Consider the following 57671-nt stretch of genomic DNA (forward strand, 5'->3'; position numbering starts at 1 on the left):
GGGGGGTGGGGAGGTGGGGAGACAGTTTGTAACAAGTCTTTCCCTGTGTTCCTAATTTTCTTTGGGGGGGTGGGGAGGTGGGGAGACAGTTTGTAACAAGTCTTTCCCTGTGTTCCTAATTTTCTTTGTTCTCGTGTCTTCTTTTTAATGCCCAATGCCCTCTTGAGCCAATGATTGTTAGCTTTCTTGTTTTAGATTACAAGATCGTGGAGTAAGTCTGAAAGTCTCAGAACATAAAAATGAGCTTTTTAAGCATTTATTTCCCATTCAAGACTCTTAAGATTTAGTTAAAACCTGCCCCCTTATCTCCCCATCTCCCCATCTCCCCATCTCCCCATCTCCCCATCTCCCCATCTCCCCATCTCCCCATCTCCCCATCTCCTCACTTTAATTTATCTATCTAATGAAATACATTGTGTATTCTAATGGTAAAAAAATTGTGCAAACAATTGTGACTATAGTTAGTGACGTTAAGTAGGTAGAATGTTATTTGTTTGCCGCTCTAGTATAAAAGCAGGTGTATCCAGCGCGTGAAGCTATTTGTATACCATACTCCGGAATTGACTCCCACCGATAAAGCGCCAGAATGTGCGATCGCTGTCGATGTCTTGCGAGCCACTAGCACGATAGCGACTGTTTTGGCTGCTGGAGGCGAAGCTGTACAAGTATTCAGCGATTTAGATCGATTAATCGCAGTTAGCGAAGAATGGCCTCCCGAAAAACGTCTGCGGGCTGGAGAACGCGGTGGCGCTAAAGTAGAGGGCTTTGAGTTAGGAAACTCTCCCTTAGACTGTACATCAGAATTGGTGCAGGGGCGTCGATTATTTATTAGTACTACAAATGGCACTCGTGCTTTACAACGGGTACAAGACTCGCCAAATGTATTAGCCGCAGCCTTAATCAACCGAGCAGCAGTGGTGCAATTCGTTATAGAAAAGCAACCAGAGACAGTGTGGATTGTCGGCTCAGGTTGGGAAGGCAGTTTTTCTTTAGAGGATACAGTTTGTGCAGGTGCGATCGCCCACAGTATTTTAGAGAAAACTCACTTGTCACCAGAAGAACTAGCTGGTAACGATGAAGTAATTAGTGCGATCGCTCTTTTCTCTCAATGGCAAAATAACTTATTAGGATTATTCCACCAAGCTAGTCACGGTCAACGCCTATTGCGTCTCCACTGTCAAGAAGATTTAAAATATTGTTCCCAAACAGATGTTTTAGATGTCTTGCCAATACAACAAGAAATAGGAGTTTTGAAAAGGGGATAGGGTATTGGGTATAGCCCTTTCAAGGTGAGCAAAAATTTCGCTCGCAAAATTCCTTTTTTATCTCTTAACTCTGTGTTTTCTACGTCTTGAGTGGTTGGATAAATTACTTTTAAACCGCAGAGGCACAGAGAGCGCAGAGACAAAAACAGAAATTTTACGAGTCACCTTGAAAGGGCTAGTCCTAGAATAGACTTCTTGCAAAAGTGGGGAAAAGGGTAAGGGGTAAAGGGGAAAGGGCAAATAAAAACCCTTTTTCCTTTAACATGAGTCCCTTTCCCCCCTCTTGCAAAAATTACTTTTGCACTCTTACTCCATGAGCTGCGCTCACAAGGAACAATGAAAATGATCTTGGAAGGATTTTGCGTTGTTTCAGCCTCTATTTTCAAGGCAGATCTAATATTTAATATTCTCTTTTAAATGTCGAATTTTCTACTGTATGGTGTAACCACCATCAACAGTTAGGGAGTGTCCAGTAACAAACGAAGCTCCGTCTGAACAGAGCCACACCACAGCTTCAGCAACTTCTTCCGGCTCACCAATACGCCCCAATGGATGTTTTGCCATCATCTGTTCTTTGGCTTCTTGGCTATTACCGAGGAACGGGTTACTGCTGAGAAAACGGTTTAGCATTGCGGTTTCGATAGAACCAGGAGACACAGCATTGATTCGGATGCCGGATTTAGCATACTCTAAAGCTGCTGATTTCGTCATTCCTAAGACGCCATGTTTGCTGGCAGCATAAATAGAAGAAGCAGGCATACCTACCAGTCCAGATATTGAGGAGGTATTGACAATAGTGCCACCACTTTGCCGAAGCATCTGCTGAATCTCATATTTCATAGATAACCATAAACCTTTAAGATTGATGTTGATAATAGACTCAAACTCCTCCTCTGTCTGCTCAATGAGCGTTTTGATTGGCCCCTCAACAGCCGCATTATTGAAGGCGATATCCAGACGACCATAAGTTTCCACTGTTTTGTTAACTAATGCCTCTACCTCTGTCGCTTTTGACACATCAGTTTTAACAAACAAAGCTTCGCTGTCTATCTTTTTAATTAACTGTATAGTTTCCTCGCCCTCTAAGCTCCGCCGACTCGCGACAACAACTTTAGCCCCTTCTTTAGCAAAAGCTAGTGCTGTAGCTCGACCAATTCCAGAGCTACCACCAGTTATCAAAGCTACTTTATCTGCAAGTCTTCTCATCTTAAAATAAACCCCTTTATTTACGCCACGCTGTACTAGTATCTGAGAAAATTTCTTGCAACATCTTATTCAGACAAACAAAGCTATTTTTCGTTCCGCGCTCAACATCTTCAATTGTTTCGTACTCGACCGTCCAATACCCTTGGTAGCCAGAGTTTAGTAGCTCCTGGAGAATTGGTTTCCAAAAGATTTCTCCCTCGCCAAAAGCACAGTATTCTGTGCCACCATTGTTCCACCGAACATCCTTCCAATGACTATAGTTCACCCATGGAAGGACATAGCGTAGCGCTATTAAAGGATCTACGCCTTCCTTCAAAAAGTTTGCTGGATCAAAATTCACTCCAACAGCAGGACTTTTTATACCTTCCATGATTTTTGCTGTCAGTTGGCCATTAACTGTCAGTCCTCCATGATTTTCAATTGCCAGCTTAATCTCATGTTCTTCCGCATAACTTCCAGCACAGTTGAAGGCGTAATGGAGGCGCTTCAAAAGTTCTGAGGAAAGATTCTCATTTGCATTACCACCAGTAAAAACTCGAACGACCTTTGCTCCTAAGCGTTTGGCGATATCTACATAACGTTTAACCTTCTGAATCTGCTCTTCCAAATCCGATGCATCCACCACAGTGAAGTCGTTATCGGCTGCTATGCAAATGACATGCACTCCAAATTCATCAGCCCAATGAGCAACCTGATTAACTGCCTCGTCACTGCAACTATCAAGTAGATGTTTAGGTGTTCTGCGATCTACATTGACTTCTACCGATTCTATACCTAAGTTAGCTACTATACGGAAGTATTCTGGGATTTCTAACTTTCTAAAACCCCATGCTGCACATGCAAATTTCTGTTGTTTGTTATTAGTATCAGACATCACGTACCCTTACACTACCAGTACTGTGTATTAAGTCAAAGATGTTATCTTCTGTGAAGACTTACCTTGGTCAAAGCCCAATAATACAGCGAGAAACCCTATTCATGAGATTCGATATTAAATTCTTCAAAGTTCACAGGAAAGCCGTTCCCATTTGGTGAGGCACACATAATCCCCACACTCACAGTCTCAACTAATGTCAAATAAGCCATTCTAAACATGGTATAGTTCTCTCTCTCTAGAGAGTAGAAAACTTGCAAGGCTGACCCTCGTCGATTCACACGCATCCAAATCGCAGCAGGGTTGTCTAGCATAGGAACAAGGGACACGTCTGAGTAATCATGCGTAACTACAGCAATAACATGCTGCACGTTGTCAATCAATTCAATCCCACACTTCAACCAATTCGTTTCATCTAAACGCACCATCAGTCCTGCTTGATCGTATTGCTCCTTATACTCGCCACTAATTTTTACTTGAGCAGTAAAATCTCCACTAACTTGTTTGCAATAGAAGTGTCCATTATCCCTAATATAGCCGTGGAAGGTCTTGCGCCAGAAATCAGTGTTTTGACTTGACGTAATTTTGATAGTGCCATCTTGGATATTCCAAGTTTGTGGTTTATTATACCACTTCATGACAGTTATCTCCATAAGAAAAAAGAATTACTTGTTCATCCAATTTATCTTTAATTTGTCACAAATATTTTTTAAATTGGTATTCATTATGAATGTTTATATAGTCAAACCTGGGTAAGTTTTATGGATAATCATTGTTTGTGTCTTGTTCAAAATTGAATGAGATTTAAATAGATCGGTGTAAATATTTGTAGTTAGAATGAGGCAGGAAGCAGAACTGAAGAGGGTTTTAGGCTAGTTAATTTTTATTTATATAGTTGAGTTTAATTTTCCCCACCTATTTATTTACTCAATTGAATGATAATTATTAGTTTTTTTAGTAGCCTCTTTACTCAAATCTTAAATGGTGACAGAATGTTAAAATGCACAAGTAGCAGCAAGTATCAATTTCAAGGCTTGCAATATTATTACTACTATGACGGCATCGAACGTAAATAACACATCCAATACAGAGAATACCCGGTATTTTTATGCCCAAGGTATTGTATTGATGATAATTACAGCTTTCATCTGGGCTTCTACATTTGTGGCGATCAAAGAAATAGTTAGTAACGTTTCGCCAATGATACAAGTCGCAATTCGTTTTACCCTCGGTACCATAGCTTTTGCCTTATTCGCTCATAATCTAAATATCCGCTTGGTACGTGACGGGATAATTGTTGGACTTTTCATGTTTGGTTCCGTTACAAGTGAAACGATTGGGCTTAAGACACTTCAAGCTAATCAAGCAACATTTGTCTATGGTCTGATCGTGTCTTTGGTAACACTTTTCGAGCTAGTATTCCGCCGTCGTCTGTCTATCGTATCGTTACTGGCAGCTGTACTTGCTTCCACTGGAATCCTAATTATAGGCTGGGAAAACGGTCCGCCTCCCATAGGGGAATTTTGGCTGTTCCTTTGTGCTTTCTTCAGCGCAGGTTTCATGATAGCAGTTGAGATACTTGGGCAAGATCACCCACCTCTATCATTCAGCATGGTTCAGCTCTCGACCATAGCATTACTATCTTGGTTGTGGGCTGCGCCTGAAGTCATTGGACAATTTGAGGCAATCAGTGAGACTGTCACGAACTTCACAAATTTAAGTGTTCTCCTCTACCTTGGCATCATTGGTACTGCGATCGTCATATGGATACAGATATTAGCATTACGCCGAATTACAGCTTTTGAAGCTGTGCTCATACAAGCACTGGAACCAATTTTTGGGACAATTCTCGCGTTTTTGTTACTTGGCGAAACTTTCGGAACTAATGGTTTTATTGGTGCAGGAATGGTTCTAGTAGCAATGTTCATAGCTGTGAGCCAGAAAAAACCACAGGAAAGTAACGAATCGATACCACAAGTTACAGAAGAACACTCCCCTGAAAAAATAAGCACTGAGTTGAACCCACTTGTAATAGAGCCGCAGTCTACAGAACTCAGCCCGGAGTGAGTGCATAAGTTAGGTTGCAGAATGAAACCAACCTATATAAATAACTTGGAAAAAACAAAAATATGGTTAATCATCAAGAGAAATTGGATGTCTTTTCCACAGTCAGCAATGAAGTTTTGCGGGAAATAGATCGGGAATATCTTTCGTGGGGAGACACTGTCCATTATCAGGATAGGCCAATCTTCGTCAAAGGTTGCAAAGGAGGATTTATTTTTGATGACGAAGGTAACACTTACCTTGATACTGGAATGTGGCACTCAAGCTGTAACTTCGGGTATCGCAATCCAGAAATTGAATCAGAGGTTTTCAAACAACTCAATACTCTCCCCCAAGCTTGTGGTGACTTCTTGCATCGTGAGAAATTATTAGTAGCCAAAATGGTAGTTGATGCCATTTATGAAAGAACAGGATTAAAAGGTCGAGTCTCGTTTAACGTTGGCGGCTCGCTTGTGGTAGAAGATGCATTGAAAATAGTTCGTAAAAATACTGGAAAGAATCGGGTCGCTGTGATGATGGGTGCTTACCACGGTCGTTCCCTTGGGACACTAGGTCTTTCGAGTAGCCACCGATATCGACAACATTACAACGAGTTTCCAGACCGAGCGATTATGTTTCCCTTTGCCAATTGCTCCCAGTGTTTCTATGAAAAGAAAAGAGAAACCTGCGATTTGTACTGCGCCAAAATGATTGGCAAGGCTTTTGACAATGAATATTATGGCATCGCTAGTGAGACCAGCTCAGAAATAGGTGCTATTGTCGTAGAGCCTTGTCAGGGACGAGGCTACACTATTCCACCAAAGGATTTTTATCAGGATTTTATCGGCGAATTACAACAGCGCGGGATTCTGGTTATAGCAGACGAAATTCAAGTTGGTATGTACCGTACAGGAAAGTTGTTCGGCTTTGAGCATTTTGATTTTGTGCCAGATATTATCACCTTGAGTAAGTCGTTTACTAATGGTCTGAGTCCAGTGAGCTTAGTGTGGGCGAGAGCAGATTTAGTAGACCCAGAAGTCTTTACTCCCGGACACGCTCACAGCAACTTTGCGAATCACCCTCTAGGAACTGTTGCAGCCTTGGCATCATGGCGGTATATGCTAGCACAGGACTATGAAACATCAGTGCCAGAAAAGGGTGCATACTTTCTAGAAAAGCTGCAACAACTGCAAGCGCGTTATCCCTTCGTCTACAGCGTGGATGGGTTAGGACTGTTGCTGAACATGGTTTTTGCAGACGAACAGGGCATACCGTACCGTAATTCTGCCCAAATAGCAGCAGCGATCGCACAAGACAACGACTTTACATCTGAGGGAAAAAGCTGGCGGATGGTCTTGCAAACAGGAGGATACGACCTCAACACCCTCAAGTTTGCTCCCTACCTGGACATTACCTATTCAGAAATTGACCTCACAATTGCAGTCCTCGATCAAGTGCTTCAAAAGCTTGGAGCGAAACTTTCTCCAACTTCAGTGGTATTAGGAGGTGTCAGATGAAAGCTGCATTTCTATGCGGGCCAAATCAAGTAGAAGTACGCGAAGTCAGCGCACCGACTCATGCTCAAGAGGGAGAAGTGATTGCAAATATAGAATTTGTCGGAGTTTGTAAGACAGATCAACAACTCACAGCAGTAGGTTTAGACTCCGAACTTATTCTAGGCCATGAGGTCGTCTGTCAGCTACCTGATGAACAAGGCTATTTTGCCCTGAATAACGAGATTTCCTGCGGTCAATGTAGCTATTGCCAAGAAGGACTCACCAGTCACTGTCAAAATTTACAAGAACTGGGTGTGAATCAGCACGGGGGATATACTGAAAAAATTAGCGTGCCCCGTAATTCTTTACACAAATTTGAATTTCGTAATCCTGCACTGGGAGTACTCATCGAGCCTTTGAGTTGCGCGGTTCGAGGAGTAGGACGAATTCTGGCTGCTGCCAATTGGTTGTCAGTTTCACGACCAACAATCTTGGTGATTGGGGGTGGACTTTCAGGCGCTTTGATCGGTTACCTGCTGACTCATTCTCCCGACTTCAATGGGGAAATCAGGCTCTACGATATCACTAAAATGCCGCTCCCTTGGGCACAGAAACTGGGAATTGAGCGGGTAGAGGAACCAGAAGCAGACAAAGCGCATTTGGTTATCGAGTGTTCTGGTTCCCCAAGCGGTCTTGCGACAGCGCTGCGTGTAGTACGCAAAGCAGGTGTTGTGTGTATTTATGGTGTACCCAAAGCAGGAATTTCCTTACCTGTTTCTCCACATGAACTTTTTATGCGGGAGATTGCAGTACTGACATCCTTCGCAGGTGCGACAGACAAAACCATGAAAAGTGCGATCGCGCACATTAAAAGCGACGAAGCATTTTTTGAACAATTGCTAGGTAGAGTCATTCCTTTGGAGAAACTTCCTGAAGAATTGACGAATTGGAGTCCGCAACCAGGTACGCGTACTGTTGTTGATATGGGCATTTGAAGGAGGTTTTGATGCTAGACGGGGCCGTCATTCTCGACATAGACGGTTTAATGATTATCATTTTTAATAAATGTATATTTTATTCGCTGGAAGTCGCTTAACCAAAGCCTATTGCCCTATGCCCAATCTTTAAGCATTTGCCGGAGTTCTTGTCGCCAATGGGGGGGATATTTTCCTAGAAGTGCCGAAATTTTGCCACAAGCAAGGACGGAATAGGCAGGGCGACGGGCGGGTGTGGGATATTCGGGGGTTGTAATGGGGACAATATTTTCAACCTTCAAGGGAAATCCTAGCTGTTGGGCTTCTTCAAAAATTGCAATGGCGAAGTCATACCAGCTAGCAACGCCGCTATTTGTGTAGTGGTATGTGCCTGCAATATCTGAATTTAAATGAGGAATGATTTCGGCTATGACTGCGGCTATATCTTTTGCCCAAGTGGGGCTACCAATTTGATCGGCGACGATACGTAATTCTGGACGTTCTGCACCCAGCCGTAGCATGGTTTTAACAAAATTACTTTTGCCAAAGTTTCCATAAACCCAAGCTGTGCGGAGGATGAGGTGATTGGTGCAATTTTCTCGAATTGCTTGTTCTCCTGTGAGTTTGGTTTTTCCATAAACACTCAAGGGGTTTGTGGCATCGGTTTCTTGATATGGCCGACAGCCGTTACCATCAAAAACGTAATCGGTGGAAATATGAATTAAGAAAGCTCCCAATTTTTGGCTTTCTTCGGCGAGAATCAAAGGCGCAGTGCCATTAATAGCGGTGGCTAGTTCTGGTTCGGTTTCGGCTTTGTCTACGGCGGTATAAGCAGCAGCGTTAATGATAATTTGCGGTTGCTTCGATTTGATAATGTTACGCAGAGTATCAGGTTCGGTAAGGTCTACTGTTGGGCGTGCCACTGAGATAACATTGCCGTAAGATGGCAGAATTTGTTGCAATTCTTGACCGACTTGACCGTTGCTACCAATTAGCAGAATTGATTTAGTCATTAGTTATTAGTCATTAGTTATTAGGCATTGTATTTAATCAAAGATTTCGGCAGTTTTTAAAGATTTACCAGCTTCATCTTTAGCTGATAAAATCGGTGGGGCACTCAAAGGCCAGTCTATAGCTATATCTGGATCGTTCCAGAGGATTGTACGATCGCCTTGGGGTGCGTAGTAATCTGTAGTTTTATATAGCACTTCGGCTGTTTCTGAAAGTACGAGAAAACCGTGAGCAAAGCCTATTGGTATCCAAAGTAGGCGTTTGTTCTCAGCACTAAGTTCATAACCCACCCATTTACCAAATGTGGGGGAACTTTTTCTAATATCTACGGCTACGTCAAATATGGTACCTGCAATCACGCGAACCAGTTTACCTTGTGGTTGTTGGATTTGGTAATGCAATCCACGCAAGACGTTTTGTTTTGAGAAAGAATGGTTGTCTTGGACAAAGTTGGCACTCACACCAGTTTCTTGAGTAAATTTTTGCTGGTTATAAGCTTCAAAAAAGAAACCGCGATCGTCTGCAAATACTTTAGGTTCGATTTGTATAACTTCAGGTATTTTGGTATGTGTAATGCTCATTGATTTCAATCCCAAATCCAAAATTTAAAATGCAAAATAGAGTAAATCACGTGAGTTCAATTTGACAATCATCACCAATTAGGAATCGTAAAGCTTTTGGGCGACGGGGTGCAATAGTCAATTGGGCGCGTTGTCCAATGACACTATCGATAATGCGCTGATGGATGCCAGCAATTTTCGCACCTTCTAAAATTACGCTGTGTTCTAAATCTGTATCAATGAGTGTGGCATTGTTGGCAATGCTACTATAAGGGCCGATGAAGCAGTTTTCTAAATGACAATTGTTGCCAATGATTACTGGGCCGCGAATTGTGCAATTAATAACTTGAGATTTTGCACCGATTTTCACTCGCCCAATAATCTGACTTTGGGCATCGACTTCAGCGAGATTTGATGGTGTCAAATAGGTGTCAAGAACTAAACGATTAGCTTCTAATAAGTCATCTTTTTTACCAGTATCTAGCCACCAACCTTGGAGTTTATGTGCAACAACCTGTTTTTGTTGATTAATTAGATACTGGATGGCATCAGTGATTTCCAGTTCGCCTCTAGCAGAAGGTTGGATATTAGCGATCGCATCAAAAATGATGTGAGAAAAGAAATAAACCCCCACCAATGCGAGATTTGAAGGCGGAATTTTCGGTTTTTCAATTAGCTGCAATACCTTTCCTCCATCGTCAACCTCAGCCACACCAAAGGCGCTAGGATTGGCAACAGGACGCAAGAGAATTAAAGCATCAGGCTGTTGTTGGCTAAATTGTTGCAAAAAGTACTTTAAGTCGCCTAATTGAATTAGGTTGTCGCCCAAGTACATTACAAAGGGAGAATCCTTCAAAAACGGACGGGCGATTTGGACAGCGTGAGCAAGTCCAGCTGGCTGTTCTTGTAGTATGTAGGTAATCTTGGCTCCGAAGAATTCACCATTTCCAGTTTTTGCTTGGACTTCCGCACCAGTTTCCGGGCTGATAATGATGCCAATATCAGTAATACCAGCAGCAACCATCTCTTCAATGCCGTACCATAAAACAGGTTTATTAGCGACTGGTACCAGTTGTTTTGCTCCACTGTAGGTGAGAGGACGCAGACGTGTGCCTTTACCACCAGAGAGAATTAATGCTTTCATAAGGGTTAGTCATTGGTCATTGGGCATTGGGCATGGGGCATGGGGCATGGGGCATGGGGCATTGGGCATTGGGCATGGGGTATTGGGGATGGGAAGAGGACAAGGTAGACAAGGTAGCAATCTTTCTCTCCGAAGTTCTGATGGTCGGAAACCTCCGCTCAGACTTCTCTCCTTGTCTCCCTTGTCTCCCCCATCTCCCCATCTCCCCATCTCCCTTGTCTCCTTGTCTCCCTCCTCCCCCTCATCTCCCCAGTCCCCGCCTTATTCAACGGTAATATTCTACACGTAGCGGGCTAATACTTCGGCGGTGGCTTGTCCGGTTTTTTGCCAACTGAATTGTTGGGAGCGGATAATTCCCTGGTTAGAAAGGCGCGATCGCAATGTCGAGTCAATGGCGATCGCTTCCATCGCCTCTGTAATTTCTCTGGTGTTGTAGGGGTTAATTAGAATCGCCGCATCCCCAGCTACTTCTGGTAGGGAGGAAAGATTGGAGGTAATTACTGGAGTACCACAAGCCATTGCTTCCAGGACTGGTAAACCAAAACCTTCCCAAAGACTAGGGAAAACAAGGGCGATGGCTTGATTGATAATTTTGGGCAATTCGCTGTAAGGAACGTAGTCAAGGAATTTTACTTGATGGCTGATGCCTAGTTGAGCAACTTGGGCTTTTAAAGTCGGGGTGTAACGGCCATCGCTTGGCCCTGCTAGCCAGAGTTCATAGTCGCTGTTATTGGGTAGTGCAGCAAAGGCAGCAATTAGTCGATGTAAGTTTTTGTAAGTATTTTGCCGTCCAATGTAGAGAAAATAATTACGGGTGGGGAGATTGAGAACACAAAAGTGAGTGCGATCGTAAGCAAGGGGAATGGGGGTGATTTTGCGATCGGGAATTTGGTAAAAATCGGTAATGTCTTTAGCTGTAGCTTGGGAATTGCAGATTATATGTTGTGCCTGCTTGAGGATTTGGGGAACGTAGTAGCGATGATATGGTGTCAGGGGTGAAAAACTTTTAGGAAAACGCAAGGGAATAAAGTCGTGAACCATCACGACAAAAGAGCAGTTTGTATAAATAGGTGCTTCTGGCAGCAAGGAAAATAAAACCTGAGATTTGAGCTTTTTATAAATTTGCGGTAATTGAAATTGCGTCCAAAAAAGCCGTTTCAAATGACCTTTTAATCCTTGTTCTGGGGTTAGGTCAGAGGGAATTGGATAGCAGTTATAACCAGAAATATTTTGGCAAACTAAGAGTGTGGGATAAAGTTGTTGTAAATGAGGCAACAAATTTAGAGCATAAGTACTGATGCCTGTGGGTCGATTTAACAGAAATGAAAGATTAATTAACAATGTCATTTTTCAGCATAAAAACTTCAAAATTAGAAAAACAAATTTTTCTATTTTTTACAAGCGCCAAATGAGTTAAGTTATTTATTTTGCTTTTTGATGACATAATCACATATACCATAAAATTTTCCTAATCCAGCTTTTGGTTTTATTAAAATTACTAATGTTGACTTGAAAATCTGAAAAATTAATCTGATTGTAAAAATAAATTTATTTGTATGCTTATCCATTGTTAATAGATAACTATAGGTAGCATTTCTAAATTTTTTAAAAATGTTTCTATTAGTAATTGATGATACTTCATGCCAAACTACAAAATTATTATTTATTCCAATTACATGTCCTTGATTTTTATACCTTAAGCAAAAGTCTACATCTTCGTAATAAAGAAAGTAATCAGAGTCAAAATAAGGGCATTCAGAAAAATTATTCAAATTAAGAATTAAACTACAGCCAGAAATCCAATCACAATTTACATAATCAGCATCTATATTTTTTACCTTTTTTTCGGTAATAATGGCACCATTTGTAGGAATAAATCGACCGCCAGCAAACCAAACTTGATTTTTCGGCGTAGAGATAAATGTACCAAGAATTGAAATTTCTGGATGCAACTCAAAAAAAGGCTGAATTTTATCTAAAGTATTTTCTGTGAAATAAGCATCTGGATTAATTATCCAAACATAGGCTTGGGGGTCTTGAATGTAAATCCATTTTAAGCCTAAATTACAAGCACAACCAAAACCTAAATTAGCCCCTGCATCAAAAATCAATACAGATTCAGTTTTGAGGTTATCAATCGAGCGATCGTCTGGAGAGTTATTGATAATAATAACTTTGTAGTCAATATTGCTGGTCTTTTGAATAGAATTAATTAATTTAGAAATTAAATTTTCACAATAGTAATTAACTGTTAAAAAATAAATCACTGTATTTATATTAAGTTGACATTTTTATTAATTTTACCAATTAATAATTATATCATTATTAATATTTTTTTAGCACGCCATCTGTGCAATTAATTTTCAAACTATAGCGTTTACTAGTCTGCTGAGGTACAAATCTCTGCGTACCTTTGCGCTTTACTTTGCGCCCCTCTGCGTTTCAAAATATTATCTGTACCTCACTTAACTGGGAATCGCTATAATATTCATACTCATGTTTAAAAAATCAGATAAGTTCGGCTTTCCTGAATAAAAATATGAATTTATTTCACGCAGAATCTCAGAAAGTAAGAGTTTGAGAAATGAAGTTTTTGACTATCATCAGAAATTCTCTATTCAATCCTCAGTGGTTTTTACAACCAAGTTTTTCCCAACTTTCCTTGAAAGCCATGCAATGTTCCCAGCAAACAAGCCCATATTTTTAGAAATTTTTCTTCAGGGTCATACAGTAAAATTGTGACTATTCTGCGGAGTAAATATTTTATGCGTTTAACACAACTGGTTAATCGATAGAAGCCTTGGGCGTAGCGAGTTTCTAAATAAGTGTGATTTCGATTAATGTAGTAGTTACGTAAGCCAGAGTATTTGTGAACAATTACTTCTCGCTGAAAAAATTTTACTTTAATTGGATTACCAAAATTATGATACATAATCGCTTTCGTAATTATCAGATTACGAAATCCCTGTTTTTGTAGTCTCAGCCCATACTCAAGGTCAATTCCGTCGATAAACAATTCTGCACGAGGAAAACCAACAGTTTTAGCAGCAGCAATAGAAATCAGAGAACCAGAAGTTATGGGAGAGTCGCATTCAAAAAAATCAACATTACTATTATGTTTGCAGCCTATAAAATGGTCTTTTACAAAAACTGCTCCCGATATAATTGTCTCAGTTTTGCGATCGATGGGAGTAGGAGCAATAATCCCAATTTTTTTATCCTGCTCTAAAGATAATTTATTATAATAATTTAACAAAATTTCTAAACAATTGTGGGTCGGCAAACTGTCTTGGTCAAAAGTCCATAAAAAATCGTAACGTTCTTTTATAGCCCATTCCAGCGCTACTACTAAACCTCGACCAATACCAACATTTTCTGGATAATGGTGTATAAAAATAGATACACTATTATCTATTTGTAGTAATTTTTCATCAGAATTATCTACAATAAAAATACTATCTATTGGTATAGATTGAGATTTAATAGCTTGTACACAATCGCTAGCAGCTTGTTTATCTTTATAGACGGTTATGTAAGCTGCCACTTTTACTGTCATTGATTTAAATGTTATGTAACAAACCTATTTATGTATTTTAGACTTTAATACTCTAATTTTGAGGTTGGTGCATCGAGATACTTTTAAAATAGTCTTGATTAATAACCAAAATTTCTAGATGTTTGGGCATGATACATTTCTTCTAATATTTGCCGCAGATCGTACTTATATTCCCATTTTGGATAGTGAGAACGAAACTTTCTGACATCTGAAATGTACCAGATATGATCGCCAGAGCGATTTTCTTCTGTATAAGAATATTTTAGTTTTTTACCGGTGATGTCTTCGCAAATTGAAATTGCTTCTAACATAGAACAATTACTATGTCGAGAACCTCCGATATTATACACTTCGCCACATCTGGGATTTTGATAAAAGTGATAAAAAGCGTTAACTAAATCGTAACTGTGAATATTATCTCTAACTTGTTTGCCTTGATAGCCAAATATGGTGTAAGTGTCACCAGTAATGGTACATTTCATTAAGTAAGCTAGAAAACCATGTAACTGAGCGCCAGAATGGTTAGGGCCAGTTAAGCAACCTCCTCTAAAGCTCACAGTTCTCATGCCGAAGTATTTACCATATTCTTGCACTAAAACGTCTGCGGCAACTTTAGAAACACCAAATAAAGAATGTTTGGAGTTATCAATTGTCATTGATTCGTCAATACCTTCTTGATATTGATGATTTGGTTCAATTTCCCAACGGATTGCTAACTCTTGTAAAGGTAAATAGTTGGGAGTATCGCCATAGACTTTGTTGGTGGAAGTAAATATAAAAATTGCATCTGGGCAATGTTGTCGAGTTGCTTCTAGTAATACTAAAGTCCCGTTAGCATTAACTGTAAAATCTGTATGCGGGTCTTTTGCCGCCCAATCATGAGATGGTTGTGCTGCTGTATGAATAATCAGACAAATATCAGAGGAATATTCTTGAAAGAGGTTTTCAATTGCAGAGCGATCGCGGATATCAATATCATAATGACGATAGCTGTCACCATATTTATCTTCTAAAATGCGACGATTCCACTCTGTTGATGCAGATTCTCCAAAAAACACCGCCCGCATATTATTATCAATACCTACAACATTAAAACCGTTCTGAGCAAAATAATGAACCGATTCGGAACCAATTAGACCAGATGAACCAGTAATTAAAACGGTAGGCATAATATTTGCAATTCCCTCACACTACAATCATTAGTTTAGGATAAAACGGGCTTCAGAATTGTTTCATACTCAAGAATCCAGCGATAAATATCTCTCAGAGTTTGTTCTGGGTTTATCATTGGTTTCCATCCAGTCTTAGAAATTATTTTGGAAGAATCTGTAATATAAATAGGAATATCACCTTGTCTGGCTGTTTGTTCTGATGCAATGGCAATAGATTTTCCAGTAATTTCCTCACATAATTTAGTAGTTTCTAATAGCGATAAACTATTATCAACACCTCCACCAACATTTAAAACATCTCCATCGAGTTCAGAAAAATTTTCTAACTGGTAATCAATAAGGCGTAACAAATCTTCTATATGCAATAAATCTCTAACTTGTTTACCTGTACCGCCATAGCCTATATAACTGAGAGATTTTTCAAAATAGTGTGCAGCTAACCACAAAACAAAAACACCTTGGTCAACTTTACCCATTTGCCAAGGCCCTGTAATTACACCACAACGGTTAACTATTGCCTGAATATTATAGGCTTGTCGATATTCTTCGATGAGCATTTCCGAGGCTAGTTTAGTAGTACCATATAAAGAACGGTAGCTTTGAAGTGGAAATTCCTCTGCAATACCTAAATCAGATACGCCTGGTATTGTTTGTTCTACAGCAATGTTAAAACGGGTTGGTAGTTCTACTAAATTAATTGATTTTAGTGTTTCAATCGGATAAACGCGGCTAGTGGATAGAAACAACAAACGAGCTTGAATTTGTCTAGCTAATTCCAGAACATTGATAGTTCCTACTAAATTAGTTTGCAGGACATATTGAGGAGAATTAAATCCTGCAAGTACAGAAGGTTCAGCAGAACAATCAATAATAGTATCTACATCAAAGGTTCCAGGATCTAAATCGCTAGCGGAACGAATGTCGCCATGAATAAATTCAATTCCTAAATGTTTAAATCTCGGAAGATTTAATTCTGAACCGCGTCGTCGGAGATTATCAAAACATATAATTTGCCACTGAAAATGATGCTTTTTTAAATGAATTGCTAAGGAACTACCAACAAAACCAGCCCCTCCTAAAATTAGAACCTTCTCAGCCATTGGATTTTAACCTTTGATTTGCTAGCAGTTTATTTTTGCTTAAATGATAATCTCCACGCGATAAATGTTTTTCTAGCCAAATGAAGAGGACTATAAACAAATATCGACTCCCCATTTCTTTGAGCTTTAACTTAGAAACTCCTGTGGTTCTATTTCTCCAAGTAATGGGAATAGTTGTATAAGAATAGCCTCTTACTATGGCTTTAAGTGGCATTTCTACAGTTAAATTAAAATGATGAGATACTAATGGAGATATACCTTCAATAACTTCTTTACGATAAATTTTAAATGCATTGGTGGTATCATTAAATTTTAAGCCAAATAAAATTTTAATAAATAAGTTAGCTAAACGATTGACAATTAATTTATGGGTGGGATAATCAATGACTTTGCCTCCTCTAATAAAGCGGGAACCAAAAACACAATCGTATCCTTCTTGCAGTTTATGGTAATAAGATATAATGTCTTCTGGTGCATCCGAACTATCTGCCATAACTACTGCGACAGCATCTTTTGTAAAATTTTCTAAGCCACAGCGAACTGCAAATCCAAAGCCGTTGGGGTAATAATTATTGATGTAACGCAGCTTGCTATTTTCCGAATTTAACTGTTGTAATAATTGTTCTGTGTTATCTTTGCTGTTGTCGTTAACAACTAAAATTTCGTAATCTATAGTTTCTTGTTCCAATACTGTGCTAATAGTCCGAACAGTTTGAACTATGCAGTCTTCTTCGTTGTAGGCTGGAATTACTATTGATAAAGTCTTGATGGATTTTAAAGTCTCCATCGCTCTTGCTTCATTCCCAATCAAGCTAGAATTTTCTAATAGAGCTGGAGCTAATGCTTCTGGATAATATGTTAGTGATTTTTTTTGTTTTGGAGTTTTAAATACAAAGCGATCGCTAATTAAATAATTAATCGATGCGCTCACAAGTGCGCCTATTATAGTATTGATGCCATAGTTAACTTTCAACCAATCCAAAATCGGAAAAATCAAAAAAATTCGAGTAATAACAGCAGCACCCGCAGAAACATGATAAAGAGGAAGCTGCCGTAAAAATACTTCTCTCAGATTCCAAATACCACCAGTCCAAACCCATGTCCGATATACAAAAAAACTAAATATTAAAGAAAGTTCAATTGAAACTACATTGGCAATATTACGCAAAAAAGCTGTATTAAATCCTAGCTTTTCAATAATTAAATAAATCAGTACTAAATTTAACGCTGCTGCTAAACCGCCACCAAGCAGAAACTTTAGTATTTTGGGTTTAAGCATTTTTCTTAGCATTTGAGTCTATCACTCCTTTTATGTTCCCAATCATAAATACAACAGTTTTTAAACTAAATTATTTTTATTCCACCAGTTTTATCTTTGGTTCACCATTCAACTTTATGAACTGTTGACGTTTTCGATCGTAAACCCAAGCCTTAATTACAGTTTCACCTAGTGGTATAGAATTTAGAGAAACATTTGCTTGCCAACCTGATGTATTATAAAGACTTGATTTTAAAGCTGTAGCAACATCAGGTCTTTTTAAATTCACAAGCCCACTAGCAAAAAATAATTGATTATTGCCATAAGACAGCAGAACCAGCGGTGGCTGTTCTTGATGTTCTGGGAGAATAGCCCAGCCAAACAACTTTAAAGTATCGCTCCTATGGAAATTTAAGGGCTGTTGTCCCGTTGGTGGAACATCAATGTAACCATAAACTTTGTCAGCTTGATTAATAAAATTTATATTTTCAGGAAAATTACGAAAATCTAATTTTTTAAGAACTATAGTTAGTTCTCTCATTAAAAATTGATCTGGGAAAATAAAATTTAAACAGTTATCAGGTGATTTACTTATGGATTTATCTATAAAATTTATTATTTCTAAGCAATTTTTACCAGCCTTCCTTTGTATCGAAATATTTTGCGCTTCTACAATACTACTAGTTGAACTATAAATAAAGAGAGATATTAAAAAACTCAAGCATAATCCTGAAACTATATATTTTTTTTTGACTCCAACTTGCCATTTGTAGAAAATCCATAATCCAGACAATTGTAAACAGGATATGACTAATAATATCGAAACAGTTATGTACCTAGATGCAGTAGCTTGCTCAACACCAAAACCAGCTCTACCAACAGTAGTAATTGATGCAAACAAAACGGTAAACCAACCGAATGATAACCAAGGTGCTACTTTATTGGCAAACTCTGATTTTTGATCGACAAAAAACAAAATATTAAAAAATAAAAAAATTGATATTATTATTAGCCCAGTAACTACAGGAGGAAAAGTAGTTTTTAATAATGAAAAACCTATGAGAGTGAAGAAGTATTCAAATGCAATTAATGGATTCTCTAAAACAAAAAATATAGCAGGATGATGAGAAGGTTTTTCATAACCAATATAATAGATTGCAACACAAAAAGTAAAAATTACCATCCATAACAAAATCCTGAGTTGTTTCTGTTTATTTCTTCCTTCAAGGATGTATACTGATGGCAGTATAGCAAGCCAAGATAGTAATCCATGAGCGGACGAAAAGCTAGCAACAAAACAACATATAGATGCAAGTAATAGTCTAATATTTGGAAGTAAGTTTTTCGGTACAGTAAGAATGAAAACTGCTAATATTAAGCAGGTATTGATTAGTAGCCAAGCTATTTGAAAACCCCATAACCAATTTTCATACTGATTTAATGAAAAATATGCAATAGAAATTGTTACATTAAATAAATGAAATAATACTTTATTAGATTGATTCCAATTAGAAGCTGCAATTTTATATAAAATTACAAAATTTAGTAAAGCTAACAAGAAAATAAAGTAAATTTCTAGTTTAATATTCCATTTAGAAGAAAATGCCAGTACTGCAAATATTATCCTTGGAAAAAGTATGCGATGCTCGTTGTGTTGAGAAAAAAAATCGTTGAAATTTGTAGTACCGCTATGAATTTTATCAAAAAAATTTACTAATGCCCAATCATCGCCAAAGGGTAAATTGACACTAAAAGTAGTTACAAACCAGAAAAGTAGAACAGCTGGTAGGGAATATGCAACTACTAAGAGTAACTTTGCTTTTTGAAATGAAACAGGTTTGTTGTACATAATTTTTTCGGTGAAATTTTATTGATTGTAGAATTCAAGTAAGAATCTGCGCTTTTCACCGAATATTTCCGATTGATGATAAGGATGTCTAGGACGGTTCCAGAGGATGTTCATAAAATATGTTGACTCTAGCCTACACTAACGAACAGCTGCTAAAGCAAAGCTCGGTCCATTCGGATGATCTGGAGCATCAAAACTAATTTCAATGTTTTTCAAACCAAAGTACTTGAGGCAAGATAGTATATCATTACGGCTCATCCAATAACTATTGCTTGCATTACCGCCACAGAAACCTGACCACTCCAGCGCTTTTTCATATTCTTGACGATAAAGAATGTGCTTAAAGCCATCATAATTAGTTTGAGAACTACCTGTAAATTTATGTCTCAGCTTTGGATTAGCTGAAATGATATTTTTGTCGTAATAATGAGTCCAAATAAATATTTTATCTGTACACTTAGCTATTAATCCAATCAATTCAGCTGGATTTGTCATATGATATAGTACACCGCTAGCTATGCATACATCAAATTTAGTCTCGGTGTTTCGCAAATATTCTACAAAGTCCCCATATAAAAAACGTGTCTTTTTGAGATCTAATATTTCTTTGATAATTAAACACTTTAAATAAGCACGACTATTAGCTTCTATTGATAAAATTGATGCTGCTTTTAAGGATTCCAACATATAAGTGTGTCCTGCTTCTAATGGGCCCAACTCCAGCACAGTTTTACCTTCAATTCCTCCTAATTGAGTTGCGGCCCAATCAATTCTTGGATCTTCAAACAATGGAATTGAACCTGCTTGAAAATTTGCCAGTGGAGTAGGTAATTTTGATGACCACTCACCTTTAAAAATATCGAGTGCGTTTTGGGGACTGGGCGCAGATTTGATGTATTGATCTAAAATATTCATAGTTTTATAAAATGAACTGAAAAACCAGAAAAATTTATCCTACTTTTTTCAAAATGGCAATAAATTCTATTCCATTCTTTTGAAGCAATTCGATTTCAAAGTTGAAATATTGCTTTCTACAGTAAAGAAGAAATTCTAAAAACTCTACCTGAGTCCATACATGAAAGTGAATACTGTAGTTAATATTCATCAAGTGCTGAACTGATGCTGCAACTTGAGCTTCTGGTACTTTATTGACTAATCTACTCCACTCCTCAAAGTGAGAATTCACAGACCATGCAGGCCCATAAGCATAATCATCAATCAAGTGTTCCAGAGATGTGACCGGGCGCTCGGAGTCAAAGGTGTAACGCATATCTGGCACAGCCATATACAAAATCCCGTTAGGCTTTAGTACTCTCAAATGCTGCTTAATTGTACTGATAGGGTTTTGGCAATGTTCAATCATGTGATTAGCAATCACAAAATCTACTGAAGAGTCGGGTACGGATAATAGATTTTCGCCGTCATCAATAATATCAATTTCTACTAATTCAAATTCTGCGAGTTCTGGATACTGTTTTCTGAGTTCAGCTACAGATATTCTGTCAACATAACGAACCTCAGCATTACTGGGAACTTCTAACGGTGAATGTAGCGCTCCAATCTCAATACCATGACCCGATAAATACTGCGAAGCAATTTGCCTACGCAAACTTTGTTCCGGTGTACTAGCATTGTTAGTTTTTACTTGCAGATCAGGTGTACTAGCATTGTTAGTTTTTTCCTCAACTCGGAGTTCATTTTTATTTATTAAATCCTTTAATTTATACAGCAAATTTTCTAATATGTAACCCATCTATGACATTACTCCTAAAATAATAAAATCTTAAATTTAAAAGTCTATATCCTTATACTAAAGTCTTCGACTTGCCTAGATAAATGTGGACTATAACAAGGATCGTGTTCCATAAATTCTTTCCATTTATTCTGCATATACATTATTTCTTTCATAAATCTAGCTTGTTTTGCAGGTGTATCTTCATGGCCTCTACTCTTAGATTCATAATGATACAGTAGGACGTGCGGTAAGTAGATATTCTTGTAACCTTTTTCAACAAGCTTTAAACAAAAGTCAACATCATTAAATGCCACTTTAAGTTCTTGTTCAAAACCTCCTATAGCTTCAAAAATTTCTCGTCTACACATTAAACAAGCTGCTGTTACAGCGGAATAATTATTTACAGTTAGGATTTGATCGAAGTATCCTGGAGAATCAGCTGGATAATATTTATGACTATGGCCAGCAACTCCTCCAATACCCATAATTACGCCAGCATGTTGAATTGTATTATCTGGATATAATAACAAAGCTCCTACAGCACCTATAGAAGGTCTTTGAGCTTGTTCAACCATTGCATCAATCCAGTCAGGAGTAATTACTTCGATATCATTATTTAAAAATAGTAAATAATCTCCTTTAGCTTGATTAACTGCATAATTATTAATTCGGGAATAATTAAAAGGTATATCTAATCGGTAGCATTTAAATCTATTGAATTCCTTTTGCTTCCATTTGGAGATCACATTAGCTGTATTTTCTTCTTGACTCCCGTTATCTATGAGAATTACTTCATAATTTGGGTAAGTTGTCTTATCAAAAATAGATGTCAGGCATTTGTCTAAAATATCGCCTAAATCTCTTGTAGGGATGATAATGCTAACAAGTTTATAATCTTTGATTGTGTATCTAATAATGTAATGACCAGCACAGTTCCGAGTCGGTGTAACTCGCCCGTCTTCTCCTCGTCTAGCAAGGGCATCTACTAATGCTTTCTCTGCTGCAATGACAGCATAAGGTTTTTGATCCGGTTTACTTGCCGCAGATTGGGGATGAATTCTCCAGTGGTATAATATTTTTGGTATGTGAAATATTTTTGTAGTTTTTTCCGTTAATCTTAAAACTAAATCATAGTCTTGACTTCCCTCATACCCTACCCTAAAACCTCCAATGGCGTTTACTAAATCTCGTCGATATATCCCTAAATGGCAGGTATACATCCGAGATAAAAAAGAGTCAGGACACCAATCTGGTTTAAAGAAAGGATCTTGAAGTTTACGGTTATCATCAATTTTATCTTCATCAGAATAAATCATATCTGCTTCTGGATGCTTATTCAGCAGTAGAGCAGTTTCATACAAAGCATCTGGAGTTAGTAAATCATCGTGATCTAGTAAGGCAATAAATTCGCCTGTTGCTATTTCTATTGCTGAGTTAGAACAACTAGAAATATGGCCATTTTCAGTTCTAAAAATAACTTTTATCCTAGAATCTTTCAAGGAGTAGTCTTCTAAAATTTCTCTAATATAATTATGTGTAGAGTAATCGTCAGCAATACATAACTCCCAACGTGGATACACTTGATTCAATACAGATTCAATAGCTGCTCGGAGATAGACCTCAGGAGTATTGAAAACAGGCATAATCACACTAATAGTCGGCTGATAAGCTAAGAATTTTGCGGTTTCAACCATCTTTTGTAAGGCTGTTTCAGTGGGGTAGTTTTGGTTCAGCCACTTCTGATAATTAAGATCGTTAGTTTGAGGAATACCTGGTAGTGGGATGGTAGATAGTGATAAATCATCAAAGTTTAACTTTGAAGAAGTTTTTTCCCGTAATTTGTTCAAGCAGTAACGGAGTCCCTTTGTTCGGAACACAAACCATAAATTTTTCAGTTTTGACAAAAAATTTATGTAAAATAAACTATTTTCGTCTATTAAACTTGTAGCGCTTTTGAATTTCATCCATAAACTTTTGTCAAACGAGTTCTCATCGTCCAGTGAACCCAAGACATGTCTAAATCTAAACCATATTTTTCGCATCCGCCAAAATTTACTAGTACTCATCGCTATAATTGTGCTCTGCGATCGCTCTAACTGAGCTTGAGTATCTTGTAATTGAAATTGGGAATGTTCTAATTGAGCTTGAGTATCTTGTAATTGAAATTGGGAATGTTCTAATTGAGCTTGAGTATCTTGTAATTGAGATTGAGAATGTTCTAACTGAGCTTGAGTATCTTGTAATTGAGATTGGGAATGTTCTAATTGAGCTTGAGTATCTTGTAATTGAGATTGAGAATGTTCTAACTGAGCTTGAGTATCTTGTAATTGAGATTGAGAATGTTCTAACTGAGCTTGAGTATCTTGTAATTGAAATTGGGAATGTTCTAACTGAGCTTGAGTATCTTGTAATTGAAATTGGGAATGTTCTAACTGAGCTTGAGTATCTTGTAATTGAGATTGTAATTCCTGCAACAGAAGCTGATTTTCCTGTACTTTAGCTTGAGCTTGTTCCAGTTTTATTTGTGTGTCTTGTAGTTGAGATTGCAATTCCCGCGATTCTTCTAATATCTTAGAAGAGTGCTTCTTGATTGCAGGATATTCTGCTTCTATACTGCAAGGTTCTGCCCGAATAATAAACTGTAAAGTTTCGGCATCTCGATCTTCTTCAATTTGTTTAATAGTATCACTGTTGAATTCTTCTCTATTATTCTTAGGTATTAAAGGATTATCTGAAAAAATTCCTATTTGTGTTTGGTCAACAATGTTTACTAAATATCCTGGTCTTTCAAATAATTCCTCAATTGTTTTTCTGGTAAAAAACCTTAAATGAGTGTTATCTAAAATTCCTAATTCTGTATATTCAAATCTACCTTGTAGTAAAGATAAGCGAATTGCACCGTGAGCAATATTTGGGATAGAAGCAATTACATATCCATCTTTTTTTAAGATCTGCTTTGTGTCTTCCAAAATTTTCCAAGGGTTTCGCAGATGTTCCAAAACATCTCCAAATACTGCTACATCAAACTCATGGCTAGGTAAAATTTCTGTAACAGAAACAAAATCCAAGTCTGCAACTATTACCTCTTTACAGTATTGTTCGGCAAGTTTGGCAGCATTTGGGTTTATGTCTACTCCTGTGACAATACACCCTTTCTTATTGAGTAACTTAGCAAAGTAACCAGTCGCACACCCAAAGTCTACTACTCGCTGATTGTCTGCAATGAGGTTGAACATTTTCGTTAAACTGTGGTTTTGATCCAAACCTTCTTCTGCGAGGGTTTCAACTAAGGGGTAATCTTTTGACCAATCTTTATTCATAATTACTAAGAGTCTAGTGATATTTACATTAATTAAACTTGTGTTGCTATTCTTGGTAAGACTTCTTTGTTTACTTCAACAACCATCGGTTGAGCTACTAAAGCATGAATGTGCTTTCCAGTCTCTGGGGGCAAAATTTGAAAAACCATGATATTATCAATCCAGTCAAAGCTAAGAGCTTCATAGCTTTCAGAACCAGCAACTGTTAAGCTATAAGAACTAGGTCTAAGAGGTAAATTAAATTTAAATTTAATTTCTATTTCTTCTCCTGGTTCTAATTCTCCTATTTTTATATTTTCTTCTAAAGTATTACTACCAATTACTTCATTTCCATTTTTATCGCATATATAAAAGCCCACAATACAACTTTTTAGGGAAAAATAAACTTTCAAATTCACAATTAAGGTTACTTGTTCATCAAATGCAAGAATGGGATTTTCGCCAGCATATTCACCCAAATGATTAAGGATTTTTACGCTTTCTATTCTGGCTTTTCCACTTCCTCTGCGTGTTGCCTTGCTGAAACTTGAACTTAGAGATGAAATATCGCTATTTTGAGGGTTTGAAGCTTGTGTTTCTTTATTTACAACGGTATTTACTTGTTTTTGGGAATTAACCTCAACTTCTTGTGCTAAACCTAATTCAAGTTCTGTAACTAGTTTTAAATATTCAATTACAACCGCATTTGGCAATCCTGTGGTATGTACTTTCCCGTCATGAATCATGATCGCTGAATTGCACAATGTTTTGATTGCGCCGGCATCGTGGGAAACAAATAATGTTGTCACTCCAGAGTCCATCATCGCACGCATTTGCCGCATACAACGATGTTGAAATACAATATCTCCAACAGCAAGTGCTTCGTCAACAATTAAAATCTCTGGATCTACATTGACTGCTACAGCAAATGCCAAGCGTACATACATACCACTAGAATAAGTTTTAACGGGTTGTTCGATGAAATCGCCGATATCGGCAAAAGCAGCAATATCATCAAATCTGTCTTCGATTTGTTTTTGACTCAATCCTAACAATCGTCCGTTAAAAAAGACATTTTGTCTTCCAGTAAACTCTGGGTTAAAACCACTTCCTAATTCTAATAAAGCAGAAACTCGGCCATCGACTCGCACATCACCAGTTGAAGGGGTGAGAGTTCCCACTATAATTTGTAACAATGTACTTTTTCCAGAACCGTTGCGTCCAATTACTCCAACAGTCTGTCCTTTGGGAATCTCTATGTTGATATCCCGAAGTGCCCAAAATTCATCTGTTCTACTCTTGCCGGGTAGCAAAACTTCTTTGAGCCTATCGACAGGGCGGCTGTAGCGTTTGAAACACTTGGAGACATTCTTAAGGGAAATAGCAATTTCTTCACCCATACTTTTGCCGTCAATCCTCAAAACCCACACACTAAGGCTAAAATGCGATGTCTACGACGGGCTATGCCTACGCACTTATTGTGCCAGATGCCACTATATAATCAACCCTGGTATCTCTAGCTAAGGAACTTTACCCTATTCAACTGCAAGTTTACAACACATCTGCAAATGCTGGACGCAGATGACGATAACACGACAATCCTCCACAAAACACTAAAACCGCAATTAGTGAGGAAACTCCCCACTCGCCCCAGTGTTTGACTTCTCCAACTAAAACTATGTCACGATAAACTTCAGCGATCGCTGCCATTGGATTTAACCAGAATACCAAACTGCGCCATTGCTCTGGAATTGCTGATGCTGGATAAACAAGCGGTGTTGCGTAAAACCAAATATTTAAAATCATCGCTAAAGTCTGCGGAATATCTCGTAAAAAGACAGTTAGTCCTGCAACAAAATAACCCAACCCTGCCGTTAGTAATAACTGCGTTAGCCAAACCAAGGGTAATAGCGCCAAGGTAGTATGTAAAGTATGAGAAATTGCTGCCACAAAAAAAATCAATGCCATTAAACCCAAAGAACTCTCAATGAACGTAGATAAAATTGGCACGAGTGGTAACAAAGTTAGGGGAAATACAACCTTTTTGACTAAATTCGGCTGTCCTACTACTGAACTAGCAGACTGTATCAAACCCCCTGTAAAAGCAATCCAGGCAAGTAAGCCTGCAAATATCCACAAACCAAAGGTGAAGTTATTTTCTGGTAAAGTTTTGAGAGTTAATTTTACTCTCAGGACAACGGAGAATACATAAGTGTAAATCAGTAATTGTGATAACTGATTTACCAAAGGCCATAAATTGCCTAAAACAGAACCTTGATATCGCGCCTCTAAATCTCGCTTTACCAAAATTCTTAGCAAGCCAAATTTTGCCCATAATTGTTCATTTACAGGCAGTATGCGCCTCAGTCTTCCCGCTTTACGTACAAAACCTCGCATTGTCTGTAACAATTTTTGGTTCCTCGTTCACTACTTACACACCTAATTGTTCTCCATAAAGCTTTATAGCAATTAAAGTACGTTTGTCTTCTTTGGAGAATAAATTGTTGCTATGAAATCTTATCCAAAATGTGCCGATTATACAATAAATCCGCTATTGGCAAGTGTATTTTAACTACAAATATAAATTTTTGTCGGCAATACTGCTTTGTTTGTCAAAGGAGCAAGTTTTTTAGCTAACTCAAACTATCTGGATCGATACCCTGCGATCGCAAATACTCTGCCAATCTATCAGCCCGTTGGCGTTCTTGTTCAGCCCGTTGGCGTTCTTGTTCGGCTTTTTCTTTTGATGTTGGCATCCAGCCTGCTGCATTGTACCAACGCAACCACAAGCCTGTTGTCTGCTGATAAGTACCTTGCCACAGACCCAATCCTAATTCTAATTCTTGCAACCAAAAGCGGTTCTCTATTAAAGATATTGCCTCGTAGCTAGTCCCTTGAAGTTGAAAGGCACGCAAATGATTTTCATAGCGGTCATAAATAACGTAGTAGGGAATCCGCAAAATCCGTTCATAGACTTCCCACTTGCTTGGGGGCTGGTTGACCTCCCGTAGGGTTTTTCCCAAGTCTTCTTGTTCTGTACCAGGTGAGAGTAATTCCACCACTAAAAAAGGCACAACTCCCTCTTGCCAAATGACGTAACTTAAGCGTAGGTCTTGCTGTTGAGTAGCGCTAGGTACTCCTAGAACCATGTACCAATCAGGACGTTTGTACCATAAAGTGTGGCGCGGGTCATAATAAAGATTTAAATCGCTAGCGAGTAAAATTTCCTCTGGTGGATAAGTCAGAGGTTGACAAGTCTCAGTGAGTAAATCCGCCTGAATGCAGTGAAATTCATCTGGCAAACCCGATTCCCCTATTAATTCACTGGGTAAATCATACATCGTAGGCATGGTTTCTTGCGGTGGGCGCGGAGGATCTGTTTGATACATCACTGTTACCTTCATTGTTTAACTCAAACTATCAGGATTTACTCCTACGATCGCAAATATTCCGCCAACCGTTGCGATCGCAATTGTTCTTTCTCCAACCTCACTTGTGCCTCAGATATTGCCTGTTGCGCTCTGAGAAAGGTATGTACTTGTTTGGTTGTTGATTTAATTTTAAGCTTTTTGTCATTGGGCATTGGGCATTGGGCATTGGGCATTGGGCATTGGGCATGGGGAAAGGGAAAGGGGCAAGGGGGAAAGGAAGGGGAAAGATTAAATTTATTCCTTTTCCCTTTTCCCTTTAACCTTTTCCCTTTTCCCTTGCCTCCCCATCTCCCCTACCTCCCCACCTCCCCACTTCTCTCTTAATTTATGAGACCTGAGTCCCGGATTCGGCTAAACTGAGACTTGGTTTATTGCATTGTATCTGGCATGGAAATCGGACAAAAGGTTAAAGTTTATCGTTTGCGCGATCGCGTTTCTGCTCCCATTGCGAAAAAATTAGGACAAGTAGGTGTTATCCAAGGGTACAAAGTCACCGATGGTAAAGGAATCGGTGTAGTGGTGCAATTTGAGGATAATTCTTCCACTTGGTTTTTTGAAGATGAAATCAAGCCTGTGTAGGCAAAAAACTCAGATATGGATTCTTCTTTGTGTTGAATCTGAAGTGATAGCCCAGGTTGAGAATCTTTATTGAGTGCTAAGTTGGAGTTGAAGATCGGCGGTGAAAAGAGGAATTAAATAATGGCTCTAATATTGACATTTTTGGGTAAAGGCGGCACCGCTCGCACCAAAATTGCGATCGCCGCCGCCAAGTTATTGGCAAGCCAAGGCAAGCGGGTACTTTTAGCAGGACTGGCAGAACCAGCACTGTCCATCCTGCTGGGTACTCCTGTTAGTTCTGAACCTCAGGAAATCGCACCCAATTTGCAAGCGGTACAGTTCCAAGCATCTGTACTACTAGAGAGCAACTGGGAAGAAGTCAAGAAACTTGAGGCGCAATACCTCCGCACACCCATATTCAAAGACGTTTTTGGTCAAGAATTGGTAGCATTGCCGGGAATGGACAGCGCCCTTGCCTTGAATGCTATCCGGGAATACGACGCCAGTGGCAAATATGATGCGATTGTCTATGATGGCACAGGTGATTCTTTGACCCTGCGGATGCTGGGATTGCCAGAGTCTCTAAGTTGGTATGTCAGGCGATTCCGACAATTGTTTGTCAACTCTGATTTAGGCAAAACAATTGCCGAATCCCCGTTAATTCAACCACTGATTAGTAGCTTTTTCAATGTCAATTGGACAGCAGACAACTTTGCTCAGCCCACTAACCAAGTTAATAATTTCTTAGACCAAGGAAGAGCTGCTCTGAGCGATCCCAAGCGCGTTGCAGCTTTTTTAGTCACCACACATGACCCCATTGAAGTAGCAACTGCCCGTTATTTGTGGGGTAGCGCTCAGCAAATTGGTCTAACAGTTGGTGGCGTTTTGCTTGTATCTTCTGAGACAAACATCCAACTGTCAGAGGAATTTACACCCTTACCTGTGAGCGTTGTCTCTGACTCCCCAACAGGAGACTGGCAAACACTCATAGATGCCCTACCTAACTTTGAAGCCCAAGCAGCACAGGCTCCTAAACCAATTGAAATTGACATCCACAATCGGCAGGTACGCTTATTCTTACCAGGATTTGACAAAAAACAGGTCAAACTCACCCAGTATGGCCCAGAAGTCACGGTGGAAGCAGGAGACCAGCGGCGGAATATTTCCCTCCCCCCGGCTCTAAGTGGTAAAGCTGTTGCTGGAGCAAAGTTTCAAAATAATTATTTGATAATTTCGTTTTAATTTAGTTAGGAATTAGAAGCAAAGTTAGGAGTTAAAAGTCAGGAGTTAGGAATAAAAATGATAATTCATAACTCCTAACTCATAACTCATAACTCCCTAACTCCTAACTCCTCACTCTAAAAAAAATACACCTTATGTCAGAATTAACTCCCATTACCCCAGATTCCAAATCGGCTGAGGCATTAGACTCAGTGGCCAATAATTCTAGCGACCAAACAATAATATCTGGCGATCGCACCGCCAAAACTCGGCAATTGCTGGGGATGAAAGGTGCATCACCAGGAGAAACTTCAATTTGGAAAATCCGTTTGCAATTGATGAAGCCCATCACCTGGATTCCCTTAATTTGGGGCGTAGTTTGTGGTGCGGCTTCTTCTGGTAACTATACTTGGACGCTAGAGAATGTTTTGAAGGTAGCAGCCTGTATGTTCCTTGCGGGGCCATTAATGACAGGTTATACCCAAATCCTCAATGATTACTACGATCGCGAAATCGATGCCATCAATGAACCCTATCGCCCCATTCCCTCTGGTGCAATTTCTCTAACCCAGGTAATTACGCAGATTTGGGTATTACTCATTGCTGGTATTGGTTTATCATTTTTGCTTGATGTCTGGGCTGGTCATGAATTCCCCACAATCACAGCCATCGCCATTATCGGTTCTTTCATCGCCTATATTTATTCTGCACCTCCTCTGAAACTCAAACAAAACGGCTGGCTGGGTAGCTACGCCTTGGGTGCAAGCTATATTACCCTGCCTTGGTGTACAGGACACGCTTTATTTGGCGAACTCAATTCTACAATTGTAGTTTTGACAATGTTCTACAGCTTAGCGGGATTAGGTATTGCCATTGTCAACGACTTCAAGAGCGTAGAAGGCGATCGACAGTTAGGGTTAAATTCACTACCCGTAATGTTTGGTATTACCACCGCCGCCTGGATTTGCGTACTGACAATTGATGTATTTCAAGGATTGATTGCAGCTTATCTCATCTACATCCATCAGAATTTGTACGCAGGTATACTTCTACTGTTAATCATCCCGCAAATCATCTTGCAGAATATCTATTTTTTACGCGATCCTGTAGCTAATGACGTTAAATACCAAGGTAGCGCCCAACCATTCCTAGTTCTGGGAATGCTAGTTGTTGGTATAGCGCTGGGTCATGCTGGCACTTGATAAAAAGTGTTGACTGATGACCGATGACTGGTGACTGGAAAATCAGGATTTATTCTCCTTGTCTCCCTTGTCTCCCACCCTGCGGGTTCGCGCTAGCGTCTCTCAAAGAGAAGCTAAAGCTACATCCCCATCTCCCCATCTCCCCATCTCCCCATCTCCCCATCTCCCCATCTCCCCAGCACTAAAGTCATAAACTTATACTTCTATGGTGAGAAGTTAAGAATTAGGAGTTAAGAGGTAATATACTTCTAACTCCTAATTTATGTCAGGAAATGCCGTGCTAGAACCGATCTATTTCCTCATTCGTGGAATTCAACCTTTGTTAGTTCCGATTTGCTTTGTAATTGCCTGGGGTGTAAGTATACTGGCTATTTTAAATATTTGGGCGGCGGCACGAGATAGCGTAGCCACAGCCAAGCAAATGCATCAAATTCCCTGTGCTGGTTGCCAATATTTTACCGATAATTACCGTCTAAAATGCACTGTCCACCCATCTATCGCCAACACAGAAGAAGCAATTGATTGTTCTGACTATCAACCGAAGACGAATCCTTATTTGTATTAGGAAGTGGGAGATGGAGAAGATGGGGAGGCTCTTAAGGCAGGGGAAAAGGTTAATGGTTCGACCCTTCGACAAAGCTCAGGACAGGCAAGCTCACCAACCGGGAAAAGGGAAAAGGAATAAATTTAATCTTTCCCCTTTTCCCCTTGCCCCTTTCCCTTTCCCCATACCCAATGCCCCATGCCCAATGCCCAATGCCCAACGACTAATGACTAATTTCTAACAAGACCTTCAAAACTCCACGGCTTTGGGCTTGTTCAAAAGCTGTCAGCGCTTCAATTAGAGGGTAGCTGGCATGAATTAGGGGTTGTACGTCTATTTGTTTTGTGGCTAGCAATTGCAGTGCTGGGGGAAAGGGGCCGCAACGCGAACCGATGAGGGTGATTTCATCCACAACTAAAGAAGAAGCATCTAAACTGAGGTTGCCAGCGTAGGTACTTTTCAGGACTAATGTACCACGAGGACGTAGGGCACGACGAGCGATGGCAAATCCTTCTGGATTGCCAGTACATTCTACTGAGATATCAAAATATCCATCTGTGACGGCATTAGCAATACTTGTTTTAATCCCCCGTGCCTCTAAGTTGGTAAGTTTATCTTGATGACGCCCTACAACCAAAAGTTCACAACCAGTTAAAGCTAGTGTCTGGGCTACCAGCTGCCCCAGTTTACCGTCTCCAATTACTAGCACGCGATTGTTTGGATGTAATGGTATTTGCTGTTGAATTTCCAAAGCTGCTGCTACAGGTTCAGTAAATGTTGCTACTTCTGTTGGCACATTATCAGGTACTAAATGTAAGTTGTCTACTGGCAAACACAGATAATCAGCAAAGGCTCCGTGACGGTTGACAATACCTAAAACAGTTCGGTTTTCACAGTGAGTCGGCTGTCCGCTACGACAAAAACGACAATGGCCGCACACCGCGTTGATTTCCCCAACTACACGTTTGTTAACTAGGTGTTCTGGCCCTTGTTCCACAACACCGACAAATTCATGACCTAGAATACCAGTATAAGGATAGTACCCTTTAAGTAATTCTACGTCAGTATTGCAAATACCTGCACGTAGGACGCGTACTAAAGCTTCCCCTGCTGGCGGTTCAGGAATGGGAATATCTGTGCGTAGTTGCAATTGGTTGTTTTCGAGCCAGAGTCCTTTCATTACTGTTTCAGGGATAATAAAAATAGTAAAGTGTCGCGCATCTAACGCAGGATATATTTTTCTGTGGACTGTTGACGGTTAACTGTTAACTGTCAACAAGATGAGTAAATGTGCAATTTTCCAGCTTAATAGTTTAGTATGCGCTGCAATAATTGGTATATAGTATAACAATTTATGTAAAATGAAGCGTGTACTTGATTTACCCTAAAGAGGATATTATAAGTAGATAGTCATGATTAAATCTAAGATGTCATTGCGAGCGAAGCGAAGCAATCGCAAAGTCTCTGGGATTGCTTCGCTTCGCTCGCAATGACAGAACATATTATATTTATTTATGTCCATCTACTTATTATCAATTATTCTTGTGTTTGCTCTCCACTTCCTTTCTGTGTGAAAACACAGAAAATCCACAATCCAAAATCGTTCGACTGAGCAAAGTCGAAGTCTAAAATTTAAAATCCAAAATTCTATAAGGTTGCATTAACTTACTTCAATTTTATTTAACCAAGTAACCAAATCGTTGGAATCAAGTGCTATCTCGCTTCCTAATGTTTTTATATAGAGAAGTCCATCACTAATAATTAAATCTCTGATTGGATACCATGAATCTCGCGTCCTAATCAAAAGTTCCAAGGGAATACCTGGTCTTGAGGTATACTTACGATACTTCCACCAAGCCCGCCATAGCATTACAGATTTAGTACACTGCATCTGATAGCCCTTGGGAATTTCACAGTATTCATACTGATAGAAACCTCGACTATCAATTTCTCCTTTGAGGATATAACTATATTCTGCTAATGCCTGATTTATCAATTCCCAATGGGATGAGCTTGGAGAAATTGAGAATTGACATGGTGTTTTAGATATTTGTGCGATCGCAACCACACCTTCAGATTTTGCACTCAGTTGGTTAGCTTTATAAACTGTTTGCGCTGTGAAAGAAGGATTTGACAATAAAATGTCTTTTTTGTAGATGGAGTTTTGGATAAAGTCTCGAAGCAAATCTAGATTAGATAACATAAATTTTTATATATCGCTGTCGTCACATGGGTTAGGCTGCCTTTGCATTGAAAAATGCTAATCTCTTCGTGTTGGCTGTTGACAGATGACAGTTAACTGTTAACCGTTATCTGTCAACAAACTTCATGAGTGACTGTGCAATTTCAAAGCGTAATACCCGATCATCACCACTTTGCTATGGTCAGTGACCCAGTGTAAGGCAAGCCCCAACACTCTGCAAATTAGCATTTATACTGGTAGTCTCACTTGCCAAATCATGGACGGGAGTTTTAATTATACTGAAACCTTTCTTTAACAAAGGTTTAATTTATTTTTGTATAGTATGCGTTGACTGTTGACTGCTAACGGTTCACACTCAACAGTCAACGGTAGCAATAAAATAGGCTTTAAAGTTTTATACCTTGGACAAAAGGTTCAAATACCGGAAGCAATTCTGGGCGACTTACCACGAGGGTAGAAAAAGAGCGATCGCTATAATCTTCACCAGCTAATAAGGGAAACGGTTGAGAATTCAGCGATGACCAAACTCCGCCAGCAGCCTGGACAATTACCCAAGCACCTGCTATGTCCCAAACTTTTGGTGTCGCCTCAATTCCCCCTAGAGTGGCCCCAGTCGCAACTGTCAAAAAGTTATAACTAGCTACGCCCAACATCCGGATTTTGCACGGAAAACCATTGCGGATAATGGCGGTACTGCGGGAACAAAGGTTAAAAAAGTGATTGTTACTGGGGCGATCGCTGCTAGTGTGGATGGGATGATGGTTGAGAAATGCTCCGGTTGGTGTGGTTATCCCAGATGAACCAGGCCAAAAACCATGAAAAGCTTGATTCAGGGGCGGTACGTAAACATAACCAAAAATGGGAGTGCCTTGATACAGCAAGCCCAGAGAAATTGACCAAATAGGAATACCCCGTGTGAAGTTAGTTGTCCCATCGAGGGGGTCAATTACCCAGCACCACTCGGTACCAGGAAAAGAGCGTTCGCTTTCTTCACTAAGGATACCGTAACCAGAAAAATTAGAAGCGATGGCATCTCCAATTTCCCGGTCTGCCCATTTATCAGCCTGCGTCACCAAACTACCATCGGCTTTTTGTAAAGCCTGTACTTGCCCAAAATCCTGCATTAATCGCGTTCCCACTCTGGTAGTGGTTGTTTGGGCAAAATCAACAATCGTATTCCAAAAGTCATTCATTGATTAATTCTCGCGCAAAGGGGGAAAGAGGCAAAGGACTTTTACATCTTTGCTTGGGAGGGTAAAGTTCAATTAATTACTAATTCGTAATTCTTGTGAGAACACTACACTAAAATGTCCGATTTGGTGGTTTTGAATTATTGGGGTTTTGAATTTTTTTGCCCACAAATCGGCTTGGTTTGTACCTTTTTCTTCCTTCTGCCTTCTGCCCTCTGCCTCCTGCCTTTCTTCTATCAATTACGAATTATTTTAATCGAGTTCATTTGACAAAATAGACGCGATCGCAGTTTTGGCGTTTGTCTGAAATTCTTTGACGTTCACTCGCCACAGTAACCAAACAGCAACAAGCATTCCTATTGCTTGCACCGCAAACACTGTACTGTATGCTAACACTGGCAAAGGAAACAGCATTTTACCTAAATTTAATACTGCTCCACCAAGGATTGTAGCCAGTCCCCTAGCCATTGCTTGGGATAATCCCCAAGCCCCAATAAATGTACCCGCCGTTTCCGCAGCAGTCAAATCTAACATCAAACTGGTAGCACCAGCTGTGATGACTCCAGATGACAGACCGAAAAAAAACAGACTACCCATCAATAAACCTGGGTTAGCGCTAAATCCCGACATAATAATTAAGCCAAAGCAAAGGGCGGCGCTGATACAGCCAATTTTAGTAGTCTGTTTCTTCCCTAAGCGGGGCAAAAGTACAAAACCAGTAGAGCAAATTCCAATGAGAGTACCTATGCCAAAAGGAATGTTTAGTCTGGTGGTTTGGGAAATACACATCCCGAAAACTTCACCACCATAAGGTTCTAAAACTGCATCCTGCATAAAAATACTAATAGTCAACACCAATAGGAAACCAAAAAATACTCCTGTTTGGCGATTAGCAGTGAGTACTCGTAAAGCTGTACCCAAACTGATTTGGTCTTCTCTACCTATTAAAGAAGAACGCGAACTAAAACGAGAATATTTCTTTTCCACGCCGAAAGTTGCCAGCACTGATAGTCCAAAGACGATGGCAGGCATAATGATAAAAACCGGGTTGATTGTGGATTGGAGTTTAGCGATGTCAACAACTTTGTTGACCTCAGAAGGATTGTAAGTTAAAAGAGCCGCCCCACAAATTTCTGGTCTTTCTAGCAACCTGGAACTAACTACCGCTCCAATCACAATACCAATCATCAGCATTGACCAGACAATGCCAATCAATTTAGAACGGTTATCTTCATCGGTAACATCTACCAAAAGAGCAGTAAAAGGAGTGGAACTAGCACTTAAGGCTAAACCATATCCGGCAAAAATTAAAGCCAGTACTCCCGCCCAACTATAAGTTTGCAAACTCCAGCCAGTAGCTTGCAAACTACTACCTACTTGCCAAACGACTTGCACAGCCAAGAAAGATATAGTTGTAAATAAGATTGCACCAATCCAGACATAGCTAGTGCGATGATAGCCCAGCAATGGCTTGGCATCGGACATTTGCCCAAACCAGATACGTGCAGGGCTGACAAATTGGTGCATGGCTATAGCAGCAGCTGTGATTAATGGCAAGACTTTTAACTCATCAATCATCACTCGATTCAGTACACCCAAAGTGAGAAGCGACATGATGCCCAATCCCATCTGAAACAAACCCAGTCGGAACATTGTGAATAAATTAAGCCTGGGTAATGATTGCAAAGATACCGAGGGATTTGATTCCGGATTCGGTGAAATATCGCTGGTGGCCATAGCTACTTTTTCTTATGCTTTATAGGATTTAATCTCTCTCTCTTTAAATAAAGATAAACCCTACTTGCTGCAAAGGAGCGATCGCACCCTACTTATCTCCAGAATTTAGGATGAGTTAGGCGCTGCTAATCAGCAGCCAAAGTAAATGTCATAATACCTTGAGTTTTATAGGACTAGATAGCGTCTCTACACCTTTTAAGGTAAAATAAAGCGCCGCATACTCGTCTTTAGTGTATTTTTGGCGAAGCAAAATTTTAGTCTAAGAGGTTCGGCAATGCTAGAAGCAGCACTAAACATTACCTTGGGATCTGAAGAAATTCTTATTCAGGAATTGGGCTTAGTAGACAAGGATAATCCGCAAAGTTGGAAGAATAAATTAATTCTTGGTGATTGTTTAGAAGCATTACAAAAGCTACCTTCTGCAAGCATTGATTTAATTGTCACCTCGCCTCCATATGCTGATAGTCGAAAAAAAACTTATGGAGGAATTGCTCCAGATGAATATACAGATTGGTTTCTGACAATAGCTCTAGAGCTAAAAAGAGTTCTAAAACCCGAAGGTTCTTTCATTCTTAATATTAAGGAGAAAGTTGTTGATGGAGAAAGACATCCATATGTATTGAAATTAATTTTAGGAATGCAGAAACAAGGATGGTTATGGACTGAAGAATATATCTGGCATAAGAAAAATAGTTATCCTGGAAAGTGGTCTAATCGTTTCCGTGATTCCTGGGAGCGTTGCTTACACTTTAACAAGCAAAAGAAGTTTAAGATGTATCAGGAATCTGTCATGGTTCCTATGGGAGATTGGGCAAAGTCGCGTCTCAAAAATCTGAGTGACACTGATAAAAGACGTGATACTTCTAAAGTTGACAGTGGGTTTGGTAAGAATATATCTAATTGGTTGGAGCGTAAAATGGCTTATCCAACTAATGTTTTACATTTAGCAACTGAATGTGGAAATAAAAACCATAGTGCAGCTTTTCCTAAAACTCTTCCTTCATGGTTTATCAAGCTATTCACTGATTTAGATGATATAGTTCTCGATCCATTTGCGGGTTCAGGAACATCTTGTGTGGCTGCTAAAGAACTAGGTAGAAATTATGTAGGAATTGAGATTAAAAAAGAATATTGTGAACTGGCAAATCTGAATATTCAAACAGCAATTGTTAAATCTCAACTTGTGAAAAATATTAACCAATACAATAATGAGGTTTTAAGTGTGGTTGGCTCAGATTATGAAATCTATCATGATTATTTAGTTCAACATGTTCTTACACCTTTCTATGACAAAAGATTTGAGAAATTGAGTAAATTAAAACTTAAAGACGTTATTAAGCGTAAAAACACTTATTTATTTAAGGCAAAAAATCTTGAGCGCGCTCAAGATTTTGTGGATAGCATAATTAGTGCATTTCTGTCTTCACAAGAAGAAACAATCTTTGGCAATTTGTTAGAAGGCTTTGCAATAAATATATCTGAAACTTTATACGGTGGCTTTAAATCAAAACTCAACAGTGTTGACTTAGAGTTTAAACGAAATGACACTTATTATATTGTAGGTATTAAATCTGGTACTAATTGGGGTAACTCAGACCAAATTAGCAAGATGAAAGACAACTTTAAGAAAGCAAGACAATTTTTGATCGAACAAGCTGTTACAAGCCAAATAGTAGCTGTTAATGGTTGTATGTATGGTAAAGATAGTAATCCTTTCAAGGAAGATATAGATTCCGAGAAAACATATTTCAAATACGCAGGTCAAGAATTTTGGGAATTTATTTCAGAAGATCCCAACCTTTACCAAGAGATGATTGTTCCCATCGGAGAAGAAGCCAAGAAAAAGGATGAACTTTTTAAATCTACTCTGGATGCAAAAGTTAATGAAATGACTTTTGAATTTATGCAGTATTTTACCAGTAACGGCCGTATTGATTGGATTAAGCTTGTTGATTATGTATCTAAAAAAGGTGATTTCAAATTAGAAGTAGTATCTCAACAGATGACATTGGAACTACAAGAGAGGGATTCAGATTTAGAAGAACCTCTGGATTTGGCAGATGCGCTAGATTTTGAAGAATAGAAGAAAAGATTCCTGAATATAAGTTTTATGAGTCTATCGAGCAAAATTATATCTATGTAAGTCGATTATTCTCCAGTACAAAAAATATCACCAATGTTTCTTACTTGTGACTGATTAGAACTTTCAAAAATGATGGGCCAAATATTTTAGGACTTACGCAAAAATTCTCTGAAACTCTTATTACTTTGTGTACTTTGCACGGCAGTTGCTTCAAGTCGGGGAACCCGCCCAACGCACTGCCTCGTCTTTGCGGTTTGTTTTTTCATGATTTTGCGTAAGTCCTGTATTTAATGTAGAATGCCCTATTCGCAGCCTTATTTGTAACGCTACACTAAAAAAGTAAAGAAATGTAAATAAATTTTATTTTGCAACCGTGGAAACCATTACATTGGGGCAAAATGGCCCACTTGTTACACCTTTGTGCATAGGTACTTGGGCTTGGGGTGATAAACTCTTTTGGAATTATGGCAATGACTACGGCCCAGAACAGTTACAAGAAGCCTTCACCGCAGCGCTAGAAGCTGGTGTTAACTTCTTCGACACTGCGGAAGTCTACGGAATGGGATTATCAGAGAAATTTTTGGGCGAATTTATGCAACAGACACAACAACCTGTGCAAATCGCCACAAAATTTGGCCCTCTACCGTGGCGATTTACAGGTCAATCTGTGTCTGATGCTTTGACACAGAGTCTTAAACGCTTACAAGTAGAGCAAATTGCCCTCTACCAAGTGCATTGGCCTTTTGCTTTCTTTTTAAGCCAAAAAACTCTGATGAATGCTTTAGCCGATGAAGTAAAGCGGGGTAGAATTGCCGCAGTGGGTGTGAGTAATTACTCAGCAGAGCAAATGCGAGACGCCCATCAAATATTGGCAGACCGTGGAGTGCCTTTGGCTGTGAACCAAGTACGCTATTCTTTACTCAGTCGCCAAATTGAAAGTAAGGGTATTGTGGCAACTGCGCGTGAATTAGGTGTGACTTTGTTGGCTTATAGTCCATTAGCTCAGGGATTACTCACAGGCAAATACACTATTGATAGTCCTGAAACTCCCACTGGTGCGAGAAAAATAGACCCAAGATTTACTAAAGAAGGCTTACAAAAAATTGCACCAGTAATATCTTTGCTACGCAGTTTCGGAGAAAAATACCATCGCACTCCAGCCCAAGTTGCTCTCAATTGGTTAATTTGCCAGGGTAACGTCATTCCCATTGCCGGTGTGAAGACAGCCGAACATGTACGTCAAAATGCCGGCGCTTTGGGTTGGAGATTGAACGAAGATGAAATTCAAGAGTTAGAAAAAGTTAGCCGTCCCTGGCTGTAGAGACGTTGCATTGCAACGTCTCTCTACTCAAACACCAAAGGCCAAAGTTCTGACACTACTAGTTCCCAACCTGGTAATAAGTCTGGTAGTGTCAGTTTGTCGTTGTCCTGCAAAACTATCGGTTCTTGGTTGAGGCGATAAACTGTGAGCGTCAATTTGTCAGGATCGATGAGGATACCAACTGTAGATCCCAGTTGTAAAAATAGCTGAATCTTTTCTACCAATGGTTTAATTCTGTCTGAATTGGATTTTATTTCTACCATCAAGTCAGGCACGAGTTCCACAAAGTCGCGCTTGCTGATTTTAAGTCGATCGGCACGAACAAAAGACACATCGGGAGCGCGGAGATTTCGTTTTTCGTTATCAGCTTCTTTACCGTTTTCCGTTTCTAAGGTAGGCAAAATAAAACCAGCGCTGGAACCAGTCACCCGTCCTAATTTTCGTGGGCGTACCCAATTACCTAGCTGTCGTGCAAACTCTATACCTATTTCTTCTGATTCATAATCTGATGGCCCCATAACAACTATATTTCCGTCTACTAGCTCCATCTGCCATTCTGGATGCTCTGCTTGTAGTTGCTCTAAGTCTGGAATACTGAACATAAGACCACGAAGAATGCATCTTTAATTTATCTTCCTACAAACTTGTAGAAAAAATACCCAAAAAGTCAAAAAGTCAAGAGTCCAAAGTCAAAATCTTAACTCGTAACTCTCAACTCTTTCAATTTTAGATTTTGAATACTTCGACAAGCTCAGTACAAGTTTTGAATTTTGGATTGAAGTAAAAATTAGAAATCTAAAATCCAAAATTCATTAACTTCTAAATTATGAAGCAGATTCCCTAGCTGTAGGCGAGCCTAACTTTGGAGTGGGTGAGACAGAAGCATCACGACGGCTTGTCCGCAGTTTGGGCTTGGGAGTACCACTTCTTTCTTCGTCACCAGTGTTGCTATCTGATTTCCAGCTAGAACGGGGGCGATCGCTTCCAGAATCGCGGCGTTTGGCGAGTCTGGGTTTGGGAGTGGCGGGTTCTTCTTGGGGAATTTCTACATCGGATTGCAACCAAGCAGGACGAGTTTGGTCGTAAGCGATTTGCAATGCTGCGGCGGCGATGGCTTGAGCATCATATTTTTCAATTAATTCGCTGACGATGGGTAAAAATGAAGCCAAACGTTCGCCAGCTAAAGCTTCCCGCACTTGTTCTTGCAATTTCAGGATGTGTCGTGCTTCAATTTGTGCCCGTGTGGGAATTGACAACACTTGCCAAGCTTGGCGGTTATGACGTTCAAATGTCTGCTGCTTGCGCCGTTCAAATGGCTGTACTAAAGAAATTGCGGTTCCTTCTTTACCAGCACGACCAGTACGACCAATGCGGTGAACGTAGGTTTCTACGCTATCAGGTAAGTCGTAGTTGATCACATGAGAAAGTTGATCGACATCTAATCCGCGTGCCGCAATATCAGTTGCTACCACCCAACGTACTTGACGATTGCGGAAACGGCTCAATAAACGTTCCCGTGCTTGCTGTGACAAGTCACCGTGGTATTCATCTACACTATGACCAGCAGCTTGCAGTTGGTTGGTGAGTTCGGCGGCGGTGCGTCTGGTGCGGACAAAGATTAAAGCTGTTTCTGGATCTTCCATTTCCAGAATCGGCTGTAAAGCTTTGGCTTTTGTCCAGTGGCGGGGGATTAAATAAGCTACTTGGTTGATTTTGTTGGGTGCGGCTTTTGGTTGCTCAACGGTGACTGTCGCTGGCGATCGCAAAAATTTGTTCACTAATTGGCGAATCGAGGGCGGCATTGTCGCCGAAAATAAAGCTGTTTGTCTGTCTGTAGGTGCTTGGGAAAGGATTTTTACTACATCATCAATAAAGCCCATGCTCAACATTTCATCGGCTTCATCCAAGACAAACCATTTTACTTGATCGAGCTTCAAACAGCCGCGATCGAGCAAATCTATTACTCGTCCTGGAGTGCCAACAACAATGTGAACGCCACGTTTGAGCTGTAGCATTTGCCGCTCAATTGATTGACCGCCGTAGATTGCTAACACCCGCAATCCGTCATTGCCGATAAACTGGGCAATGGCATCGTGAACTTGCATAGCTAATTCACGAGTTGGTGTTAAAATCAACGCCTGCACAGCTCTTTGATTAATATCCAGCCGTTCTAAAATTGGCAGTGAAAATGCTGCTGTTTTACCCGTCCCAGTTTGAGATTGACCTACCACATCGCGACCCGACAACAGTTGGGGAATTGCTTGGGTTTGAATACTAGTAGGTGTGGTAAAGCCAATTTTTTCTAACTGCTCGACGCGTTCTTGGGAAATACCTAATTCTTGAAACGAAAGATTCATCAATTCTCCTAAATTTTATCTAAGGATTTTTGGATTAGTCATTGCTCATTGGGCATGGGGCATGGAGCATTGGTTATTCACTAATGACTAATGACTAATGACTAATGACTAATTAGTTATTAACAACTTGACCGTATAGGTCGTATGTATCAGCCTCGTGAATCGCTACTGGTACGATGGTTCCTAACTTTGCCTGTCCTTGGACATACACTTGACCATCAACCTCTGGGGAAAATCTAGCTGAACGACCGATTAATTCACCACTTTCAGGGTTTTCTTGCTCAATCAGGACATCGACGATTTTGCCTACTTCCTGTTGATTTTTCTTTAAGGAAATCGGTTGCTGGAGTTCCATCAGTCGCTCTCGGCGTTCGTCCATCACTTCTTGAGATAACTGATTTGGCAGGTTGTAGGCGGGGGTTCCTTCTTCGGGTGAAAAGGTGAAGACGCCAACATGGTCAAATTCATGCCGCTGGACGAATTCCAGTAGATGCTCAAAATGCTTGCTTGTTTCTCCTGGGAAACCAACAATAAATGTTGTCCGCAATACGGCTGTTGGTAGTGCCGTTTTGATGCGATCTATAATCCCATCATTCACACGCCCTTGCCAGGGACGGTTCATGGCACGGAGAATCTCTTCATGAGAATGTTGCAAGGGCAAATCCAGATAAGGCAAGATGTTAGGTGTTTCTTTGATTGCCGCTATTACGTCTTGTGTCAATCCCGTGGGATAAGCGTAGTGCATTCTAATCCACGGTATATTTACCTTTCCCAAAGCGCGGAGTAATTCGGCTAGCTTTGGCTGACCATAAATATCTAAACCGTAATTAGTCGTGATTTGGGAAATTAAAATAATTTCCTGTACTCCCTGACTAACTAACTCCTTAGCTTCAGCGACTATCGATTCAATAGTACGCGATCGCTGCTTCCCTCTTAAATGAGGAATTATACAAAACGCACAACGATAATCACATCCTTCGGCAATCCTGAGGTAAGCTACCCCCTCTGTTGTAGTGCGATAGCGCGGTGTAGTTTCGTCGGCAATGTAGGTTGGTTCGATACTAACCTGTTTAACCCGTTCGCCTTGTTCTACACGCTCAATTACATTTACAATTTTGTGATAATCACCTGTACCTACCACAGCTACTGCTTCCGGCAACTCATCCAAAAGTTGTTCTTGGAAATGTTGCGCCATACAGCCAGTAATCACAATTTTTTTGTTCGCTTCTGCCAGTTCTACCAAAGTTCTGACAGATTCAAGTCTTGCCGCTTCAATAAAACTACACGTATTGACAATAACGTAATCTGCTAACTCTTCGTTTGTATCTACACCGTAGCCTGCTTCTGTGAGCATTCCTAACATGTGTTCTGTATCTATTCGATTTTTCTCGCAGCCCAGGTGAGAAATGGCAATTGTTGGCTTGTCACCCATATTTTGAAAAAATTTTCAGTTCTCTTCTTGTAATCAAATTCATTCCAGTACTGACGCAAGCTTTTTTTTATCAGCATCCTCATAAGAAGATGTACAGAGGTGAATTTCCACTGTCAGTAAATCCCCGTTTACCTATGACCCCATCGATAATAATAAAAATAAAGGTCATGTTATGATACTTCTATCAATTTGTTTCCCAGGGTAAATTTAAGTGTCTTTGGGTACATTTGACACTTGTAATGTTTTTTAACAATTGGCCTATTGGTATTTTACATTACCACAGCGTGTGCGTTGTTAACCTACCCCATCGGGAAGCCGCCCAAAGGGCTTGTTGTGAGAAGTCGCTACCCTCAGGGAAATCGCCTTCGCGACTACGCCCATAAAGCAGTAATGCTACCCTGGCAAACGGCAAGTCCCACGACTGCGCGCGGAAAAGACCCCTAAACCACGGAAAGCTGCCTTGCGTGTTGTGAGTGGCAAACTCCTCTTGTAGCCAGGTTTTATCTTAACATATCTTATGACAAGTTTGAGGCCAATTTCCATCTTCGGAAGGAGGCAGTAAACCGACCAATTTCAAAAAAGAGACCAGGACACAAGGAGACATAGGCATGGGGCAAACAGGGAGTGCCAAGTTGTGAGCGCCGAATTTTGTAAAATTGATTTATGCAAAATTATTCAAAATTCAAAAAGCTGATGAGTCAAGCTTTTCGGGTATTTTGAATTGTAGGTATATTTGGGTGTTGTAGTACTAGCCTCTAATCTCTAGTCTGTATAGCCCAATCCCTCGCAATAATTAAAGACGTGGACTTATATCAGCTGTTTAAAACTCGCTCACCGATTATTGGCGTGGTTCACCTGCTACCACTGCCGACCTCGCCCCGTTGGGGAGGTAGCCTCAAAGCGGTAATTGACCGCGCCGAACAAGAAGCCGTAGCCTTGGCAAGCGGAGGTGTTGACGGCATGATTGTGGAGAATTTTTTCGATGCGCCGTTTACCAAAAACCAAGTAGATCCAGTGGTTGTGAGTGCCATGACGATGGTGGTGCAGCGGATACAGAATTTGGTGACATTGCCAGTGGGCTTGAATGTGTTGCGAAACGATGCCAAAAGTGCAATGGCGATCGCTAGCTGTGTCCAGGCACAATTTATCCGCGTCAATGTCCTCACAGGAGTGATGGCAACCGATCAGGGATTAATTGAGGGAGAAGCCCATCAATTACTGCGGTATCGACGGGAGTTGGGCAGCGATGTTAAAATCCTGGCCGATGTCTTGGTGAAACACGCCCGTCCTTTAAGTTCTCCAAATCTCACAGTTGCCGTTAAAGACACCATTGAAAGAGGTTTAGCAGACGGAGTGATTTTGTCTGGGTGGGCTACTGGTAGCCCTCCTAACTTAGAAGATTTAGAACTAGCTTGTGGTGCAGCAGCTGGAACACCAGTGTTCATCGGTAGTGGGGCAAATTGGGAAAATATTGATACATTAATGCAGGCAGCAGATGGTGTCATAGTTTCCAGTTCCTTGAAACGTCACGGACGGATAGACCAAACAATTGACCCCATTCGCGTTAGTCAATTTGTAGAAGCCGCACGTCGTAGTTGGAACTCTAAAAGTGAAAGCAAGTCACCAGGACAAGTGAAATTACATTCTTAGGGAATAGGGAGAGAGTGAGGAGTTATGAGTTATGAGTTATGAGTTTTAAATTGATTGTTCCTAAATTCCTCATTCTTAACTCCTCACTTCTCATTCTTAACTGTTAACTCCTAACTCTTAACTCCCAAAGCAGTTTATGATTCGCCGCCGTTCTACTCCTTGGATTCATAAATGGTCACGTCCATTGATTGCCGCCATTGCTGGCTGTGGTGTGCTGACGACAGGTTATCTCACCATAGAAAAGTTGACAGGAGGCAGTGCAGCTTGTGTGGCACAGGCTGGTGCCAAAGGTTGTAATGATGTGCTTTCCAGTCCTTGGGCAACAGTTTTTGGTCAGCCATTGGCTTTGTTTGGATTTTTGGCATACACCAGTATGCTGATATTTGCTTTGGCTCCTTTGGTATTTTCCTCAGGAGACAATACTAATCGCAAGCAATTAGAAAATTGGACATGGTGGCTACTGTTGGTGGGTGCGATCGCTATGTCTGTGTTTAGCGGTTATTTAATGTACCTGCTAGCATTCCAAATCAAAGCCGTTTGTCCCTACTGTATCGGCTCAGCTTTGTTCTCCACTAGTCTTTTGGTACTGACAATTATTGGTCGTACTTGGGAAGATGTTGGACAAATCTTGTTTACCGCCTTGATTGTCGGTATGGTGACACTGATTGGTACTTTAGGCATTTATGCTGGTGTCAATCAATCCGATGTCACATCTGGAACTCCTGGAGAACCTGTAAAAATCTCCTTTGCTCCCAAGGAAGATCCTAACCCCGCAATCGGGGGATGGGAAATTACTACCACCTCTGGTGAACCAGAAATAGCCCTAGCCCGACATCTGGTGAAGATTGGTGCTAAGGAATACGTCGCCTATTGGTGTCCTCACTGCCACGAACAAAAACTAATTTTTGGCAAACAAGCTTATCAAGAAATCGACAATAACATTAAGGTAGAATGTGCCCCTCCAGGACTCAAAGCTCAACCAGAAGTTTGTCAAGCTGCAAAAATTACAGGTTTCCCGACTTGGATTATCAATGGCAAAAGCTATAGTGGAGTGCAAAACCTAGAGGAACTAGCCAAAGTATCTGGTTACACAGGCCCTCGGAACTTTAAATATTTCAAGTAATTGCCAACACAAGTCTGTTTTAGCATTGCTACTGTTAACTGTTCGCTGTTGATGGTTCACAGTCAAAAACAAAGGTGTCGGGTGTGCCCTGAACCTTTTCATAGTCAACGGCCATGTACTGTTGTTTATTTCTTAGCGATCGCCCCTTGGGCTGCACTTCGCCCACAACAGAAATAAGTTCAATATGATAGTGGATTAGTATAGTTAACTGGATAAAAACAGTAAAGCTGTTTCCAGTTGACTTTTTTGTTTTTGGCAACATTTAGTGATAAATAAGATAAATAATAAGTGTTGCCCAATACCTATAGCAGGGAATAAGGTTGGAGTAACAGGCAACAAGGTTAAAAGTCTTGTGCTGTAGGGGTTTAACCATCAGTTTATGTCCTAACCTACCTAGTAGTCTGGCAACTCAACAATGCTTGGTGAGGGCTGGGGAAAGGGAAAGGGGAAAAGGGTAAGGGATTTAAAACCTTTCCCCTTTCCCCTTTACCCTTTAAAGAGCTAAGTTGACTTGGCGAACTACTAGTAACTGTCGTACATTCCGAATTGGGTATTTGTCAGTAAAATAAGCTTAATATCTAGCTTTAAGACTACGTTGGTGTATTTCTCCAACTAAAAATACCTGTATCAATTTTCTTGTGGCTTTTACTTACAAACATCTGAAGTTGAAGGAACTTGATTAACTATACTGGCTCTCATGCAGTGTGTACTTTAATTGATTTTTGCAGCACATGGAAGCCGCCTTCGAGTGTAATTATGTCAGCGTTAAACGCGAAAGTGTGTTTGTTGAAGTTACTCTCAATATGCTTTTGTTATTAGTGAAAAAACGCCAGTTAAAAGAGCAAAATCGCCTTATTCTACCTTTGTGCAGATGCCAAGAAAAGCCGAGTTTCAGAACTTTGGGAGCGGCTTAATGAATCACCAGCTAGGGAAGCGTTTGATAAACTCGATCTTTGGACTGAAACAATCGCTGAGTCGAGAACACAAAGAATTGATGACTGCTGCTGGCGTTGCAGTCTGCGTCCTGTTTTTGCGCTCTATCGGATTATTGCAATCCTTAGAATTGGCAGGTTTGGATCAATTTTTTCGCTTACGTCCAAATGAATCACCAGAAGAACGTATCACCATCGTTGTGATTGATGAAGCTTATTTAGATCAAGTAGGTTCGTGGCCGATTCCAGATCGGAATATTGCCGAATTGTTGCAAAAATTAAACATCCATAAACCCCGTGCGGTTGGGTTGGATATCTACCGAAATTTGCCAGTGGAGCCTGGTAATCAGGAATTACGTAATGCTTATAAATCAATGCCAAACTTGATTGGTATTGAACTTCTGGCAAATGAAAAAAATAAAAACCTTACTGTTTTACCTCCAATAGGACTCAATAAGAATCAAGTGGGTTTTAACAATGTGCTGTACGACCCTGATGGCAAAGTACGTCGCAGCTTGTTGTATTGGCATGTCGAGGATAAAGTACACGAAAGTTTTGCTTTGAAGTTGGCTTTATTGTATTTAAAATCAAAAGGCATTACTCCTACCCAAGCAAAAATCAACCCTGAGTATTTGCAATTGGGTAAGGCAGTATTTACTCGTTTTGAAGTTAATGATGGTGCTTATGTCGGAGCTGATGCCAGAGGCTACCAAATTTTATCCAATTTTCCCAAACCCAAACCTCAAAATCCATCTGGAGAATTTTCTCATTTTCGCCAGGTATCCATGAGTGATGTACTCGCTGATAAAGTCCAAGAAAATTTAATCAAAGACCGGGTTATACTTATTGGCTCTACTGCACCCAGTCTTCAGGATTTTGTATTTATTCCTTATTCCAGCGGTTTGATGGGTACGGCAAAGCCTGTGGCTGGTATTCAATTACAAGCTTATTTTATTAGTGAATTAATTTCTGCGGCTCTTGAAGGCAGACCATTACTTAAAGTCTGGCCTGAATTATTAGAATATTTGTGGATTTTTGTTTGGTCTTATGTGGGAGCCATTACCACATGGCGGATACGAGATTCAACGAAAAGTTTTCTTAGTATCCTTGTTTGTTGCTTTGTATTGACCGTCAGTGCTTATATAGCTTTTTTATACGGTTGGTGGATACCCCTGATTCCTGGGCTGTTTACTTTTGGGATTTCAGCTATTTGGATGACGAGTCATATCGCCCATATGCAGGAAGAATGGAAACGTTCTAAGGAGTTTTTGCATCATGTAATTAACACGATTCCCGATCCAATTTTTGTAAAAAATGAACAACATCAGTGGATTGTTCTCAATGACGCATATTGTCGATTTATTGGTTATCCGAATAAGTTGTTAATTGAAAAGTCAGACTATGATTTCTTCCCTAAGCATGAAGCCGATGTGTTTCGACAACAAGATGAGTTAGTTTTTCGGACTCAGCAACCCCACGAACATGAAGAAGAATTTACAAACGCAGATGGTCAAACTCATCAAATTGCCACTAAGCGATCGCTTCACAAAGACTCAGCTGGCAATTTCTTTTTAGTTGGGGTAATTCGAGATATTACTCAGCGCAAGTTGATGGAGGAAGAACTCAAGCGTACTGCTGCTGAGTTATTTCGCTCAAACAATGAATTAAAGCTCAAAGAAGACCATTTACGTTATTTGGCATATCACGATCCCCTGACAGGTTTATCCAATCGCAAATTTTTTGCCGAACAACTTTACGAGTCATTGCACTGGGCACAACACCATAACTTGTTGTTGGGACTGTTGTTTATCGATTTAGATGGCTTCAAACAAGTCAATGATACTTTAGGGCATGAGATGGGCGATCGCCTGCTAATGACTATCGCTGGGCGACTGAGCAATTCTTTACGGGCTAGTGATACAGTTTCTCGTTTAGGTGGCGATGAATTTACTGTAATCTTACGAGCAATTCCTAATGTTCAGGTAGCTGCTAAAGTCGCCGAAAAAATTTTAACCAGCATCACCAAACCAATTGTTTTGGATGGCTATGCAATCCGAGTCTCTGCCAGTATTGGCATTAGTGTTTATCCATACAACAGCCAAGACAGTGAAACTTTGATGAAACAAGCAGATGCAGCAATGTACCGTGCTAAGCGCTTGGGTAAAAATCGCTACGAATTTGCTTAATAAATTCACGAATTTACTTTCTATCCTTGGATATTGAGTAAATATTTTTACTCTAAAATTAGGCTTTTGTACTTTAGATGCATAAAAAGCACTGTTTTGTAAAGGCACTTTATAGAACTGTCAACATAGCTTTTTAATTAAAACTCAAATGTAGCAAGACTTTTGGAAGTCAAACCAAAACAGATAAAAGAGCTAAGAAAGAAACTAGACTTTATCAGTAAATTAAAAAATATAATTTTGATAGTGAGTGTTTTTACCCAAAAAATAATCACTGTACTTAGGTAGATAATTACGAAAATAAAATTAAATAAGCTCTACAACCCTTGTTATATGAGAATTATGTAATTTTGTGTTAGATATCTTTACTTTAATTAAATTTTTACTATTCAAAATTTAAAGTATTATTTTATAGCTTTTTAAATTGAAATATTTTTTAAACATAGTGTTTATACTTAAAATTATTAAGATATTATTAATAAATAGTGAACCGTTCAAACTGCCTATGGAAATTGATTGCCAAATCTAACCTTAGACTGATGCAAAAACAGCGCATTTAAGAATATTCCTTAAGTGTTAAGACTATTTAACACCAGCAAACAAATGTTGGACTGCAAACGAACAGAGCATTAATTGTCTATCAGCAGCAGAAATTAATAATTTTGGAATATTCTCAAGGGAAGTTACGTATATTTACCTACAAAATTAAAAAAATACTTTTTTAAGGGAAAAACTAGTAAATTTACTGAAGATTATGAAAATTCACTTGGGAATCACAAAATGTATGATATTTTGTATAGGCGCTTACATCCTAATCCCAAAAATTGTGGGTTACGTAGGTGTATTCAGTACTGCAAGTGCTACCAGTCTGAACTCTAATGGCAGCAACACCTTGATTGCCCGGAAAGTCAATTATCCAGATTTAAAAAACACATATATACCCCCAAATTATGGTGGGCCTGACAGCCAGCATGGTAGTGGTACTCGTTAAATTGGGCATGGGGCATTGGGTATGGGGAAAGGGGGAAAGGGGAAAGATTAAATTTATTCCTTTTCCCTTTTCCCTTTAACCCCTTCGGGGTTCGCCAGTCGCTCATGGGGGAAACCCCCAAGACCGCGCTGGCTCACCTTTTCCCCTGCCTTCTGTGCCCCTCATCTCCCCATGCCCCATGCCCTATGCCGCATACCCATCATCCAATATTGGAGATTTCCACCAGTGGTTTGTTTGTACAAGTGTGTGGACTTGCCAATGTGAATTTGGTTGAGGATAATCTAGGCGATAATGTCCGCCGCGGCTTTCAGTTCTAAAAGCGGCACTTTTGAGAATTAAATGGGCTACATCCAATAAATTGCGGGTTTCTGCCCAAAGTCGTAATTGGGCTTCCACATTTGGTAGATCGAGACTAGCTGGTTCTGCTGGATGTAAAGCTAACAGAAATTGAGTTAAAGGCAAAGCAGCTAAATCTTGTTGCCAAGATTCTACGGCGGCGATCGCACTTTCTAATCCTGACTGTTCGCGGCAGATACCAGCATGTTGCCACACTAAGCGCGGTAATTTCTCCCTGAGGGTTTCTAGTTGTGTTTGCTGAGTTTGCCACTCGCTGGCATTAGCAGTAAATTTTCTGAATGGGAGTACCGGTGTTTCTGAGGGTTGCCCAATATCTGCCAATTCAATATTAGCCATCTGGGCACCGAAGACAATACATTCTAGTAGGGAATTACTGGCAAGGCGATTTGCCCCATGTACTCCAGTACTGGCTGTTTCACCCACCGCGTATACACCAGGAATATTTGTGTGATTCATTAAATCCGTAACAATGCCACCCATCCAGTAATGGGCAGCAGGGGCTACAGGAATTGGTTCGTTGAAGACATCGATACCCCAATGCTGACAAACTTTAACGATGTTGGGAAAGCGATGACGAATCTTGTCGGCGGGAATGGGGCGCATATCCAACCACACATGGGCAGTGGCAGGGTCGAGGGCGGTACGTTGTAAATGGCTAAAAATCGCTCTACTGACAACATCTCTGGGAGCGAGTTCTCCGGCTGGGTCGTAGTCAAAGGCAAAACGCCGCCCTTCGTTATCGATGAGGTGTGCCCCTTCGCCGCGTACAGCTTCGCTAATTAAAAAGCGATCGGCACCGGGTTTGGTGAGGGCTGTGGGATGGAACTGAACAAATTCTAAATCGCGGAGGATAGCGCCAGCACGAGCGGCGATCGCTACGCCATCACCCGTACTCACAGCTGGGTTGGTGGTTTGGGCAAATACCTGACCGCCGCCACCAGTTGCCAACACCACAGCACCAGCTCTCACCCATGTGATGTTACCTTGATAAAACAGGCTAATTCCCTGACAGCGCTGGCTTTGGGGTTCAATCCATAAACTCAAAGCCAAAGCTTGCTGGATGATTTGAATATTTTGCCGACGGAGAACTTGGGCTGTGAGAGTGGTGGTCACTTCTCTTCCTGTGGTGTCGGCGGCGTGGAGAACCCGGTGGCGAGAATGGGCGGCTTCCAAAGTTAAAGCCAAAGCTTTACCGTGACGGTCAAAAGCAACCCCCAAGTCAACCAAAGACTGAATACAGCTAGGGGCGTGTCGGGCGAGGAATTCCACAGCAAAGCGATCGCATAAACCCGCACCTGCCCGAATTGTATCTTCAATATGCAGCGTGGGAGAATCTTCTGGAGCTACTGCTGCGGCAATACCACCTTGTGCCCAATCACTGGCGGACAAAGCCACAGTTTCTTTAGTAATCAAGCCCACTCGCAAAGACTCTGGTAGACATAGCGCTGTGTAGAGTCCAGCAGCACCAGCACCGACTACTAAAACATCAAATTGGCTAGGAATATCTATCTGAGGCAAGGTAAGAGGGAGGGGGAGATAGGGGAGTGGGGGGAGATAAGGGAGAGGGGGGAGTGAGGGAGACAAGGGAGAAACATTGCTACCTTGTCCCCCTTGTCTTCCTTGTCCCCCTCCTGCCCCTCATCCTTAACAGAATATCCCACTCCCTAGAATCAGGAGTGGGCTACTATTTGCTACGTTAACTCGAATGTGCAGTTATCTGTAGATGCCATTGTTAAACCGATCGTCTCCCTCGATAAAGGCAGATTCTGGTTCTGTAACGGCGAAGTTGTCGAAGTTGGCTTGCAGGGTTTGTTTTTGGCGATCGCTCAATCCTTCAATGTTTAATACATCCTCTACACTCTTGTAGGGAGCATTTTTGATGATGAGTCGCGCAAGGGTGGGATAAAGCCCTGGATACTGTTGAAATGCTCGGACGTTGGTATTATTTAAATCAATTTTTTTACCGAAATCCGTTGCTAACTTTCTGTCTGCGCTATTCTGCCGTTCAATTGCCAAAACTGGCACTTGGGGAAAAGCAAAACTGTTGAAACTAGCAGCTTGGGCTATTTGAGTTGTTCCCAACCATCCCCAGCAACCAAGTAACAAACTAAACACTGTTAATAAACGCACCAATCCTTTCACGATTTTTTTACCTCTTTCCATCAAACAGAAATAAAATTTTTAAGCTAGCATCTGTCAGCGGTCATGAGTCATTGGTCATTTGTTGCAGAACAAAGGACAAAGGACAAAGGCCAAAACCTGATAGCTTAATCAACACAGCAGTCATCAGAAACTAATATACAGCGTATTAATATCCACAATATTTACTGTTACTGGCTTTGACTGTACTTTTGGTAAAATTTTTGCCAGCCCTCAGGTGCTTGCTTCAGCCGCAAAAGCGTTGTATTTACAGAATACGGTATCATTCCCGCTTCCATAAAATCTTTTTGGCTGGCTGATTCTACATGCCAAATAGATAGAGATTTTGGCATGTCTAACGCCGAAAACTCCAGTCAAGGCGGCTTTAGGCTGTCGGGCAATTATTGTAATATTTCTTAACTAAATTCACAAAATTTCCAAATTTCCCAACTTCATCTCCCCAGAGCTAGAATTACCCTTGAGAACGCAGATTAGTGTGAATTTTGTCATATATTTAGGCTGCGATCGCTGCGAACAAAAATAAGCTATCTACTAAAATTGTGCTTAAAACTGCGCCGCCAAAGGCATACCAGTGTCTCTGAACTTTACCTAAGGATAAAATTCCCACTAGTAATAATACTAAAGCGAGAATTATTGCCCAAGCTTCTCCCCAAGGTGTTTCTACTTGGATTAAAGCATTTTGTAAAATTTTTGACGTGCTATTTACATCTGCAATCATGATTTGTCGCCAATAGGGCATCAAATCCACAATATAAAAATATACGTCAGTTAATACTGTACCGAACAAGGAACCCAAATAAAACCAATTACCCACCTTGCCCCAATTTTTTGCCAAACACCAACAAGCAAATGGCAAGCCGATAGATTCCACCGGCAGATGCCATAATGGTTCCCAACGTAACCAACCCCAGTAAATCGCTCCTGCTAACCAACTCCAGCTAAAGCCAAACAGCAAATCTCCCCAGACATAGGTTGCAGGACGTGACATTAATTTCAAACTGAGCCACACCCAAAATCCCGTCAGCGCTAAACTCAAACTAGGTAGCGATCGCACTATTGGCGCTTCTATAAATACTGGCACTGATACCAAAAATACCGCCGCCGCAAATACCAACCATGTTTGTCGAGCAGAAATAGATAAAGGCAAAGACGGAGAAGATGATAGTGTAGATTCCAATTTTTTGACATCCCTGTGCTTGATGTTAGACAGATCCAACTCGGCATCCAGGGAAGGAATAGAAGCGGTGTAGGAAGATAACGTATTATTAACCAACGTTTTTAATATTTGTTACTAAACTTTACCTTATTTAAGATATCACACTTTAAAATCCCCCCCCAGGGCATTTAGATTATACTCAAATTTCGGCAACGGCTGGCGTCATTGAAGGGGACAAGGGAGACAAGGGAGAAAAATGGCTACCTTGTCTACCTTGTCTCCCCCTTCTCCCTTGTCTGCTATTGGGTAAATATTAAAGTTTGATGAATTCCTAAAATTGCGTTGACTTATTGAGATTGGTGTAAGAACATGGTCAGCGTCTTAGATAGTGTTATCCATCACTAAAATTGAATTTTCTAGAAGATTAGGTGCAGCTAAAAGTATATAAAGTAACACTGTTACTTAAAGAATGTTCGTTCTCTTTTTTAGAAGTAGGAGAAAGGTATTATGGAATTTCTTGAAGCTTTTATTTTAGGTATTGTTCAAGGTATTACAGAGTTTTTACCAATCAGTAGCACTGCACATTTGCTAATTGTAACTAAGGTATTTGGTTGGAAAGAACTAGGTTCTAAAGATTTTGTCGATGCCATTCAATTTGGCAGTGTGATTGCAATTTTGGGTTACTTTTGGTCGTTGATTTCTAGTATTGTTAAAGGTGGAATTGAAGCTGTAAAACAGAAAGACTGGGAACGGGAGGAATGGAAAATTCTGGTAGGTATTGGAGTCGGAACACTGCCTGCTTTAATTGTCGGCTTTCTTTTGAAAGATATTATCCCTGAGAGTGCCTTAATTATTGCCATCATGTCAATTATCATGGCACTTTTACTCGGTTTGGCAGAAAAAATTGGTACTCGCAAGCGAGGTTTTGAGTCATTGCAGATTCGGGATGGTATTTTAGTGGGATTAGGACAAACCCTTGCTTTAATTCCTGGTGTTTCTCGTTCTGGCTCCACGTTGACAACTGCGTTATTTTTAGGATTAGAACGCGCGACAGCGGCAAAATTTTCTTTTTTATTAGGGTTTCCCACTTTGACAATTGCAACCTTATATAAGAGTCTGAAAATTTTCAAATTATTTCAAGCCCAACAGTTACCAGATAACATTGTTGCATTGTTAATTGTAGGAATTATTTCAACCTTTATATTTTCCTATCTATCAATCGCATTCTTAATCAAATACTTAGCAACTAAAAATACAATGATTTTCGTTTGGTATAGATTAGCATTCGGCAGTGCTATCTTACTAGCGATCGCAGCAGGTTGGCAAGGATAAATTACATAATAGTCATTAGTCATTGGTCATTGGTCATTAGTCCAATGCCCAATGCCCCATGCCCAATGCCCCATGCCCATACCCATGTCTACTATTCAACCAGCCCGCATTACCACAGTACTACCTGATTCTATAGCCGCAGAGATTGGTTTTGAAGTGGGGGATGCCATCGTTGCAATTAACGGTACGCGTCCCCGTGATTTAATTGATTATCAATTTTTATGTGCTGATGAAGTTTTAGAACTAGAAGTTTTAGACGTTACTGGTAAAACACATCACATTGAAATCGAAAAAGACTACGACGAAGACTTGGGGCTGGAATTTGAAACAGCCCTATTTGATGGCTTAATTCAGTGCAATAACCGCTGTCCGTTTTGCTTTATCGACCAACAGCCACCAGGTAAACGTTCTAGTTTGTATTTAAAAGACGACGATTATCGTCTGAGCTTTTTGTACGGTTCTTATCTTACCCTCACCAATCTACCAGAAAAAGAATGGCGACGCATCGAACAAATGCGTTTGTCTCCGTTGTATGTTTCCGTTCATGCCACGGAAGCTGAAGTCAGAACTAAATTACTCAAAAATCCCCGTGCGGGACAAATCTTGCAACAACTCAAGTGGTTTCAACAAAGGCGACTACAAATTCACGCCCAAGTGGTTGTTTGTCCCGGCATTAATGATGGCCAACATCTCGAACGAACTCTTAAAGATTTAGCTTCCTTTCATACTGGAGAAGTGCCTACGGTGGCGTCAGTGGCGGTTGTACCAGTTGGGTTGACACGGTTTCGTCCCCAAGAAGATGAACTTATACCTGTAACTAGGGAAAAAGCGAAAGAAGTGATTTCCCAAGTCAAAATGCTTTCCCAACAATTTCGCCAAAAATTCGCCTCCAGCGTTGCTTGGTTAGCTGATGAATGGTTTTTGATTGCAGGTGAAGAATTACCAAGCGAATCAGAATATGAAGAATATCCTCAAATTGATAACGGTGTTGGTTCAATTCAGTTATTTATCAAAGAATTTGCCACCGTTGCCGCAGAATTACTACCTGCAAAAGTCTATCCCCAGAGAAAGTTTACTTGGGTAGTGGGTAACACCGTTGAAAAAGCATTCCAACCAATTTTGAAGCGTTTAAATTCGGTTGAAGGTTTAGAAGTAAATATGCGTGCTTTATCTAGTGATTACTGGGGACAAGATATTAGTGTCACAGGATTGTTAACAGGTCATGACCTGCTGTTAAATTTAGCAGGACAAGATTTAGGCGATGGAATTTTGCTGCCAAAGGTGATGTTAAAGCACGGGGAGTTGGTATTTCTAGATGATATGAGCGTTGCAGAATTAGCAAGTAAATTGAAGATAAATATCTTACCTGTGGCTAGAGTTGAAGATTTAATTAATGCCTGCGTTGCTGATAGCGAAATTCAGAAGTAAAGCAGGTTTTACAGCTAATTACCAAACCATAATTGTGTACTTTACTTGCTTTGAAAAGTGCCCTTAGTTATTTTTGTTAACTCTTTAGCCTATATAATTTAACAAGATTGTGCAACTTCTATGAGTTAGCCTTTGGAAAAAATAATTTTTTGCCTAGCCTTTTGATGTCTTGTGGTGTAGACTGTAAATCAATAGGTAAATAAAGCAATCGCGTGCAGATAATTACGCTAGTCAGCTAAACAATGCTAACTAGTTGATGGTTTTGAATTTTGGATTTTTGACTTATTTCATTCACCAGGGTCAATTATCAGCCAAAAAAATCTAAAATTCTGAATCACAAGCAAAACGAGCTTAATTCATTACCCTTTTTAAGCCACTTGCCTCAATAGAATTGAGAGCAAGCAGTCCACAAACTGTACGTGTTTGTGTGGTCAATTTTTAAATAGATAGCTTCTTTGGTTAGTCATATTTAGGCTATCCCTCTAAATACGAAGTTTCATCCATTGAGTGACCTCATTAAGTTTACCTAGTCCAAGCT

General features: G+C 40.1%; 49 protein-coding genes. 17 read left to right on the top strand and 32 right to left on the bottom strand.

Annotation, left to right across the window (positions count from 1 at the left end; all coding sequences use genetic code 11):
- Positions 1 to 530 precede the first annotated feature (530 nt).
- Positions 531 to 1265: a 2-phosphosulfolactate phosphatase family protein gene (locus VF06_RS25300; protein WP_099068531.1), complete on the top strand. Its 735-nt coding sequence runs from the start codon at positions 531 to 533 to the stop codon at positions 1263 to 1265.
- A 429-nt stretch (positions 1266 to 1694) separates the two neighbouring features.
- Here the strand turns inward: VF06_RS25300 and VF06_RS25305 are convergent, their stop codons facing one another.
- The 3 genes from VF06_RS25305 to VF06_RS25315 all read right to left on the bottom strand — a co-directional run bounded on the left by VF06_RS25305 (position 1695) and on the right by VF06_RS25315 (position 3983).
- Positions 1695 to 2471, bottom strand: a complete 777-nt coding sequence (locus VF06_RS25305; RefSeq protein WP_099068532.1) for an SDR family oxidoreductase — start codon at positions 2469 to 2471, stop codon at positions 1695 to 1697.
- A gap of 16 nt (positions 2472 to 2487) precedes the next feature.
- Positions 2488 to 3345, bottom strand: a complete 858-nt coding sequence (locus tag VF06_RS25310) for a sugar phosphate isomerase/epimerase family protein (protein ID WP_099068533.1) — start codon at positions 3343 to 3345, stop codon at positions 2488 to 2490.
- A 98-nt stretch (positions 3346 to 3443) separates the two neighbouring features.
- Positions 3444 to 3983, bottom strand: a complete 540-nt coding sequence (locus VF06_RS25315) for a DUF1349 domain-containing protein (protein WP_180267354.1) — start codon at positions 3981 to 3983, stop codon at positions 3444 to 3446.
- Between the two features lie 415 nt (positions 3984 to 4398).
- Here VF06_RS25315 and VF06_RS25320 point away from each other — a divergent pair, with 415 nt between their 5' ends.
- The 3 genes from VF06_RS25320 to VF06_RS25330 all read left to right on the top strand — a co-directional run bounded on the left by VF06_RS25320 (position 4399) and on the right by VF06_RS25330 (position 7879).
- Positions 4399 to 5412 carry a DMT family transporter gene (locus tag VF06_RS25320; RefSeq protein WP_099068534.1) on the top strand — a complete coding sequence of 338 codons (1014 nt, stop codon included), beginning with the start codon at positions 4399 to 4401 and terminating at the stop codon, positions 5410 to 5412.
- Between the two features lie 62 nt (positions 5413 to 5474).
- Positions 5475 to 6905 (top strand): aspartate aminotransferase family protein, encoded by a 1431-nt coding sequence (locus tag VF06_RS25325; protein ID WP_099068535.1) that lies wholly within the window; start codon positions 5475 to 5477, stop codon positions 6903 to 6905.
- Positions 6902 to 7879 (top strand): zinc-binding dehydrogenase, encoded by a 978-nt coding sequence (locus VF06_RS25330; protein ID WP_099068536.1) that lies wholly within the window; start codon positions 6902 to 6904, stop codon positions 7877 to 7879. The genes VF06_RS25325 and VF06_RS25330 overlap by 4 nt, the downstream gene beginning before the upstream one ends.
- 116 nt (positions 7880 to 7995) lie before the next feature.
- Here VF06_RS25330 and rfbD read toward each other — a convergent pair whose 3' ends face one another.
- The 18 genes from rfbD to VF06_RS41245 all read right to left on the bottom strand — a co-directional run bounded on the left by rfbD (position 7996) and on the right by VF06_RS41245 (position 28146).
- The gene (rfbD, locus tag VF06_RS25335; protein WP_099068537.1) at positions 7996 to 8871 is read right to left on the bottom strand and encodes a dTDP-4-dehydrorhamnose reductase; all 876 of its coding nucleotides are present in this window, start codon (positions 8869 to 8871) and stop codon (positions 7996 to 7998) included.
- A 33-nt stretch (positions 8872 to 8904) separates the two neighbouring features.
- Positions 8905 to 9450 carry a dTDP-4-dehydrorhamnose 3,5-epimerase gene (rfbC, locus tag VF06_RS25340; RefSeq protein WP_099068538.1) on the bottom strand — a complete coding sequence of 182 codons (546 nt, stop codon included), beginning with the start codon at positions 9448 to 9450 and terminating at the stop codon, positions 8905 to 8907.
- A gap of 46 nt (positions 9451 to 9496) precedes the next feature.
- Positions 9497 to 10573 carry a glucose-1-phosphate thymidylyltransferase gene (locus VF06_RS25345; protein WP_099068539.1) on the bottom strand — a complete coding sequence of 359 codons (1077 nt, stop codon included), beginning with the start codon at positions 10571 to 10573 and terminating at the stop codon, positions 9497 to 9499.
- 16 nt (positions 10574 to 10589) lie between these two features.
- Positions 10590 to 10775, bottom strand: a complete 186-nt coding sequence (locus tag VF06_RS41240) for a hypothetical protein (protein ID WP_180267937.1) — start codon at positions 10773 to 10775, stop codon at positions 10590 to 10592.
- Between the two features lie 77 nt (positions 10776 to 10852).
- Positions 10853 to 11920 carry a glycosyltransferase family 4 protein gene (locus tag VF06_RS25355; RefSeq protein WP_099068541.1) on the bottom strand — a complete coding sequence of 356 codons (1068 nt, stop codon included), beginning with the start codon at positions 11918 to 11920 and terminating at the stop codon, positions 10853 to 10855.
- A gap of 71 nt (positions 11921 to 11991) precedes the next feature.
- A complete protein-coding gene (locus tag VF06_RS25360; RefSeq protein ID WP_099068542.1) occupies positions 11992 to 12840 on the bottom strand; it encodes a glycosyltransferase in 849 nt (282 codons plus the stop codon).
- Positions 12841 to 13208: 368 nt separating this feature from the next.
- Complete coding sequence (locus VF06_RS25365; RefSeq protein ID WP_099068543.1) at positions 13209 to 14129, bottom strand: glycosyltransferase family 2 protein; 921 nt, start codon at positions 14127 to 14129, stop codon at positions 13209 to 13211.
- A 98-nt stretch (positions 14130 to 14227) separates the two neighbouring features.
- The gene (locus tag VF06_RS25370) at positions 14228 to 15298 is read right to left on the bottom strand and encodes an NAD-dependent epimerase/dehydratase family protein (RefSeq protein WP_099068544.1); all 1071 of its coding nucleotides are present in this window, start codon (positions 15296 to 15298) and stop codon (positions 14228 to 14230) included.
- Between the two features lie 35 nt (positions 15299 to 15333).
- Positions 15334 to 16401: an NAD-dependent epimerase/dehydratase family protein gene (locus VF06_RS25375; RefSeq protein WP_099068545.1), complete on the bottom strand. Its 1068-nt coding sequence runs from the start codon at positions 16399 to 16401 to the stop codon at positions 15334 to 15336.
- A complete protein-coding gene (locus tag VF06_RS25380) occupies positions 16394 to 17680 on the bottom strand; it encodes a glycosyltransferase (protein ID WP_218963804.1) in 1287 nt (428 codons plus the stop codon). The genes VF06_RS25375 and VF06_RS25380 overlap by 8 nt, the downstream gene beginning before the upstream one ends.
- Positions 17681 to 17756: 76 nt before the next feature.
- Entirely contained in the window at positions 17757 to 19508 is a 1752-nt protein-coding gene (locus VF06_RS25385) for a glycosyltransferase family protein (protein WP_099068547.1), read from the bottom strand.
- Between the two features lie 138 nt (positions 19509 to 19646).
- Complete coding sequence (locus tag VF06_RS25390) at positions 19647 to 20423, bottom strand: class I SAM-dependent methyltransferase (RefSeq protein ID WP_099068548.1); 777 nt, start codon at positions 20421 to 20423, stop codon at positions 19647 to 19649.
- Between the two features lie 34 nt (positions 20424 to 20457).
- Complete coding sequence (locus VF06_RS25395) at positions 20458 to 21261, bottom strand: methyltransferase domain-containing protein (protein ID WP_099068549.1); 804 nt, start codon at positions 21259 to 21261, stop codon at positions 20458 to 20460.
- Positions 21262 to 21305: 44 nt separating this feature from the next.
- Entirely contained in the window at positions 21306 to 24563 is a 3258-nt protein-coding gene (locus VF06_RS42925) for a glycosyltransferase (protein WP_099068550.1), read from the bottom strand.
- 32 nt (positions 24564 to 24595) lie between these two features.
- Positions 24596 to 25942 carry an ABC transporter ATP-binding protein gene (locus VF06_RS25405; RefSeq protein ID WP_099068551.1) on the bottom strand — a complete coding sequence of 449 codons (1347 nt, stop codon included), beginning with the start codon at positions 25940 to 25942 and terminating at the stop codon, positions 24596 to 24598.
- Positions 25943 to 26093: 151 nt separating this feature from the next.
- Positions 26094 to 26939 carry an ABC transporter permease gene (locus VF06_RS25410; protein WP_099068552.1) on the bottom strand — a complete coding sequence of 282 codons (846 nt, stop codon included), beginning with the start codon at positions 26937 to 26939 and terminating at the stop codon, positions 26094 to 26096.
- A gap of 236 nt (positions 26940 to 27175) precedes the next feature.
- Positions 27176 to 27931, bottom strand: a complete 756-nt coding sequence (locus VF06_RS25415) for a Uma2 family endonuclease (protein WP_099068587.1) — start codon at positions 27929 to 27931, stop codon at positions 27176 to 27178.
- Positions 27932 to 27975: 44 nt separating this feature from the next.
- Complete coding sequence (locus VF06_RS41245; RefSeq protein ID WP_180267356.1) at positions 27976 to 28146, bottom strand: hypothetical protein; 171 nt, start codon at positions 28144 to 28146, stop codon at positions 27976 to 27978.
- A gap of 214 nt (positions 28147 to 28360) precedes the next feature.
- On the opposite strand from VF06_RS41245, the gene petP reads away from it, so the two are divergent.
- The 5 genes from petP to VF06_RS41250 all read left to right on the top strand — a co-directional run bounded on the left by petP (position 28361) and on the right by VF06_RS41250 (position 31739).
- Positions 28361 to 28552, top strand: coding sequence for a cytochrome b6f subunit PetP (gene petP, locus VF06_RS25420; RefSeq protein WP_099068553.1), 192 nt, complete (start codon positions 28361 to 28363; stop codon positions 28550 to 28552).
- Positions 28553 to 28672: 120 nt separating this feature from the next.
- Positions 28673 to 29773: a Get3/ArsA fold putative tail anchor-mediating ATPase NosAFP gene (locus tag VF06_RS25425; RefSeq protein ID WP_099068554.1), complete on the top strand. Its 1101-nt coding sequence runs from the start codon at positions 28673 to 28675 to the stop codon at positions 29771 to 29773.
- Between the two features lie 134 nt (positions 29774 to 29907).
- Positions 29908 to 30954, top strand: coding sequence for a chlorophyll synthase ChlG (gene chlG / locus VF06_RS25430; RefSeq protein ID WP_099068555.1), 1047 nt, complete (start codon positions 29908 to 29910; stop codon positions 30952 to 30954).
- Between the two features lie 277 nt (positions 30955 to 31231).
- The gene (locus tag VF06_RS25435; RefSeq protein ID WP_099068588.1) at positions 31232 to 31519 is read left to right on the top strand and encodes a hypothetical protein; all 288 of its coding nucleotides are present in this window, start codon (positions 31232 to 31234) and stop codon (positions 31517 to 31519) included.
- 52 nt (positions 31520 to 31571) lie between these two features.
- Positions 31572 to 31739, top strand: a complete 168-nt coding sequence (locus tag VF06_RS41250; protein ID WP_180267357.1) for a hypothetical protein — start codon at positions 31572 to 31574, stop codon at positions 31737 to 31739.
- On the opposite strand, the gene VF06_RS25445 is transcribed toward VF06_RS41250, so the two are convergent.
- The 4 genes from VF06_RS25445 to VF06_RS25460 all read right to left on the bottom strand — a co-directional run bounded on the left by VF06_RS25445 (position 31722) and on the right by VF06_RS25460 (position 36628).
- Complete coding sequence (locus VF06_RS25445; RefSeq protein ID WP_099068557.1) at positions 31722 to 32678, bottom strand: MDR/zinc-dependent alcohol dehydrogenase-like family protein; 957 nt, start codon at positions 32676 to 32678, stop codon at positions 31722 to 31724. The two genes, VF06_RS41250 and VF06_RS25445, sit on opposite strands and share 18 nt — an antisense overlap.
- Positions 32679 to 33158: 480 nt before the next feature.
- Complete coding sequence (locus tag VF06_RS25450; protein WP_099068558.1) at positions 33159 to 33701, bottom strand: hypothetical protein; 543 nt, start codon at positions 33699 to 33701, stop codon at positions 33159 to 33161.
- 386 nt (positions 33702 to 34087) lie between these two features.
- Positions 34088 to 34894, bottom strand: coding sequence for an inositol monophosphatase family protein (locus tag VF06_RS25455; protein WP_099068559.1), 807 nt, complete (start codon positions 34892 to 34894; stop codon positions 34088 to 34090).
- Between the two features lie 249 nt (positions 34895 to 35143).
- The gene (locus VF06_RS25460; protein WP_099068560.1) at positions 35144 to 36628 is read right to left on the bottom strand and encodes a BCD family MFS transporter; all 1485 of its coding nucleotides are present in this window, start codon (positions 36626 to 36628) and stop codon (positions 35144 to 35146) included.
- A 274-nt stretch (positions 36629 to 36902) separates the two neighbouring features.
- Here VF06_RS25460 and VF06_RS25465 point away from each other — a divergent pair, with 274 nt between their 5' ends.
- Positions 36903 to 38711: a PmeII family type II restriction endonuclease gene (locus VF06_RS25465; protein ID WP_099068561.1), complete on the top strand. Its 1809-nt coding sequence runs from the start codon at positions 36903 to 36905 to the stop codon at positions 38709 to 38711.
- A 373-nt stretch (positions 38712 to 39084) separates the two neighbouring features.
- Positions 39085 to 40032: an aldo/keto reductase gene (locus tag VF06_RS25470; protein ID WP_099068562.1), complete on the top strand. Its 948-nt coding sequence runs from the start codon at positions 39085 to 39087 to the stop codon at positions 40030 to 40032.
- A 23-nt stretch (positions 40033 to 40055) separates the two neighbouring features.
- Here the strand turns inward: VF06_RS25470 and VF06_RS25475 are convergent, their stop codons facing one another.
- The 3 genes from VF06_RS25475 to rimO all read right to left on the bottom strand — a co-directional run bounded on the left by VF06_RS25475 (position 40056) and on the right by rimO (position 43821).
- Positions 40056 to 40634 (bottom strand): Uma2 family endonuclease, encoded by a 579-nt coding sequence (locus VF06_RS25475; protein WP_099068563.1) that lies wholly within the window; start codon positions 40632 to 40634, stop codon positions 40056 to 40058.
- Between the two features lie 222 nt (positions 40635 to 40856).
- Entirely contained in the window at positions 40857 to 42389 is a 1533-nt protein-coding gene (locus tag VF06_RS25480; protein ID WP_099068564.1) for a DEAD/DEAH box helicase, read from the bottom strand.
- 112 nt (positions 42390 to 42501) lie between these two features.
- Positions 42502 to 43821, bottom strand: coding sequence for a 30S ribosomal protein S12 methylthiotransferase RimO (rimO, locus tag VF06_RS25485; RefSeq protein WP_099068565.1), 1320 nt, complete (start codon positions 43819 to 43821; stop codon positions 42502 to 42504).
- 801 nt (positions 43822 to 44622) lie between these two features.
- Here rimO and btpA point away from each other — a divergent pair.
- From btpA to VF06_RS25515, 4 genes are all read left to right on the top strand, one after another.
- Positions 44623 to 45471: a photosystem I biogenesis protein BtpA gene (btpA, locus tag VF06_RS25490; protein ID WP_099068566.1), complete on the top strand. Its 849-nt coding sequence runs from the start codon at positions 44623 to 44625 to the stop codon at positions 45469 to 45471.
- A 136-nt stretch (positions 45472 to 45607) separates the two neighbouring features.
- Positions 45608 to 46594, top strand: coding sequence for a vitamin K epoxide reductase family protein (locus tag VF06_RS25495; RefSeq protein ID WP_099068567.1), 987 nt, complete (start codon positions 45608 to 45610; stop codon positions 46592 to 46594).
- A gap of 913 nt (positions 46595 to 47507) precedes the next feature.
- Entirely contained in the window at positions 47508 to 49712 is a 2205-nt protein-coding gene (locus tag VF06_RS25510; RefSeq protein ID WP_099068570.1) for a CHASE2 domain-containing protein, read from the top strand.
- Between the two features lie 781 nt (positions 49713 to 50493).
- Positions 50494 to 50700 carry a hypothetical protein gene (locus VF06_RS25515; RefSeq protein ID WP_143863056.1) on the top strand — a complete coding sequence of 69 codons (207 nt, stop codon included), beginning with the start codon at positions 50494 to 50496 and terminating at the stop codon, positions 50698 to 50700.
- Positions 50701 to 50883: 183 nt separating this feature from the next.
- Here the strand turns inward: VF06_RS25515 and nadB are convergent, their stop codons facing one another.
- The 4 genes from nadB to VF06_RS25530 form a co-directional block, all read right to left on the bottom strand.
- Positions 50884 to 52575, bottom strand: a complete 1692-nt coding sequence (gene nadB, locus VF06_RS25520; protein ID WP_099068589.1) for an L-aspartate oxidase — start codon at positions 52573 to 52575, stop codon at positions 50884 to 50886.
- A gap of 195 nt (positions 52576 to 52770) precedes the next feature.
- Positions 52771 to 53199, bottom strand: coding sequence for a photosystem II complex extrinsic protein PsbU (gene psbU, locus VF06_RS25525; RefSeq protein ID WP_099068590.1), 429 nt, complete (start codon positions 53197 to 53199; stop codon positions 52771 to 52773).
- A 188-nt stretch (positions 53200 to 53387) separates the two neighbouring features.
- Positions 53388 to 53549, bottom strand: a complete 162-nt coding sequence (locus VF06_RS41255) for a hypothetical protein (RefSeq protein ID WP_180267358.1) — start codon at positions 53547 to 53549, stop codon at positions 53388 to 53390.
- A gap of 161 nt (positions 53550 to 53710) precedes the next feature.
- Positions 53711 to 54490, bottom strand: a complete 780-nt coding sequence (locus tag VF06_RS25530; RefSeq protein WP_099068572.1) for a DUF3120 domain-containing protein — start codon at positions 54488 to 54490, stop codon at positions 53711 to 53713.
- Positions 54491 to 54880: 390 nt separating this feature from the next.
- On the opposite strand from VF06_RS25530, the gene VF06_RS25535 reads away from it, so the two are divergent.
- On the top strand, positions 54881 to 55705 hold the full coding sequence (locus tag VF06_RS25535) for an undecaprenyl-diphosphate phosphatase (RefSeq protein WP_099068573.1): 825 nt from the start codon (positions 54881 to 54883) through the stop codon (positions 55703 to 55705).
- 84 nt (positions 55706 to 55789) lie between these two features.
- Entirely contained in the window at positions 55790 to 57133 is a 1344-nt protein-coding gene (locus tag VF06_RS25540; protein WP_099068574.1) for a TIGR03279 family radical SAM protein, read from the top strand.
- The last annotated feature ends 538 nt before the right edge of the window (positions 57134 to 57671 follow it).

It is taken from the genome of Nostoc linckia z4 (assembly GCF_002608075.1).
Taxonomy (GTDB): Bacteria; Cyanobacteriota; Cyanobacteriia; order Cyanobacteriales; family Nostocaceae; genus Nostoc; species Nostoc linckia.

Excerpts from the sequence above, each read along its gene's own strand:
- VF06_RS25380 (WP_218963804.1), bottom strand. The coding sequence starts at position 17,680 with ATGCTTAAACCCAAAATACTAAAGTTTCTGCTTGGTGGCGGTTTAGCA.
- VF06_RS25540 (WP_099068574.1), top strand. The coding sequence starts at position 55,790 with ATGTCTACTATTCAACCAGCCCGCATTACCACAGTACTACCTGATTCT.
- VF06_RS25465 (WP_099068561.1), top strand. The coding sequence starts at position 36,903 with ATGCTAGAAGCAGCACTAAACATTACCTTGGGATCTGAAGAAATTCTT.
- rimO (WP_099068565.1), bottom strand. The coding sequence starts at position 43,821 with ATGGGTGACAAGCCAACAATTGCCATTTCTCACCTGGGCTGCGAGAAA.
- VF06_RS41250 (WP_180267357.1), top strand. The coding sequence starts at position 31,572 with ATGGTTCGACCCTTCGACAAAGCTCAGGACAGGCAAGCTCACCAACCG.
- chlG (WP_099068555.1), top strand. The coding sequence starts at position 29,908 with ATGTCAGAATTAACTCCCATTACCCCAGATTCCAAATCGGCTGAGGCA.
- VF06_RS25495 (WP_099068567.1), top strand. The coding sequence starts at position 45,608 with ATGATTCGCCGCCGTTCTACTCCTTGGATTCATAAATGGTCACGTCCA.
- VF06_RS25365 (WP_099068543.1), bottom strand. The coding sequence starts at position 14,129 with ATGACAGTAAAAGTGGCAGCTTACATAACCGTCTATAAAGATAAACAA.
- VF06_RS25345 (WP_099068539.1), bottom strand. The coding sequence starts at position 10,573 with ATGAAAGCATTAATTCTCTCTGGTGGTAAAGGCACACGTCTGCGTCCT.
- VF06_RS25320 (WP_099068534.1), top strand. The coding sequence starts at position 4,399 with ATGACGGCATCGAACGTAAATAACACATCCAATACAGAGAATACCCGG.
- rfbC (WP_099068538.1), bottom strand. The coding sequence starts at position 9,450 with ATGAGCATTACACATACCAAAATACCTGAAGTTATACAAATCGAACCT.
- VF06_RS25455 (WP_099068559.1), bottom strand. The coding sequence starts at position 34,894 with ATGAATGACTTTTGGAATACGATTGTTGATTTTGCCCAAACAACCACT.
- VF06_RS25480 (WP_099068564.1), bottom strand. The coding sequence starts at position 42,389 with ATGAATCTTTCGTTTCAAGAATTAGGTATTTCCCAAGAACGCGTCGAG.
- VF06_RS25355 (WP_099068541.1), bottom strand. The coding sequence starts at position 11,920 with ATGACATTGTTAATTAATCTTTCATTTCTGTTAAATCGACCCACAGGC.
- VF06_RS25410 (WP_099068552.1), bottom strand. The coding sequence starts at position 26,939 with ATGCGAGGTTTTGTACGTAAAGCGGGAAGACTGAGGCGCATACTGCCT.
- VF06_RS25305 (WP_099068532.1), bottom strand. The coding sequence starts at position 2,471 with ATGAGAAGACTTGCAGATAAAGTAGCTTTGATAACTGGTGGTAGCTCT.
- VF06_RS25395 (WP_099068549.1), bottom strand. The coding sequence starts at position 21,261 with ATGGGTTACATATTAGAAAATTTGCTGTATAAATTAAAGGATTTAATA.
- VF06_RS25375 (WP_099068545.1), bottom strand. The coding sequence starts at position 16,401 with ATGGCTGAGAAGGTTCTAATTTTAGGAGGGGCTGGTTTTGTTGGTAGT.
- VF06_RS25515 (WP_143863056.1), top strand. The coding sequence starts at position 50,494 with ATGATATTTTGTATAGGCGCTTACATCCTAATCCCAAAAATTGTGGGT.
- VF06_RS25390 (WP_099068548.1), bottom strand. The coding sequence starts at position 20,423 with ATGAATATTTTAGATCAATACATCAAATCTGCGCCCAGTCCCCAAAAC.
- VF06_RS25310 (WP_099068533.1), bottom strand. The coding sequence starts at position 3,345 with ATGTCTGATACTAATAACAAACAACAGAAATTTGCATGTGCAGCATGG.
- petP (WP_099068553.1), top strand. The coding sequence starts at position 28,361 with ATGGAAATCGGACAAAAGGTTAAAGTTTATCGTTTGCGCGATCGCGTT.
- VF06_RS25330 (WP_099068536.1), top strand. The coding sequence starts at position 6,902 with ATGAAAGCTGCATTTCTATGCGGGCCAAATCAAGTAGAAGTACGCGAA.
- VF06_RS41255 (WP_180267358.1), bottom strand. The coding sequence starts at position 53,549 with ATGCCAAAATCTCTATCTATTTGGCATGTAGAATCAGCCAGCCAAAAA.
- VF06_RS41240 (WP_180267937.1), bottom strand. The coding sequence starts at position 10,775 with ATGGGGAGATGGGGGAGACAAGGGAGACAAGGAGAGAAGTCTGAGCGG.
- VF06_RS25325 (WP_099068535.1), top strand. The coding sequence starts at position 5,475 with ATGGTTAATCATCAAGAGAAATTGGATGTCTTTTCCACAGTCAGCAAT.
- VF06_RS25425 (WP_099068554.1), top strand. The coding sequence starts at position 28,673 with ATGGCTCTAATATTGACATTTTTGGGTAAAGGCGGCACCGCTCGCACC.
- VF06_RS25405 (WP_099068551.1), bottom strand. The coding sequence starts at position 25,942 with ATGGGTGAAGAAATTGCTATTTCCCTTAAGAATGTCTCCAAGTGTTTC.
- VF06_RS25450 (WP_099068558.1), bottom strand. The coding sequence starts at position 33,701 with ATGTTATCTAATCTAGATTTGCTTCGAGACTTTATCCAAAACTCCATC.
- VF06_RS25370 (WP_099068544.1), bottom strand. The coding sequence starts at position 15,298 with ATGCCTACCGTTTTAATTACTGGTTCATCTGGTCTAATTGGTTCCGAA.
- VF06_RS25385 (WP_099068547.1), bottom strand. The coding sequence starts at position 19,508 with ATGTACAACAAACCTGTTTCATTTCAAAAAGCAAAGTTACTCTTAGTA.
- rfbD (WP_099068537.1), bottom strand. The coding sequence starts at position 8,871 with ATGACTAAATCAATTCTGCTAATTGGTAGCAACGGTCAAGTCGGTCAA.
- VF06_RS25460 (WP_099068560.1), bottom strand. The coding sequence starts at position 36,628 with ATGGCCACCAGCGATATTTCACCGAATCCGGAATCAAATCCCTCGGTA.
- VF06_RS25315 (WP_180267354.1), bottom strand. The coding sequence starts at position 3,983 with ATGAAGTGGTATAATAAACCACAAACTTGGAATATCCAAGATGGCACT.
- VF06_RS25535 (WP_099068573.1), top strand. The coding sequence starts at position 54,881 with ATGGAATTTCTTGAAGCTTTTATTTTAGGTATTGTTCAAGGTATTACA.
- VF06_RS25510 (WP_099068570.1), top strand. The coding sequence starts at position 47,508 with ATGAATCACCAGCTAGGGAAGCGTTTGATAAACTCGATCTTTGGACTG.
- VF06_RS25445 (WP_099068557.1), bottom strand. The coding sequence starts at position 32,678 with ATGAAAGGACTCTGGCTCGAAAACAACCAATTGCAACTACGCACAGAT.
- VF06_RS41245 (WP_180267356.1), bottom strand. The coding sequence starts at position 28,146 with ATGCCCAATGCCCAATGCCCAATGCCCAATGACAAAAAGCTTAAAATT.
- VF06_RS25475 (WP_099068563.1), bottom strand. The coding sequence starts at position 40,634 with ATGTTCAGTATTCCAGACTTAGAGCAACTACAAGCAGAGCATCCAGAA.
- VF06_RS42925 (WP_099068550.1), bottom strand. The coding sequence starts at position 24,563 with ATGAATAAAGATTGGTCAAAAGATTACCCCTTAGTTGAAACCCTCGCA.
- VF06_RS25415 (WP_099068587.1), bottom strand. The coding sequence starts at position 27,931 with ATGTATCAAACAGATCCTCCGCGCCCACCGCAAGAAACCATGCCTACG.